The organism is Gordonia sp. ALPHA1B1 (assembly GCF_005502615.1).
Classification (GTDB): Bacteria; Actinomycetota; Actinomycetes; order Mycobacteriales; family Mycobacteriaceae; genus Gordonia; species Gordonia hongkongensis.
This window is the reverse complement of sequence record NZ_SCOC01000012.1, coordinates 1-57,671: the sequence shown is the minus strand read 5'-3', so window position 1 is coordinate 57,671 and position 57,671 is coordinate 1. Positions and strand designations below refer to the sequence as shown.

Annotated in this window: 45 protein-coding genes and 3 pseudogenes; 21 read left to right on the top strand and 27 right to left on the bottom strand. The window is 69.6% G+C overall.

Features of this window, described 5'->3' with window-relative positions:
• Positions 1–220 precede the first annotated feature (220 nt).
• The 4 genes and pseudogenes from FFS52_RS10410 to FFS52_RS24100 all read left to right on the top strand — a co-directional run.
• Complete coding sequence (locus FFS52_RS10410) at positions 221–1,186, top strand: GlxA family transcriptional regulator (protein WP_137809633.1); 966 nt, start codon at positions 221–223, stop codon at positions 1,184–1,186.
• Positions 1,187–1,222: 36 nt separating this feature from the next.
• On the top strand, positions 1,223–1,945 hold the full coding sequence (locus FFS52_RS10405; protein ID WP_137809632.1) for a DJ-1/PfpI family protein: 723 nt from the start codon (positions 1,223–1,225) through the stop codon (positions 1,943–1,945).
• A gap of 75 nt (positions 1,946–2,020) precedes the next feature.
• Positions 2,021–2,221, top strand: a complete 201-nt coding sequence (locus FFS52_RS10400) for a DUF2613 domain-containing protein (protein WP_004023745.1) — start codon at positions 2,021–2,023, stop codon at positions 2,219–2,221.
• Between the two features lie 52 nt (positions 2,222–2,273).
• Positions 2,274–4,388, top strand: a pseudogene (locus FFS52_RS24100) (DUF3367 domain-containing protein); the annotation flags it as partial.
• Positions 4,389–6,451: 2,063 nt separating this feature from the next.
• Here the strand turns inward: FFS52_RS24100 and FFS52_RS10390 are convergent.
• On the bottom strand, positions 6,452–7,792 hold the full coding sequence (locus FFS52_RS10390; RefSeq protein ID WP_212743751.1) for an acyltransferase: 1,341 nt from the start codon (positions 7,790–7,792) through the stop codon (positions 6,452–6,454).
• A 44-nt stretch (positions 7,793–7,836) separates the two neighbouring features.
• On the opposite strand from FFS52_RS10390, the gene FFS52_RS10385 reads away from it, so the two are divergent.
• Entirely contained in the window at positions 7,837–9,018 is a 1,182-nt protein-coding gene (locus tag FFS52_RS10385) for a DUF3068 domain-containing protein (protein WP_137809630.1), read from the top strand.
• A gap of 12 nt (positions 9,019–9,030) precedes the next feature.
• On the opposite strand, the gene FFS52_RS10380 is transcribed toward FFS52_RS10385, so the two are convergent.
• Entirely contained in the window at positions 9,031–9,501 is a 471-nt protein-coding gene (locus FFS52_RS10380) for an SRPBCC family protein (RefSeq protein WP_078113249.1), read from the bottom strand.
• Between the two features lie 75 nt (positions 9,502–9,576).
• The gene (locus tag FFS52_RS10375; RefSeq protein ID WP_137809629.1) at positions 9,577–10,761 is read right to left on the bottom strand and encodes a polysaccharide biosynthesis protein; all 1,185 of its coding nucleotides are present in this window, start codon (positions 10,759–10,761) and stop codon (positions 9,577–9,579) included.
• 174 nt (positions 10,762–10,935) lie between these two features.
• Here FFS52_RS10375 and FFS52_RS10370 point away from each other — a divergent pair, with 174 nt between their 5' ends.
• Together FFS52_RS10370 and FFS52_RS10365 are read left to right on the top strand one after the other, a co-directional pair.
• Complete coding sequence (locus tag FFS52_RS10370; RefSeq protein WP_137809628.1) at positions 10,936–11,874, top strand: CoA ester lyase; 939 nt, start codon at positions 10,936–10,938, stop codon at positions 11,872–11,874.
• A gap of 13 nt (positions 11,875–11,887) precedes the next feature.
• Entirely contained in the window at positions 11,888–13,735 is a 1,848-nt protein-coding gene (locus tag FFS52_RS10365) for a hypothetical protein (RefSeq protein WP_137809627.1), read from the top strand.
• Here FFS52_RS10365 and FFS52_RS10360 read toward each other — a convergent pair.
• Positions 13,692–14,852 carry a glycosyltransferase family 4 protein gene (locus tag FFS52_RS10360; RefSeq protein ID WP_137809626.1) on the bottom strand — a complete coding sequence of 387 codons (1,161 nt, stop codon included), beginning with the start codon at positions 14,850–14,852 and terminating at the stop codon, positions 13,692–13,694. The genes FFS52_RS10365 and FFS52_RS10360 overlap by 44 nt on opposite strands.
• Positions 14,853–14,955: 103 nt before the next feature.
• On the opposite strand from FFS52_RS10360, the gene FFS52_RS10355 reads away from it, so the two are divergent.
• Entirely contained in the window at positions 14,956–15,723 is a 768-nt protein-coding gene (locus tag FFS52_RS10355) for a class I SAM-dependent methyltransferase (RefSeq protein WP_137809625.1), read from the top strand.
• 106 nt (positions 15,724–15,829) lie between these two features.
• Here the strand turns inward: FFS52_RS10355 and FFS52_RS10350 are convergent, their stop codons facing one another.
• The 8 genes from FFS52_RS10350 to FFS52_RS10315 all read right to left on the bottom strand — a co-directional run bounded on the left by FFS52_RS10350 (position 15,830) and on the right by FFS52_RS10315 (position 26,128).
• Positions 15,830–16,651, bottom strand: coding sequence for a hypothetical protein (locus FFS52_RS10350; RefSeq protein ID WP_065630340.1), 822 nt, complete (start codon positions 16,649–16,651; stop codon positions 15,830–15,832).
• A gap of 55 nt (positions 16,652–16,706) precedes the next feature.
• Entirely contained in the window at positions 16,707–19,253 is a 2,547-nt protein-coding gene (locus FFS52_RS10345; RefSeq protein ID WP_137809692.1) for an ABC transporter permease, read from the bottom strand.
• Between the two features lie 21 nt (positions 19,254–19,274).
• Positions 19,275–20,090, bottom strand: a complete 816-nt coding sequence (locus tag FFS52_RS10340; RefSeq protein ID WP_137809624.1) for an ABC transporter ATP-binding protein — start codon at positions 20,088–20,090, stop codon at positions 19,275–19,277.
• A 93-nt stretch (positions 20,091–20,183) separates the two neighbouring features.
• Positions 20,184–21,191 carry an esterase-like activity of phytase family protein gene (locus FFS52_RS10335; RefSeq protein WP_137809623.1) on the bottom strand — a complete coding sequence of 336 codons (1,008 nt, stop codon included), beginning with the start codon at positions 21,189–21,191 and terminating at the stop codon, positions 20,184–20,186.
• A gap of 75 nt (positions 21,192–21,266) precedes the next feature.
• The gene (locus tag FFS52_RS10330; protein ID WP_137809622.1) at positions 21,267–23,093 is read right to left on the bottom strand and encodes a phosphoenolpyruvate carboxykinase (GTP); all 1,827 of its coding nucleotides are present in this window, start codon (positions 23,091–23,093) and stop codon (positions 21,267–21,269) included.
• Positions 23,094–23,304: 211 nt separating this feature from the next.
• Positions 23,305–23,700 carry a DUF6802 family protein gene (locus FFS52_RS10325; RefSeq protein ID WP_137809621.1) on the bottom strand — a complete coding sequence of 132 codons (396 nt, stop codon included), beginning with the start codon at positions 23,698–23,700 and terminating at the stop codon, positions 23,305–23,307.
• A 5-nt stretch (positions 23,701–23,705) separates the two neighbouring features.
• Positions 23,706–25,253, bottom strand: coding sequence for a hypothetical protein (locus tag FFS52_RS10320; RefSeq protein WP_137809620.1), 1,548 nt, complete (start codon positions 25,251–25,253; stop codon positions 23,706–23,708).
• A complete protein-coding gene (locus FFS52_RS10315) occupies positions 25,250–26,128 on the bottom strand; it encodes a hypothetical protein (protein ID WP_137809619.1) in 879 nt (292 codons plus the stop codon). The genes FFS52_RS10320 and FFS52_RS10315 overlap by 4 nt, the downstream gene beginning before the upstream one ends.
• Positions 26,129–26,351: 223 nt before the next feature.
• On the opposite strand from FFS52_RS10315, the gene trmB reads away from it, so the two are divergent.
• The 4 genes and pseudogenes from trmB to FFS52_RS10295 all read left to right on the top strand — a co-directional run bounded on the left by trmB (position 26,352) and on the right by FFS52_RS10295 (position 32,791).
• Complete coding sequence (gene trmB / locus FFS52_RS10310) at positions 26,352–27,143, top strand: tRNA (guanosine(46)-N7)-methyltransferase TrmB (RefSeq protein WP_058252240.1); 792 nt, start codon at positions 26,352–26,354, stop codon at positions 27,141–27,143.
• Positions 27,136–27,807: an NYN domain-containing protein gene (locus FFS52_RS10305; protein ID WP_137809618.1), complete on the top strand. Its 672-nt coding sequence runs from the start codon at positions 27,136–27,138 to the stop codon at positions 27,805–27,807. Before trmB ends, FFS52_RS10305 begins: the two co-directional genes overlap by 8 nt.
• 220 nt (positions 27,808–28,027) lie before the next feature.
• Positions 28,028–31,288: an MMPL family transporter gene (locus tag FFS52_RS10300; RefSeq protein WP_137809617.1), complete on the top strand. Its 3,261-nt coding sequence runs from the start codon at positions 28,028–28,030 to the stop codon at positions 31,286–31,288.
• A 149-nt stretch (positions 31,289–31,437) separates the two neighbouring features.
• Positions 31,438–32,791, top strand: a pseudogene (locus FFS52_RS10295) (aromatic acid/H+ symport family MFS transporter).
• Between the two features lie 43 nt (positions 32,792–32,834).
• Here FFS52_RS10295 and FFS52_RS10290 read toward each other — a convergent pair.
• Genes FFS52_RS10290 through FFS52_RS10280 form a run of 3 tightly spaced genes read right to left on the bottom strand, consistent with a single transcriptional unit; the run spans position 32,835 to position 36,068 of the window.
• Positions 32,835–33,512: a response regulator transcription factor gene (locus FFS52_RS10290; RefSeq protein WP_058252243.1), complete on the bottom strand. Its 678-nt coding sequence runs from the start codon at positions 33,510–33,512 to the stop codon at positions 32,835–32,837.
• A 22-nt stretch (positions 33,513–33,534) separates the two neighbouring features.
• A complete protein-coding gene (locus tag FFS52_RS10285; protein WP_065630330.1) occupies positions 33,535–34,746 on the bottom strand; it encodes an ATP-binding protein in 1,212 nt (403 codons plus the stop codon).
• Positions 34,743–36,068, bottom strand: a complete 1,326-nt coding sequence (locus tag FFS52_RS10280) for an AI-2E family transporter (protein WP_137809616.1) — start codon at positions 36,066–36,068, stop codon at positions 34,743–34,745. Before FFS52_RS10280 ends, FFS52_RS10285 begins: the two co-directional genes overlap by 4 nt.
• 115 nt (positions 36,069–36,183) lie before the next feature.
• On the opposite strand from FFS52_RS10280, the gene FFS52_RS10275 reads away from it, so the two are divergent.
• Together FFS52_RS10275 and FFS52_RS10270 are read left to right on the top strand one after the other, a co-directional pair.
• Positions 36,184–37,449, top strand: coding sequence for a YbhN family protein (locus tag FFS52_RS10275; RefSeq protein ID WP_137809615.1), 1,266 nt, complete (start codon positions 36,184–36,186; stop codon positions 37,447–37,449).
• Positions 37,450–37,455: 6 nt separating this feature from the next.
• Positions 37,456–37,923: a DUF3054 domain-containing protein gene (locus FFS52_RS10270; protein ID WP_058252246.1), complete on the top strand. Its 468-nt coding sequence runs from the start codon at positions 37,456–37,458 to the stop codon at positions 37,921–37,923.
• Positions 37,924–37,950: 27 nt separating this feature from the next.
• Here the strand turns inward: FFS52_RS10270 and FFS52_RS10265 are convergent, their stop codons facing one another.
• The gene (locus FFS52_RS10265) at positions 37,951–39,588 is read right to left on the bottom strand and encodes an NTF2-like N-terminal transpeptidase domain-containing protein (protein WP_137809614.1); all 1,638 of its coding nucleotides are present in this window, start codon (positions 39,586–39,588) and stop codon (positions 37,951–37,953) included.
• A 204-nt stretch (positions 39,589–39,792) separates the two neighbouring features.
• On the opposite strand from FFS52_RS10265, the gene FFS52_RS10260 reads away from it, so the two are divergent.
• Complete coding sequence (locus FFS52_RS10260; RefSeq protein ID WP_058252248.1) at positions 39,793–40,557, top strand: pirin-like bicupin family protein; 765 nt, start codon at positions 39,793–39,795, stop codon at positions 40,555–40,557.
• A 124-nt stretch (positions 40,558–40,681) separates the two neighbouring features.
• On the opposite strand, the gene FFS52_RS10255 is transcribed toward FFS52_RS10260, so the two are convergent.
• The 3 genes from FFS52_RS10255 to FFS52_RS10245 form a co-directional block, all read right to left on the bottom strand.
• The gene (locus tag FFS52_RS10255) at positions 40,682–41,599 is read right to left on the bottom strand and encodes an NAD(P)-dependent oxidoreductase (protein WP_137809613.1); all 918 of its coding nucleotides are present in this window, start codon (positions 41,597–41,599) and stop codon (positions 40,682–40,684) included.
• A 75-nt stretch (positions 41,600–41,674) separates the two neighbouring features.
• Positions 41,675–42,394: a sterol desaturase family protein gene (locus FFS52_RS10250; protein WP_137809612.1), complete on the bottom strand. Its 720-nt coding sequence runs from the start codon at positions 42,392–42,394 to the stop codon at positions 41,675–41,677.
• Positions 42,394–43,137 carry a FadR/GntR family transcriptional regulator gene (locus FFS52_RS10245; protein WP_137809611.1) on the bottom strand — a complete coding sequence of 248 codons (744 nt, stop codon included), beginning with the start codon at positions 43,135–43,137 and terminating at the stop codon, positions 42,394–42,396. Before FFS52_RS10245 ends, FFS52_RS10250 begins: the two co-directional genes overlap by 1 nt.
• A gap of 98 nt (positions 43,138–43,235) precedes the next feature.
• Between FFS52_RS10245 and FFS52_RS10240 the strand changes: the two genes are divergently transcribed.
• Positions 43,236–43,682, top strand: coding sequence for a pyridoxamine 5'-phosphate oxidase family protein (locus tag FFS52_RS10240; protein WP_137809610.1), 447 nt, complete (start codon positions 43,236–43,238; stop codon positions 43,680–43,682).
• 41 nt (positions 43,683–43,723) lie between these two features.
• On the opposite strand, the gene FFS52_RS10235 is transcribed toward FFS52_RS10240, so the two are convergent.
• Positions 43,724–45,178, bottom strand: coding sequence for an NAD(P)/FAD-dependent oxidoreductase (locus FFS52_RS10235; RefSeq protein ID WP_137809609.1), 1,455 nt, complete (start codon positions 45,176–45,178; stop codon positions 43,724–43,726).
• Between the two features lie 110 nt (positions 45,179–45,288).
• Between FFS52_RS10235 and FFS52_RS10230 the strand changes: the two genes are divergently transcribed.
• Together FFS52_RS10230 and FFS52_RS10225 are read left to right on the top strand one after the other, a co-directional pair.
• Positions 45,289–47,352: a M13 family metallopeptidase gene (locus FFS52_RS10230; protein ID WP_137809608.1), complete on the top strand. Its 2,064-nt coding sequence runs from the start codon at positions 45,289–45,291 to the stop codon at positions 47,350–47,352.
• Positions 47,349–47,918, top strand: a complete 570-nt coding sequence (locus FFS52_RS10225) for a potassium channel family protein (RefSeq protein WP_137809607.1) — start codon at positions 47,349–47,351, stop codon at positions 47,916–47,918. The genes FFS52_RS10230 and FFS52_RS10225 overlap by 4 nt, the downstream gene beginning before the upstream one ends.
• Positions 47,919–47,980: 62 nt before the next feature.
• Here the strand turns inward: FFS52_RS10225 and FFS52_RS10220 are convergent, their stop codons facing one another.
• Positions 47,981–49,108 carry an NDMA-dependent alcohol dehydrogenase gene (locus FFS52_RS10220; protein ID WP_101820746.1) on the bottom strand — a complete coding sequence of 376 codons (1,128 nt, stop codon included), beginning with the start codon at positions 49,106–49,108 and terminating at the stop codon, positions 47,981–47,983.
• Positions 49,109–49,513: 405 nt separating this feature from the next.
• Here FFS52_RS10220 and FFS52_RS10215 point away from each other — a divergent pair, with 405 nt between their 5' ends.
• Entirely contained in the window at positions 49,514–50,470 is a 957-nt protein-coding gene (locus FFS52_RS10215) for a R2-like ligand-binding oxidase (RefSeq protein ID WP_101820745.1), read from the top strand.
• 285 nt (positions 50,471–50,755) lie between these two features.
• Here the strand turns inward: FFS52_RS10215 and FFS52_RS10210 are convergent, their stop codons facing one another.
• Genes FFS52_RS10210 through FFS52_RS10190 form a run of 5 tightly spaced genes read right to left on the bottom strand, consistent with a single transcriptional unit; the run spans position 50,756 to position 55,707 of the window.
• On the bottom strand, positions 50,756–51,370 hold the full coding sequence (locus tag FFS52_RS10210) for an ATP-binding cassette domain-containing protein (protein WP_137809606.1): 615 nt from the start codon (positions 51,368–51,370) through the stop codon (positions 50,756–50,758).
• Complete coding sequence (locus FFS52_RS10205) at positions 51,367–52,131, bottom strand: ATP-binding cassette domain-containing protein (RefSeq protein ID WP_137809605.1); 765 nt, start codon at positions 52,129–52,131, stop codon at positions 51,367–51,369. The genes FFS52_RS10210 and FFS52_RS10205 overlap by 4 nt, the downstream gene beginning before the upstream one ends.
• Positions 52,128–52,997: an ABC transporter permease gene (locus FFS52_RS10200; RefSeq protein WP_137809604.1), complete on the bottom strand. Its 870-nt coding sequence runs from the start codon at positions 52,995–52,997 to the stop codon at positions 52,128–52,130. The genes FFS52_RS10205 and FFS52_RS10200 overlap by 4 nt, the downstream gene beginning before the upstream one ends.
• The gene (locus FFS52_RS10195; RefSeq protein ID WP_137809603.1) at positions 52,994–54,094 is read right to left on the bottom strand and encodes an ABC transporter permease; all 1,101 of its coding nucleotides are present in this window, start codon (positions 54,092–54,094) and stop codon (positions 52,994–52,996) included. The genes FFS52_RS10200 and FFS52_RS10195 overlap by 4 nt, the downstream gene beginning before the upstream one ends.
• Entirely contained in the window at positions 54,076–55,707 is a 1,632-nt protein-coding gene (locus FFS52_RS10190; RefSeq protein ID WP_137809602.1) for an ABC transporter substrate-binding protein, read from the bottom strand. Before FFS52_RS10190 ends, FFS52_RS10195 begins: the two co-directional genes overlap by 19 nt.
• A 156-nt stretch (positions 55,708–55,863) precedes the next feature.
• Between FFS52_RS10190 and FFS52_RS10185 the strand changes: the two genes are divergently transcribed.
• Entirely contained in the window at positions 55,864–56,145 is a 282-nt protein-coding gene (locus FFS52_RS10185; protein ID WP_137809691.1) for a helix-turn-helix domain-containing protein, read from the top strand.
• 32 nt (positions 56,146–56,177) lie between these two features.
• Positions 56,178–57,035: an alpha/beta fold hydrolase gene (locus tag FFS52_RS10180; RefSeq protein ID WP_137809601.1), complete on the top strand. Its 858-nt coding sequence runs from the start codon at positions 56,178–56,180 to the stop codon at positions 57,033–57,035.
• Positions 57,036–57,454: 419 nt separating this feature from the next.
• Here FFS52_RS10180 and FFS52_RS10170 read toward each other — a convergent pair.
• A pseudogene (locus tag FFS52_RS10170) lies at positions 57,455–57,671 on the bottom strand (hypothetical protein); the annotation flags it as partial.

Sequence of the window (57,671 nt, the reverse complement as noted above, 5' to 3'; positions counted from 1 at the left end):
GGGGTGGGGCGCCTCGACCTCGACGCGCTCCTTCGTCGCTTGCTCGGCCCGGCGGCTCCGCTCGGGGCCGGCTCAACCAGCGGGGGGCGAGCCGGCTCGAGCAGCGGGGACGGGTGCCCGCTCAACCGGCGGTGGGGACCAGCTCAATCAACAGTGACGTGTCCTGATCTGTGGGATGCGTGGCCTGGACGCCACGGTGCGGGTCGGAAACGATGTCTTCATGACTCGATCGGTGGTGATCCTCGGATACCCCGGGGTGCAGGCCCTGGACGTGACCGGTCCGGCCGACGTGTTCACCACCGCGTCGTATGCCCTTGCCGACCAGGGCGCGCAGGTCCGCTATGACCTGCGGCTGGTGTCGAAGTCCGGTCTGCCGGTGGGCACCGGCGTCGGGCTGGAGTTCGTCGCGCAGCCGCTGCCCGACCCGGCCGAGCCGCTCGACATCCTGATCCTGCCCGGCGGCACCGGCGTCCACGACGCCTCCCGCGACCCCGACCTCGTCGACTGGATCCGACGGGCGGCGCAACGGGCACGACGCGTCGTCAGCGTGTGCAACGGCGCGTTCCTCGCCGCCGAGGCCGGCCTCCTCGACGGCAAACGCGCGACGACGCACTGGGCCGTGACCGGGTTGCTCGCCGAGCGATACCCGTCGATCCAGGTCGACGCCGAGGCCCTGTTCGTGCGCGGCAGCGACCGGGTGTGGAGTTCCGCGGGCGTCACCGCCGGTATCGACCTCTCGCTGGCCCTCATCGAGGAGGACCACGGCACCGAGCTCGCACAGCTCGTCGCGCGGTGGCTCGTCCTCTACATGCGGCGCCCAGGTGGTCAGAGCCAGTTCGCCCCGCCGGTGTGGATGCCTCGGGCCCGGCGCACGGCGATCCGCGAGATCCAGGAACGCATCGAGGCCGAGCCGGGCCGGGTGCACCGCGTCGACGATCTCGCCCGCGACGCGTCGATGAGCCCGCGTCATTTCTCCCGCATCTTCACCGACGAGACCGGTGAGGCGCCGGGCGCCTATGTCGAACGGGTCCGGACCGACGCCGCCCGCCGGGCACTCACCCAGGGCGACGACACGATGCCGGTGATCGCCACCCGGTGCGGGTTCGGGTCGGCCGAGACGATGCGGCGCACCTTCGTCCGCCGGCTCGGCGTGCCGCCCGATCAGTACCGCCGCACCTTCCGCTAGACGCACACCCGAGAACCCACGACCCGAAAGGCATCCATGACCCAGATAGCGATCGTGCTCTACCCGCAGTTCACCGCGCTGGACTTCATCGGCCCCTACGAGGTGCTGCGAGCCCTGCCCGACACCGAGGTGAGGTTCGTCTGGCACGAACCCGGGCCGGTCGTCGCCGACTCGGGCGTGCTCGTCGTCGGAGCCACGCATTCGTTCGACGAGACCCCACCACCGGACGTTGTCCTGGTGCCAGGTGGTCCCGGTTTCCTGGCCGCCTCGCAGGACGAGAAGGTCCTCGACTGGCTGCGTGCCGTACGGCCGGGCGCCCAGTGGACGACGTCGGTCTGCACCGGCTCGATCATCCTGGCCGCGGCCGGTCTGCTCGACGGGAAGCCCGCCACGACGCACTGGTCGTCGATGGCCGGGCTGACGCTGCACGGGGCGAAGGCGGTGTCGGACCAGCGGATCGTGCGTGCCGCGCCCGACGACGACCTGGTCACCGCGGCCGGCGTATCCGCGGGCATCGACCTCGCGCTCTGGCTGGCCGAACAGATCGCCGGGCGTGCACGCGCCGAGGCGATCCAGTTGATCATCGAGTACGACCCGCAGCCCCACCTGGACTCCGGGCATCGTTCCAAGGCCTCTGCCAAGACGATCGCGACGTCTACGATGCTGCTCAGCCGCGACGTCGACAAACCCGAGATGGTGAAGTCGAGCGTGCGTCTGTTGTGGGATCGCGCCCTCACGAAAGTGCGTTCCGGACGTTGAGCTCGACACCGTGCACCCGCAGGTGTCAGCGGGTGTCACCCGGAAACGGACTCGAGCGATGGTAGTTTCATCGACATGACCAACAACCGCCTTGTCGCCGGAGCCGTCGCCGGGGTCGCCGGCATCCTGGTGGGACTCGGCGCGGTGTTCCTCGGCGGGTTCCTGGCCTCCGAGAACAGCCCGTCCACCGATCTGAACAACATCAGCCCGAACAACGGATTCGTCCAGGGTTCGGTGGACTACGGTTCGCGCGGCGGAGCCGGCGAGACCAACTGACCCATCCACGACGCCGCCGGTCCCGGCGTCTCCTGATCGACAGCAGCCGCAACTGAGTACTCCGCCTCCGCCACCGGATCAGTCCGTACTCAGCCGACGCGGTATCGCCGTCGTCGGCGCGATCTCGCTGCTGATCTGCCTGCTGCAGTCACCGGGCCGCATCGCCGCCGACACCAAACTCGACCTCACCGCGAATCCGCTCGGGTTCCTCGCGCGCGCCGCGCATCTGTGGACGCCGAACGCACCGATGGGGCAGGTGCAGAACCAGGCCTACGGGTACTTCTTCCCCCACGGGGCGTTCTTCGCCCTGGGTGACCTTCTCGCCGTTCCGCCGTGGATCGTGCAACGCCTCTGGTGGGCGGTGCTGCTCACCGTCGGCTTCGTCGGCATCGTCCGCCTCGCCGAGATGCTGCGGCTGGGCTCGCCCGCCTCGCGGATCATCGCCGCCGCCGTCTTCGTGCTCAGCCCGCGGGTCCTGACCACCCTCGGCTCGATCTCATCGGAGACCCTGCCGATGATGCTCGCCCCGTGGGTGCTGATCCCGGTGGTGCGGGCACTCGACACGCGGGCCGAGAACGCTGCCCCGCTGTGGCGGGAGGCCGCGCGTGCGTCGGCCGCGGTCGCGCTGATGGGCGCGGTCAATGCCGTCGCCACGCTGGCAGCGCTCGGCGTCGCCGCTCTGTGGTGGCTGCTGCACAGTCCGCGCGACCGACGCTGGTGGCGGTTCGGCGCCTGGACCGCCGCCGGCCTGACCCTGGCGTGCGCGTGGTGGCTCGTCCCGCTGCTGATTCTGTCGCGCGTGAGTCCGCCGTTCCTGGACTACATCGAGTCGTCCCGGGTCACCACGCAGTGGACCTCGCTCACCGAGGTGCTGCGCGGGGCGAGTTCGTGGACGCCGTTCGTGTCCCCGGAACGGGTCGCCGGGGCAGTGCTCGTCACCCAGCCCGCCGCGGTGCTGGCGACCGGGACCATCGCAGCCGCGGGACTCGCCGGATTGTGCATGCGGCACATGCCGTTCCGCGGCCGTCTCGTCGCGATTCTCGGCGTCGGCCTCGTCCTGATGTGCGTCGGCTACGCGGGTGAACTCGGGTCACCGGTCGCCGAGCAGGTACGCGTCTTCCTCGACGGCTCCGGCGCCCCGCTGCGCAACATCCACAAGTTCGAGCCGCTGCTCCGCATCCCGCTGGTCCTCGGTGTCGCACATCTCCTGGCGCGGGTTCCGCTGCCGGGGAGTGCGGGTCGCCGGGAGACGCTCTCCGCCTTCGCCCAGCCCCAGCGGTCGCGACCGGTCGCGGCGACGATCGTCCTGCTCGTCGCCGTCATCGGCGCCGGGTCGTTGATGTGGACCGGTCAGCTCGCGCCGGACGGTACGTACCAGGCGATTCCACGCCACTGGGAGCAGACCGCCGACTGGCTGGCCGAGCACAGCGAACGCGACGACGGCGCCCCGCCCGCCCGCGCGCTGGTCGTCCCCGGCGCCCCGTTCGCCGACCAGCTCTGGGGGCTCACCCGCGACGAACCGCTGCAACCCCTGTCCGACACCCCGTGGGCGGTCCGCGACGCGATCCCGCTCACCCCGCCGGGCGCGATCCGCGCCCTCGACTCCGTACAGCGGGAGATCGCCGCGGGCCGTGGATCGCCCGGTCTCGCCACCACCCTCGCCGGGCAGGGCATCGGTTTCGTCGTCCTCCGAGCCGATCTCGACCCCGACACCTCGCGGTCGGCCCGCCCGCTGCTCGCGCAACAGGCGCTCGACGAGTCGCCCGGGCTCCGTCGCGTCGCCGAGTTCGGTCCGCCGATCGGGCCACCGAGCGTCCGAGGAGTGGTGCGCGACAACGGGCTATGGCCGCCGATGCCCGCGGTGCAGATCTACGCCGTCGGCGAACCGGGCACGCCGACGACCGGCACCGGTCCGCGACTCGTCGACACCACCGGGCTCCCCCACATTGCCGGCGGGCCCGAGGCGATCGCCGAACTGGCCGACGTCCGCGCACGCCAGGGGCTTCCCCCTCTCGGACCCGTCGTGCTCGACTCCGACGCCCGCCGCGCCGGGATCGTCGACGGCCCGCTGATCGTGACCGACACACCCGCTGACCGGGAGACCGACTTCGGCCGCGTCGACGACCACAGTTCGGCGATCAGGTCGCCGTCGGACCCGCGTCGGACCCAGAACGCCGTCGCCGACTACCCCGTCGACGGTCAGCCGTTGGTTCACGGAGAGTGGTTGCTGGACAACCAGAGCGGCGAGGTCGAGGTGTCGACGTCGGGATCGGCGGCGGACGCGGTCCAGCCCGGACAGACCTCGCCGGCCAACTCGGCGGCCGCGGCCTTCGACCGCAATCCGCAGAGCGCCTGGGTGAGCGGCGGGTTGGAGAGCGCGGTCGGCCGATGGATGCGCATCGGTTTCACGACGCCGCGCACCGATCTCGCGGTGACCCTGACGACCGCGAAAGCACTCGGACCCGACGTCACCAGCGCGCTGATTACCACCGAGGCGGGCAGCACGGTCGTCTCCGGTCTCGCCCCCGGCGAACCGGTCACCGTGACCGCCCCCAGCGGTCCCACCGGTTGGCTCCAGATCCGCGCGCTCCGCACCGACGACGGCACGGCCGGAAACCAGTTCGCGCTCGGCGAGGTCACGGTCTCCGATCTGCGAACCGCGACGCCGTTGCGGATCCGCCATCGCGTGGTGTTGCCCGAACTCGAGGCCGGCACCGACGTGGCCCAGTGGCTGCTGTATCAGGAGCTGTCCGGGCGGGCGTCGTGCGTCCCCGACCCCGAGCGGCAGATGACCAGGTGCGCACCGGGTCTCGCACTGTCGCCGGAGACGTCGGCGGTGTTCGGGCGAGCGCTCTCGGTGCCGTCGGATGTCACCGTCTCCCCCACCGCGATCCTGCGACCCCGACCCGGTGATGCTCTGGATCGGCTTCTCGCCGAGGACGACCGGGTCACGGCGCGCGGGCCCCGCCCGGTGACCGATCCTCGCGGCGGGCCCGCGGCTGCCGTCGACGGCGACCCCGGAACCTCCTGGACCGCACCGGAGATCCCGGACGAACGGTCATCCCCGGCGCGCGACGGTCGAGCCGATGACGATGCAGCAGCCGACGAGAACAGTCCCACCCTGGTCTTGGACCTCCCGCGCGAACAGCGGGTCGAGTCGCTGACGATCGCCGCCCCGCGAGGGTATCCCGCGGCGCCCACCGAGGTCGCCGTCGACCTCGGGACCGGTGAACAGATCCGCGAGGTGGACGAGAACGGCGTCGTACGACTCGATCCCGCGGTCACCGACCGCGTCGAGATCACCATTCGCGCCCAGTCCGACCTGATCGACGTCAACAGCCTCGGATTCGCCAGTCCCGCACCACCGGGGATCGCCGAGGTGCAGGTGTTCCCGTCGCCGGCGACCGGTACGGACGCCGACCGGATCGTCGAGATCGGTTGCGACGCCGGGATCGGCCTGACCGTCGCGGGTCAGGTCGTCCGGATGTCCGTGCGCGCCACCGCGTCCGAGCTGCGCAGCGGACAGCCGGTGGCCGGGCGCCCGTGCGGCGGCGGCCGGCTCGTACTGCCCGCCGGCCAGCAGGAGGTGTCGGTCAATCCCGGCGACGCCTTCACCGTCGACGCCCTGTCGCTGGTGGACGGTGATCCGGTCTCGGCGCCCGCGTCGACGTCCCCCGCGGTGACCGAGTGGTCGCCGGCGCGGCGAGCGGTGACGGTCGACGCCGGTGCGCAACGACTGCTCGTCGTGCCCGAGAGCACCAACCCGGGGTGGCAGGCGCACCTCGACGGCGCGCAGCTACGGCCGGTCGTCGTCGACGGGTGGCAACAGGGGTGGGTCGTTCCCGCCGGTGCAGGCGGAACCGTCGAACTCACCTTCCGATTCGACTCGCTGTACCGGTGGGCGCTGGTGATCGGGCTCGCGCTGATGGCGCTGCTGCTCGTCGCCGCGTGGTGGCCGTCGGCGCGTCGCACCCGGGCCGGTGAACCCGTCGTGGTTCCGTCCGGGCGCGGCAGCATGCTCGCCGCGGGGGGTGCGGTGTTCGCCGCGGCGTGGCTGGTGTCCGGCTGGTGGGGACTCGTGGCCGCCGTCGTGGTCGGCACCCTCGCCGTGGCGATACCGCAGAAAGCCGGCGTCACAATCACATTCGTGGCGATGATGACCGCGACCATCGGGCTGGCGGCCGGCCCCTGGCACGCCTCGGGCGGGTACCACGGGTCGCAATGGTGGGTTCAGCTACCGGCGCTGGTGGCGGTGTCGATGACGGCGTGGCTGGTGTTCTGGTCGGCCGTCGACGACGGGCCTGATGACGACGGGCCTGACGACGACAAGGCGTCGGCCGCGTCGTGGCGCGAACGGTGGCGACGACGATTCTCACGGTTGCGCAACCAGTTCCGGGCCGGCTCTTCGATGAAGGCATAGCTGGCCGCAGCGACGCCGATCGACAGCCCGAGGGTGATCACGAGCACCAGGAGGGTGTCGCCGCTGAACGGCACGATGCCGAACAGCGGGAAGACCACTGCCAGTATCGCGACATGCCAGATGAAGATCCCGTACGACCACCTCCCGAGCGCGAGCATCACGCGTGAGGTGAGGATGCGGAACGGCCCGTCGTTGCAGACGAGTGGGGCGAGCAACGCATATCCGCAGAGCGCGCCGAGAACCATCTTGGTGGCGAACTCGATCTCGGTGACCGCGCCTAGACCGGTCGGACCGGCGATCCTGGTGCATGCCAGCGCGTAGGCGACGACGAGGACGCCCAGCATGAGCGGGCGGTTCGCGCTGAGGCGGATCGTTCCCGCCATCCAGCGGCCCGTCCCCGACGTCCCGGATGCAGAACCCGATTCCGGTTCACGTTCGAGGACTCCGGCGATCTCGGCCAGGACCAGACCCGCGACGAACCACGGGAGGTGGCCGAACACCCAATTCTTGGTCTCCACACCGTCGGCCACGGGCAGCGAGGTGCCGACCCAGGCCCAGCCGAGGCTCAGCGCACCGAGGAGGACGAGCGCCGGCACCCGCGCACGCAGACGGCTCCCGCGCAGCCGCAGGAGAGCGAAGCCGATGAGCGGCAGCAGTGCGTAGAAGGCGATCTCGACCGAGAGGCTCCACATCTGGGTCAGACCGGCGGTCAGTGTCAGCGGCACGAAGACCTGCGTGAGCGTGAGGTTCGCCAGCCAGACCTGCGCATCCGCTCCCTGCGCCTCGGGGAGCAGCAGGATCACCAGCGTCACCACGACCACGTAGGCCGGCCAGATCCGGACGACGCGGTGGCGGAAGTACCGCGGCACCGACGGGTGCCCGGTCCCGCGATGCGCGGCGTCGACCCACGGTCGCCAGAGCAGAAAGCCGGAGAGCGCGAAGAACAAGGCGACCGCGAGGTCGAGACGACCGAGGACCGGTCCCAGCACGGGGATCTCGACCGCGCGGGTCTGGAAGGCCACGTGCGTGACCAGGACCCCGATCGCGGCGATGGCCCGCATGCCCTCGAGCTGCGGATAGAACCGCCGGGCGGTAGCCGTTGCGGGCTCGGCGGTGGCGGGGCTGGTGGGGCCGGGGTCGGTGCTGGTCATGCTGCTGACAGGGTAGCCGGGAGGCGTTGCGTACCCTCGCCACCATGTCCTCGCCGTCCTCGTCGCACCCGGAGCCCCATCGCTGGTCGACGGCGGACCTCGCGGGACCGACGCTCATCTTCGTCGGCGCATTCTTGCTCGCGGTGACGATCGCGCTGCCCACCCTGCTCGTCGGCGGGTTCCGCACGATCCCGCTGAGCACCGATTTCACCACCGTCGCCACGGCCGACGACGCGACGATCTTCGACCGATGCTCGCTGGAGACCCGGACGGCCCGTACCGTCGGCGCCGACCTCGTCCGGCAGCAGCGCGTCGTGGCGGTGCAGCCGTCCGACGAACACCGGGTGACGCTGCAGGCCGGTACGTCGATCCAGGCCGAGAAGCTGCGCATCGACGATCGCGAGGTCGACCCCGGTGATCCGCGCCCCGGTGTCGATGCCGATGACCCGGCACAACCGTGCAACGAGGCGACCGTGAATGCCATCAAGGATCGGGTCACGCTGGACCGGGAGAACGCGCTGCCCCGACTCGCCGCCCGCGGGGCGTCGGAGATCCAGTACGACAGCGGTCAGGCCGCGGTGCTCGTCCCGGACCGTCGCGGCGTCACCTATCTGCTGCCCTTCGACACGGCGACCGCCGACCGCGAGTTCTTCGACCCGATCACCCGCACCACCGTGCCGATGGTCCACGACGGTGACACCGAGGTGCAGGGTCGCGACGTCGCACGGTTCCGCGCCGAGGTCCCTGACACCGACCTCGCCCGCGAAGCGCTGGGTCGACCGGTCGGCACGAAAGTCTCGATCACGCGTCCGGCGTCGTGGTTCGGGTTCGGCGACTCGAGCCGGCCGTTGACCGCGAGCCTCCATCACCGGAGTTCGTGGGATCTCGCCGTCGACACCCGGACCGGCACCATTGTCGACGCCACGATCACCGTCGACGAGGCGTACCGCTTTCCCGACGGCATCCCCGGCGTCCCGACCGGCTTCGAATTGCCGCATCTGCGCGCGACTTTCGGCTACGACGACGACACGCAGGCCCGGATGACGGACCTGGCCGACGATCTCGCGTCCCCGATCCTGATCTGGGGCCGGCTCGTACCGATCGGCACCGCGGTCCTGGGCCTGGTGGCACTGGTGGCCGGATTGATACTGATCAACCCGGCCTGGCTACCCGCCCGGTTCCGGCGCCGGAGTGGCGCGGAAACCGTTGGCGGGCAACCGGAGTGACGGAGACCGGCGTCAGGAGGTCGACTCGGCGGCGAGCCTGCCGAGGGTGTCGTTCAGCTGGTGCTCGGTGACGAGCGGGAACTTGACCTTCTCGAGCAGCTTCTTGTCGGTGACCTTCGACCAGTCGTAGGTGTGGCGCACCAGCGTCTCGTTCGGACCCTGGGACTCCAACTCCCACAGCCATTCCCACCCGGGCGGCTCGGTGCCGGCGGGGGCGGTCTGCCATGCCAGCAGCTTGTCCTTGGCGTAACCGGTGACATGGTTGTCGGTCTTGTAGTCGCCGCCCATGTGGTCGCCCGACATGTTCATGGTGAACACGTCACCGACCTGCTGGATGCGATCGGCGTGGTCCACGCCGCGGATGAAACCCGAACCGTCGAGCGCCTGATGCCGTTCGGGATTGGAGAGGACGTCGAACACCGCGTCGACGGGCGCCTCGATCGTGCGTTGGACAGTGACCTGTGTGCTCTCGTTGTCGCTCATGACACAACACTGCCGAAACTTCGGGCACTCGGCAACGTCCGGAGTCCCGCTGCCCCCAGGTGCGAGCGAGGCGACTCAGCGCGCGACCGCCCACGTCCCCAGCGCGGCGATCGTGGCGGCCACGGCCGCGGTGCCCGCGACCCCGACCACCGAGCCGGTGAGGGTGACGATGACCAGCACCTCGGCGCCCACGACCAACCAGGGGCCCAGTGCCACCCGCGTCCGGTCGCGCGCGATCGCCGACAGCAGGACGACCTGCAGGACGGCGAGTGCGGCGCCGATGTAGGCGAAGAGCCACAGGATCGGCACCAAGGCGTCGTAGCCGTCCCCGAAGACGAACGGGACGACCGGGCCCGCCGCGCCCGCCAGCACGGTCAGGACGACCCCGATCCCGGCGACCACCGTCACCGCCTGACGCAACGAGGCCGACGACCGTGCTGGGTCGGCGAGACGCGGATAGAAGACGACGCCGATCGCCTGCGGGAGCCAGAAGGCCACCTTCGTCGCGATCGCGCCGAGGGCGTACACCCCGACCTCCTCGGCGTCGAGGACCCGGGGCGAGAGCAGCAGGTCGATCGACGACGCGACGATCAACACCAACTGGACCTGCGACGCGCGCACCACGCTGAGCACCCCGGCGGCTCCCGACGGCGCGCGCCCCGGCCGTCCGGACCGTGACATCGACCAGACCACGAGCCAGACGACGCCCGCCGACGCGGCGGCACCCAGCGTCCCGGCCAGCAGCCCACCGGCCGGTCCGGCGCCGGCGGCGAATGCCCAGATGATCGGCATCGATCGTGCGACTCCGACGACGGCCAGCACCCAGGACAACGCCCGGAACTCGCCGCGTCCCTGCAGAATCCCCTGACCTGCGGCGATGAGCGCCAGCAGCGGCGCCGAGGCGAGTGCCGCGGCCGTCGTCGCGACGTCGGTGCGCAGCAGCAGCGCGACCAGCGGGGTGGCGACGACGGTGAGTACGACGACCCAGCACGTCGTCACCACACCCAGCGCGCGGAGCCGTCCCTCGTCACCGCCGAGCACAACCTCCCGGGCGATGACGTTCTGCAGCGCCATCGCCGGCACACCCAGCACGAGCATCGCCGACAGCAGCACCGCGAACTCGCCGTATTCGCTGACGTCGAGGAAGTGCGCACTCGCGACGAGGTGCACCACGTACATGCAGACGTTGGCCACCATCGACCCGATCGCCACCGAGCCGACGGCGCCGACCGTGCCCGTCGTCCGGCGCGTCTGCTGCATGGACCAAGTGTGCCGATTGCGCCGACGCGGTCTCGCGCGGGGCGGGCGCGAGGTGCCGCGCGGGACGCGCGTGCCGGGTTTTGCACGGGCAGTCCGGCATAGGCAACGATGGGAAGGCTGTTGCCGAGCGCGGGTCCCCCCGATCGCGCGTGTCCACCGGACCGAGAGACCCTGATGTACGACGACAACCCCACCTACGACGCCGAGTCGACCGACATCGGTTCGCGCATCGACCCGGTGCTGGCCCGGAGCTGGCTGCTGGTCAACGGCTCCCACTACGCCAAGTTCGAGCCGGCCGCCCGCTCGCGCGCCGACATCGTCGTGTTGGACATCGAGGACGCGGTGGCTCCGAAGGACAAGGTCTCCGCGCGCGACAACGTCGTCCGTTGGCTCGGGCCGAAGGAGGGCGCGGCCGGCCCCGGCGCCGGAGACTGGGTTCGCGTGAACGGATTCGGCACACCGTGGTGGGCCGATGATCTCGAGGCGCTGTCGCAGACCGGCGTCGGCGGGGTGATGCTGGCGATGGTCGAGTCCGTCGACCACGTCACCGAGACCGCCAAGCGACTGCCCGGTCTGCCGATCGTCGCGCTCGTGGAGACCGCACGCGGGCTGGAACGCATCAGTGAGATCGCGGCCACCAAGGGCACGTTCCGTCTCGCGTTCGGTATCGGGGATTTCCGCCGCGACACCGGGTTCGGCGAGAACCCGCAGACCCTGGCCTATGCCCGTTCGCGTTTCACGATCGCCGCGAAGGCCGCCCACCTGCCGAGCGCCATCGACGGCCCGACGGTCGGTTCCAGCGCGCTCAAGCTCAGCGAGGCGACCGCGGTCAGTGCCGAGTTCGGCATGACCGGCAAGATCTGCCTCACCCCGGGCCAGTGCGCGCAGGTCAACGAGGGACTGTCCCCCTCGCAGGACGAGATCACCTGGGCGCGCGAGTTCTTCGCCGAGTTCGAGCGCGACGGCGGCGAGATCCGCAACGGCTCCGACCTGCCGCGGATCGCGCGGGCGACCAAGATCCTGGACCTGGCCCGGTCGTACGGCATCACTGAGTCCGACTACGACGACGACCCGGTGCACGCCCCCGCCCCCTCGGACACCCACCACTTCTGATCGGCTCGCCGCGGTGACTCCCCGACGACTGCTGCCGGTTCTGTACGGCACCGGTGTCGCTGCGGCCGCGGTGATCCTGGGACCGCTGCTGCCCGGCCTGATCGGGGCCGGCGACCGGTACCTGCTGTACCGCGATGCGGTGTCCACGCCGCGCACCCATGTCACGGACACCACGCTCGGGATCGGTGACCTGCCGCCCCGCGCCGTGCCGCAGGACTGGTTCCTCGCGATGGTGAGCACCGTCGTCGACGGCGGGATCGTCGTGCTGGCGGTCCTCGCCGCGGCCCTGGTGTGCGCGGGCGTCGGGTACGGACGTCTGGCAGCTCGCCTGGTCCCGGGCGCCGGGCGCACCGGTGCCGCGGCGGCCACGCTTGTCTCGGTGTGGAATCCGTTTGTCGCCGAACGTCTTCTCCAGGGTCACTGGAGCCTGCTGGCGGGTTATGCCGCATTGGGGTGGATTCTCGTCGCGGTTCTGGACCTGCGGGAGCACGCCCGGCTGATTGAGCCGGCACCGAGCGAGGCGAGAAGCCGAGTCACTCCGCTGGTTGAGCCGGCACCGAGCGAAGCGAGGAGCCGAGTCGAAGCCACCCGGCGACCGGACCCCCGAGCAAGCACCGTCCAACTTCTTCAACTGGGCGGACTGTTCGCGGTCGCAGGCTTGACCCCCACTGGTTCTGTCCTCGCCGCAATCACTCTGGCGACGGCGCTCGTGGCCCGTCCGATCGGTCTGCGACCCACGATGGCCGTCGTTGCGCTCTGGCTCCTCAGCACACTGCCGTGGTTGCTGACGGCTTCCATCTCCGACGCCCCGACCACGTCCGCGGCCGCCGGGGTGGAGGCATTCGGCCTGCGGTCCGAGCCGTGGCTCGGCCCCGTGGGTACGGCCCTGTCGCTGGGCGGGATCTGGAACGCCGATGCGGTGCCGGCGAGCCGGACCATCGGGTGGGCCGCGGTGGCCACCCTCGGCCTGCTCCTCGTCGTCGCGGTCGGCGCCGGTCACCTGTGGCGTCGTCGTACGGAGTCGGACCCGCTGGTGCGCACCATCGCCATGCTCGCGGCGGTGACCGCGATCGCGTTGATGCTGAGCACTTTCGGACCGGTCCGCACCGGCCTGGGGTTCGTCGTCGAGCACGTCGGTGGCGGCGGGCTCCTCCGCGACACCCAGAAGTTCGCCGCACTTCTCGTCCCGGCGGTCGCGGTGTGTGTGGCCGCGGCCGTGGCAGCGGCGAGGCGTCGGGTCCCGTCGGGTTTCGCGTTCGCCGCGGTCGCACTGCTCGCGGTCGCGCCGCTACCCGACCTGGCGTGGGGGGTCGGCGGTGCGGTGCGCGCGATCGACTATCCCGACGAGTGGCGGCAGGTCGCCGAGATCGTGCCGCCGGACCGGGGTTCGGTCGCCCTGTGGCCTCCCGGCACGGTGCGCGAGTATCCGTTCGCACGCGATCCATCGCTCGATCCAGCGGCGCGGATGCTGCGGGCGCCGGTCGTCGAATCCGGTGAACTCCGGGTGGACGGCGAGGTGATCGACCCGGCCGGGGAGCATGCCGCAGCGGTGACGCGGGTGCTGGAGTCCGGCGGCTCTCCGGTAGCGCTCGCCGAGCTCGGCGTCGGGTGGGTGCTGGTCGAGAACGCTTCTCCACCTGACCAACTCGCGGACGCGGGACGCCTCGTGTTCGACGGGTCGGATCTGAGGCTGTATCAGGTGGGCGACGTCGTGGATCGGTCCGCCGACGCCACCGACCGTGCGATCGCCCTCGGCGCGCACCTCGTATGGGCCGCGCTGCTCATCACCGGCCTCGTCGGTCTCGGCGTCGGTGTGATCAGCGGCGCGAGTCGGACAGCACGGCGTCGAACGTCGCCATGAACCCGTCGCAGGTCGCCGACCACGAGTAGCGGCTGGCCGTGGTCTGCGCGTTCCGGCCGAGTCGATGCGCCTCGTCCGGATTGTCGATGAGTTTCCTCGTTGCGCTGGCCAGTTCGTCGACACCGTCGACGAGGAGCCCGGTGCGCCCGTCGTCGATGGAGTCGGCGAGTCCGGCGGCACTGCGGTAACCGATTGTCGGGACACCGTGCTGGGCGGCTTCGACGACCGCGAGGCCCCATCCCTCCTTACGCGACGGCATGAGGTGGACCCGGGCCCGGGCGAGCAGTTCGTGCTTGCGGCGTTCGTCGACGTGGCCGTGGAAGGTGACCGCGTCGGTCACCGCGAGGTCGGCTGCGGCGCGGTGCAATTCGTCCGACCACCAGCCACCGCCGATGACATCGAGACGGGCGTCGACACCGTCGCGACGCAGCCGGGCGAGTACGGTCAACGCGTCCTCGACCTGCTTGTGGGGCACCAGCCGCGACAGTACGCAGAGTCGTACCGGCACACCGGGAGTCGACGCCCCGGTGCGCGCGGGCGCCTCGATACCTTGAGGTACCGGATCGATCCCGTTGCGCACGACCGCGATCCGCCCGGCATCGACCCCCAGCGCGACGAGTTCGGACTTCGACGGCGTCGAGACCGTGACGTATCGGTTGCGCCGATGGACGCGCGGCGAGACCCGCGACTCGAGGAACCACCCGATGTGGCCGAGCAGACGGCCGGCGACCGGCCACTGCTCGCGATGACAGTGATGGACGAGGACGACCGTCGGAGCCGGTGAGACGAGCGACGAGAAGAACGGGACACCGTTCTGGGTGTCCACGACGACGTCGGGGCGGCACCCCGACAGCGGGCCGAACCCGAGCCGGCCCGCGACGATGGTTGCGAGCATGAGCGGATACACGCTGATCCGTCCGCCGGCGCGGAAGAACCGCATGCCGTCCCGGTGCTCGTGGCGCAGCGACCCCGGGTACGCGGACGTGAGGAAGGTGACGTTCGCGCCGCGTCGAGCCAGTTCGGCGCCCACCCGTTCCAGGTAGGTCTCGCTGCCGCCGCCCTGAGGGTGGCGGGTGTCCCGCCAGCACAGGAGCAGGATGTTCGACGGTGTGCGCATGTTGTCCGTCAGCCTACCGACCAGGCCGTGAGCACCGGAATCCGCCGCACGTCCGCCCGGCGAGGAACCTGTCGCCGAGACACCCCACTAGAGTGACCCGACGATGACGACTTCACTTCCCGGCGGCGCGCGGATGGCCCGGCTCGCCACCCTGCGACGCGCCGCGGGACTGCTGAACGACTTCCGCTACGAACAATCCGATCCCGCGCGCTTCTACGGCGCGGTCGCCGGCGACACCGCGGACATGGTCGAGGCGTTCGTCCCCGACATGGGCGGATCGGTGGTCCTCGACGTGGGCGGCGGTCCCGGATACTTCGCCGACGCCTTCCGGGCCCGCGGCGCGCACTACGTCTCCGTCGAACCCGATCCCGCCGAGATGCACGCCGGTGGGCTCGAGCATCGCGGATCGGTCCGCGGCTCCGGCCAGGCCCTGCCTTTCGCCGACGGATGCGTCGACGTCTGCCTGTCGTCGAACGTCGTCGAGCACACCCCGACGCCGTGGGAGATGGCCGACGAGATGCTTCGGGTGACGCGTCCCGGCGGCATCGTCATCATCAGCTACACACTCTGGTGGGGACCGTTCGGCGGTCACGAGATGGGCCTGACGCACTATCTCGGCGGCCATCGGGCGGCCCGGCTGTACACCCGACGCCACGGTCACCCGCCCAAGAACCTCTACGGCACATCGCTGTTCGCGGTCTCCGCCGCCGACGGGCTGCGCTGGGCCCGATCGGCGACCGGTGCCGGGCGCGCCGACCTCGTCGCGGCATTCCCCCGCTACATCCCGCGCTGGATGTGGTGGGTCATGCGCGTACCCGTGCTCCGGGACGTCCTCGGCACCAACTTGGTGCTCGTCCTGCGTCGACGCTGACGTGCTCGGAGTCCGGTTGCGTCTGGCTGAGCCCACTGCTGGTTGAGCCGGGACTGAGCGAAGCGAAGCCCCGAGTCGAAGCCACCTCCGCACCCAGGGGCCTGAACTACTCGGCGGCGAGGTCCGCGGTGCAGTTGAGGGTGCCGCCCTGACTGGTCGCGGCGGCCAGCTGTTCACCGTCGGCGAGGATGGCGCACGACACCGGTCCGCGGATCACGATGGCCGACATGCTCGCGCGGGTTCCCTCGAGCTGCACCCGCTGGGACCACGGCGAGCCGATCGCCGGGATCACCGTCGGCGATCCCTGGCCGCGGGTGAACGTCAGCGCGACGACGTCCCCGTTGCCGGTCAGCTGGTAGGTGATGGTCCCGGAGCGCTGAGTCGTCGTCGTGGTCGACGTCGTCTCCTCGGTGGTCGGGGTGCTCGACGACGTCGTCTCGCTCGTCGTCGCCGGATCACTCGATTCGGTGGTCGACGATGACGCCGCGCTGGTGGAGTCGCCGTCGCCGGAGCGGGTGACCAGCACGACGACGAGACCGAGGACCACAAGTGCGATCAGGGCGACCAGGGCCAGCCCGATGGTCCGGCCCTTCGACCCGGAACCGCGGGGCGGTTCACCACCGGCCGGCGCGTCGTAGGGCGAGGCACCGTAGGGCGACCCGCCGGTGTACTGGGGGTCGCCATACTGGGGTTCGGTGTAGGGACCCGGATATGGCTGTCCCGGCTGATGCGGTTCGGTGTACGGACCCGGATAGGGCTGACCGGCCTGGTGCGGTTCCGTGTAGGGACCCGGATACGGCTGCCCGGGCTGCTGTTCGGTGTAGGCCTGCGACGGCGGTGCCGACGGGTCGAAGTCCGGATCGAACTGACGGGTCTCCGGCGGGTCGTTCCGCGGATCGTTGGGATCGCCCTCTGGTGGTCGGGTCATGCGGACGATTCTGTCATCCCGGACCGGTCCCGGACCCGACCACCACGAACCTGCGTCAGATGTCGGCGATCGCTTCGAGCGGTCCGGTGCGCGCCGCGCGGACGGCCGGCCACAACGCGGCCAACACACCGACCACCGCCGACGCGATCAGCGTGATCGCGATGAGCGACCACGGGATCACCGGCGCGCCCAGGCCCCACTCGGCGAGCGTGCGGACCAACGCGACGCCGATGACGGTCCCGAGGAGCACACCCAGCACTGCGCCGAAGATCGAGATCAGCACCGATTCGAGGTAGATCGAGCGTCGCACCTGGGCTCGGATCATGCCGATCGCGCGCAACATCCCGATCTCGCGTTTGCGTTCGACCACCGACAGCGCAAGCGTGTTGATGATGCCGAGCACCGCGATCAGCAGTGCCAGCCCGAGCATCGCGTACAGCGTGCCGAGCATCTGATCGATCTGCGACGAGATCTGGCCCTTGAACTGATCCCGGTCCTGGATCTGCACCGTCAGGTAGTCCGACGTCGCATTCTCCAGATCGGTACGCAGGGTCTCGAGGTCGGTGCCCGGCGCGGCGTTCACGAAGAGCGTGACATTGACCCGTGCGAAGGGCGGGACCAGCTTCTCGTAGACGTCCGGACCCACGACCCACGGTTGCAGCGCCTCATTGTCCGCGTAGACGCCGGCGATCGGGACCTGGACCTGCTCGCCCGTCGCGGAGGTGAACGTGACCACGTCGCCACGCTGCCAGCCGTTCGCCTTGCCGGTCCGCTCGCTGATCAGCATCCCGTCGGCGGGCAGATCCGACGACGCGCCGTCCTGCATGTCCATCACGGTCACGCTGTTCAGCGGGCCGCCGAGCGCCGAGAACCCGGTCTCCGATCTGCCGTCGACCTTGGCCTGGACGATGCCGAACGACACCACCTCGGCGACGCCGGGCACCCCGTCGATCGCGCCGGTCACCGCGGGCGGCAGCGGCGACTGGTTGGTGCCCGCCACGATGTAGTCGGCCGTGATGCCGGCGTCCACGGCATCGTCGACCGTGCCCTTGAACGACTGACCCAGGGTGCCGATGATCGCGACCAGCATCAGCCCGAGGGTGAGCGCGAACGCCGTCGCGGCCGAGCGCCGCGGGTTGCGGACCGCGTTGGTCCGGGCGAGGCGCCCGATCATGCCGAAGGGCGCACCGATGACCCGGCCGAGCACGCTGACGAACGGACGCGCGATCGCCGGGCCGATGAGGACGGCCGACAGGACCGCGCCCGCGGCGCCGGCACCCACCGTGATCGCGGGGCCCGCACCTTCACCCATCGCGCCGACCACGATCGCGGCGATCGAGGCGACACCGATGACCGCGCCGATGATCGTGCGGTTGCGCAACGAGGCCGACCCCTCGGCGGCCGATGCGCGCATGGCCTCCACGGGCGGCACCCGGGCGGCTCGCGCCGCCGGCACCCAGGCACTGACCATCGTCACCACGACGCCGACCAGGATGCCGGCGAGGATGGCATCCGGACCGATCGCCAGCTCACCGTCCGGCAGGCCCGATGTCGCACTGGTGATGGCCTTCAAGGCGGCCGCCAGCCCGATGCCGATGGCGAGACCGAGCGCGCCGCCGAGGACACCGACGACGAAGGCCTCGAACAGCACCGAGCGCGAGACCTGGCGCTGGCTCGCGCCGACCGCCCGGAGCAGCGCGAACTCCCGATTCCGTTGCGCGACGATCATCGAGAAGGTGTTGTAGATGATGAACGTGCCGACGACCAGACCGATCGCGGCGAACGCCAGCAGGATGTACTGGAAGATCTGCAGGAACTCGTTGACCTGCGCCTTCTGGTCCTCGCGGACCTGGTCGCCGGTGCGGACGTCGTAGAGATCGGCGTCGGCGCCGAGTGCGGAGATGATCCGTTCCTGCAACTGTTCCGGGGTGACCCCGGCGACGGCCGACATGTCGACGACGCCGACGTGCTCACCGTCGGTGAACAGGCGGGCCGACGTCGCGGCGTCGAACTGGGCGTTCACGTAACCGCCCGTCGAGCTGGGCGCGTCGACGAGGCCGACGACGGTGACCTCGAGCGGCTCCGAGTTGCCCTGCCCGACGACGATCTTGGTCTTCGACCCGACCTTCAGCCCCGCGGCCTCGGCCGCCGAGGTGTTCAAGACGATCTCGCCGGCGTTCTCGGGCCCGCGTCCACCCGGCAGGATCCGCGACTCGTCCGGGTCGAGCGCCTCCGCCGGCGGGATGTAGGTGCTGCCCACGCTCGGGGCGCCGCCGGTCTGGATGGCCTTGCCGTCGGAGTCGGCGACCGTGACCAGGCCGTTGTTGTTGACGACGAGTTTGTCGATGCCGAACTGGGCACGCTGGTCGCGGAGCTGGTCCACGATCGTGTTCGGCACACCCGGCGACTGCCGGTCGGCCGGGGTCACCTCGACCGCGACACCCTGCGCCGCACTGTCGAAGATGTCGTTGAAGGCCTTCGAGATGGACCCGGTGAACACGATCGACCCGGCCACGAACGAGGTGCCGAGGACGATCGAGAAGAGGGTGAGGAACAGCCGGAGCTTGTGTGCGCGCAGGTTCCGTAGCGAGACCCGGCGCATCACCGTCGAGGACGCCACGGCTCAGAGCGCTTCGGCGGTGTCGGGCGCAGGCACGTTGTCGAGGTTCTTCATGACCTCGAAGACGTCGTCGGCCGACGGCCGGGAGAGCTCCTGCACGATCTGGCCGTCGGCCAGGAACACCACTCGATCGGCGTACGACGCCGCGCGCGGATCGTGGGTCACGATGACGACGGTCTGCTTGAACTCGTCGGTCGCCGCCCGCAGGATCGACAGCACCTCGCCCGAGGAGCGGGAGTCCAGGTTGCCCGTCGGCTCGTCGCCGAAGATGATCGACGGCTTGCCGATCAGCGCGCGGGCACAGGCCACGCGCTGCTGCTGACCACCGGACAGTTCACTCGGCAGATGTCCGAGCCGGTCGGTGATACCGAGCCGGGCCACGACGGCGTCGAACCACTCGGTGTCGACGGTGCGGCCGGCGATGTCGACCGGCAGTGTGATGTTCTCCTTGGCCGTCAGCGTCGGCACGAGGTTGAACGCCTGGAACACGAAGCCGATGCGGTCGCGACGCAGCATCGTCATCGCCTTGTCCGACAACGCGGTGAGATCGGTGTCGCCGATGAACACCTTGCCGTCGCTCGCGACGTCGAGACCGGCGAGGCAGTGCATCAGGGTGGACTTACCCGACCCCGACGGCCCCATGATGGCGGTGAACTCGCCCTCCCGGAACGAGATGGAGACGTTCTTCAGGGCCTCGACGGCGGTGTCGCCGACGCCGTACCGCTTGGAAAGGTTGTCTGCCCCGGCAGCAACCGCGTGCTTCGGCGTCCCGGAATCATCGCCACCGTCGTCTCGAGCGGCCACATCAGTCGTCGTCATGCCCTCAACGGTGCCAAATCCTGCGCCGGTTGGCCATCAGGTAACACCCTGACCCCACCCTGACGGCAGTGACGTTGGGCACTGCCGTGGCGTCTACTTCGGGATCTGGACCTCGAAGGAGTGGAGGCGGTTGGGCGATCCGACGTTGTCCGACACCACGAGAAGGGTGCGGGTACGGGTCTTCGCGAACGGGTTGTCGGGGTGCCAGTTACCCCAGGCGAGTCCCGACATGTTGCCGGTGAGCAGGTGCGGCGTCGCGGTGGTCGAGAAGATGCGGCGCTTGGTCATCGCCTTCTCGCGTCCGCTGAGCTTCTTCTTGTTCGTCACCGAGGTGGCGCCCCGGGTCGTCGTCCAGAAGATGTTCGACAGCTTGCCCGGGCCACGTTCGAGCACGAGGAAGTCCGTCGAGTTGATGGCCAGCACATCGGCGGCCACCTTGTTGGCGTCGGTGCGATAGACGAACTCGCGATTGGTCTTGCCGAAGGTCAGCAGACGGGCCGATCGTGCGGCGTCCTGCCGGAGTCCGCCGGCGGTCAGGACGCTGACCTGACCCTGGGGTCCGACGGCCACGCCGGTCAGTCCGCGCTGACCTGCCAGACCCGACTTCGACGACGGGCGCCACACCGACGGGAGCGGAAGGTCGCGGAGGACCTGTCCGATGGGCCCGATCTGCCGGACGAACTGGTTGTTGCCGCCGCTGACGACCGTGTAACCGCCCGCGGACTGGCGGATGCCCTCGAACTGGGCCTGTCCGGGCAGCAACGGGAGGAACCACGGGCCGAGGACCGTGCCGCCGCCGTTGATCCGCGGCTGTCCGATGAAGGACGCGGTCACGGAGGTGTACCCGATCGACGCCGTGAAGAAGCGTGCCGGGAGCACGTCCTCGGCGATCATCACGTAGTTGCCGTTACCGGTCCGATCGATGCCGGAGATCCGGTTGACGGTGGGAAGCCCGTTCCCGATCGTCGTCGAATCCGTGAAGAACGCCGTGACCCCGGCCCCGGAAGACGGTGTCGCCGAAGCCGGTTGGACCGCGACCGACGACGCCAGTCCCAGCACGCAGGCAGCGGCGACCGAGGCGCCCCACAGACGTAGTTTCATGAGGGGCACGATACCTCAACCGTCACTTCAGACCCATCCGTACGTTCAGCCCCGGAACCGCGCAGCAAGGCCGCGTCAGGCCAGGCGCTGCTTCAGACCGTCGAGCTCGTCGCGCAACGAGCTCGGCAGCTTCTCGCCGACGAAGTCGAACAGCTCCTCGATGGACGGGATCTCCTCGCGCCACTCGTCGGGATTGAAGGCGAGCGCCTCCGCGACGTCCTCCGCAGGCACGTCCAGACCACTGACGTCGATCGACTCCGGCTTCGCGACGATGCCGATGGGGGTCTCGACACCCTCGGCCTCACCCTCGATGCGCTCGATGATCCACTTCAGCACGCGGCTGTTCTCGCCGAATCCGGGCCACAGGAAGCGCTTGTCGTCGCCCCGACGGAACCAGTTGACGTAGAACACCTTCGGCAGCTTCGACTCGTCGGCGTTCTTGCCGATGTTCACCCAGTGCTGCAGGTAGTCCCCGACGTGGTAGCCCATGAACGGCAGCATCGCCATCGGGTCGCGGCGCACGGTGCCGACCTTGCCCTCGGCCGCGGCGGTCTGCTCGGAGCCCACGGTGGCACCCATGAAGACACCGGTCTGCCAGTCGCGGGCCTCGGTCACCAGCGGCACCGTGGTCTTGCGGCGGCCGCCGAACAGGATCGCCGAGATCGGCACGCCCTTCGGGTCATCCCACTCGTCGGCCAGCGACGGGCACTGCGAGATCGGGGTGCAGTAGCGCGAATTCGGGTGCGCAGCCTTGTGATCGGACTCCGGCGTCCAGTCGTTGCCGAGCCAGTCGGTGAGGTGCGCCGGCGCCGGGCCGTCGATGTCCTCCCACCAGATGTCGCCATCGTCGGTGCGAGCGACGTTGGTGTAGAGGGTGTTTCCGGCCTCGATGGTCTTCATCGCGTTCGGGTTCGAGTCGTAGCTGGTGCCAGGAGCGACACCGAAGAAACCGAATTCGGGGTTGATCGCGTACAGCCGGCCGTCCTCGCCGAAGCGCATCCAGGCGATGTCGTCGCCCACGGTCTCGGCCTTCCAGCCGGGGATCGTCGGCTGGAGCATCGCGAGGTTGGTCTTGCCACAGGCACTCGGGAACGCCGCGGCGATGTAGTACACCTTGTTCGCCGGGCTGGTCAGCTTGAGGATCAGCATGTGCTCGGCCATCCACCCCTCGTCGCGGGCGATGACCGAGGCGATGCGCAGGGCATAGCACTTCTTGCCGAGCAGCGCGTTGCCGCCGTAACCCGATCCGAACGACCAGATCTCGCGGGTCTCGGGGAAGTGGGTGATGTACTTCTCGGTGTTGCAGGGCCACGGCACGTCGGCCTGGCCGTCCTCAAGGGGCGCACCGACGGAGTGCAGCGCCTTCACGAAGAAGCCGTCCTCGCCCAGGATCTCCAGGACGCGGGGGCCGACGCGGGTCATGATCTTCATCGACAGCACGACGTACTCGGAGTCGGTGATCTCGACACCGAGCTTGGGATCGTCGGAGTCCAGCGGGCCCATGCAGAACGGGATGACGAACATCGTGCGGCCGCGCATGCTGCCGCGGTAGAGCTCGGTCATCGTCGAACGCATCTCGGCGGGATCGACCCAGTTGTTGGTCGGGCCGGCGTCCTCTTCCTTCTCCGAGCAGATGTAGGTCCGCGACTCCACGCGGGCCACGTCGGCGGGGTCGGAGTTGGCGAGGAAGGAGTTCGGCTTCTTCTCCTCGTTCAGCTTCACCAGGGTGCCGGCCTGCACGAGGTCGGCGGTCAGGCGCTCCCACTCCTCGTCACTGCCGTCGGACCACACCACCCGGTCGGGCTGGGTCAGCTCGGCGACCTCGGCCACCCAGGCCAGCAGTCCCGCGTGCTTCGTCGGAGCGCTACTCGGGTCCAGTCCGGGAATGGTGGCTGCGGTCATCGTTGGGGCCTCCTCCGAGGTGGTGGCCGCTTGAATGGCCACCTGTCAGGTCGTCTCGCGGTCAAGGATACGTCCACCGAGCGGGCGCTAGGTCACGGGGTTCGCCAGGTGCGGTCTATCCCACGCCCGACGGACAGGTGACAAAAGTCCCTGGTGATCGCACGCGCTCGGTCTCGGCGCGGAACGGGCCGGGTCGGGCGCCGGTCACGTGTCAGCCGATTCGTCCCGATCCGCCGGAGATCCACTGGCCGGTATCCGGGTCGAGAACCGCGGAACGGAACTCGCCGTCCGCACCGATCTCGGTGATCTTGTCGACCTGCCCGTCCCGATCGCTGTCCGTGTACACCGTAAACCCGTCGGGCCCGTTGCGGGTGAGCGAATCGTTGATGCCGTCGTTGTCGGTGTCCACCTCGGCGGGTCCGAGATCCCAGATCCGGCCGTCGTCGTGCATCCACAAGTGATCGTCGAGATCGTCGGACGCCGGTGTCTCGTGCAGTTCGGCCACCGAGTCGACCGAGTGCGGGTCGGCGCCCTCGGCCGCGCCGAACAGCGAGGCCTCCTCCGGGCGGGCCGGGTCCGGAAGGTCGTCGGGGAACATCGGGTCCATCGAGATCACTGCTTCCCGTCGTCGTGGCCGGCCCGGGCGACCCCGGCCGTTCCGTCGTCATGCCCTCGGTCGTCCCGACGTCCCGCCGGATCGTCGGATTCCTCACCCGGGTCGTCGGTGCGGGAGGCGACCGCCCAGAGCGATTCCGACCGCGCCACCAACTCACGGCGGATCTCCGCCGCGCGCTCGCGACGGGTTCGAGCGTCGCGGACGCCGACCCCGCTGCGCAGTCGGCGGATCTCCTCGTCGAGGCGCGCGACGTCGGCCGCCACCTCTCGGTTACGGCGTTCGTGCGCCCGGGCGATCTGGCCGGCGATCCGGGTCTCGGCCGCGGTGACGCGCAGGGCGAGCTGGTGATCGAGTGTCGCCCGCGCCTCGGCGAGGAGCTCGGCGGTGCGTGCCTCGCGATCGGAACGCTCCGCAGCACTGCGCCGGACACGGATCACCCACGCCGCGACCGCGACTCCGAGGATCAGGGCGAGCGGCATGCTGACCCACTGCAACGTCTGGACCGACTCCATCGGTGCGACGACGAGACGTCCCACACCCAGACCGGTCGAGGCCCCGAGGACGACCACCAACGCGTCTTCGGCGCCTGCGCGCCGCGCCCGGCCGCTCGACCGCTCGGTGTGGAGGGGTACCGCGGGCCAGTCCTCGTCCGCCGACGGCTCCGCGTCCAGGCCCACCAGGGCGGTCGACCGGACCGCGTCGACGCGCTCGTCGGCGCGACGACGGACGCCGTCGGCGAGGGCGGCCCAGCCGGTACGGACCCAGGCGCCGTACGCAGAATTCGCGGCGGGAGCGTGGCCGGCGGCGGACGCCGCCAGATCGCGCACCCCGGCGTGCAGTTCCGCCGACGTCTGCGATCGGACGCGCGCGAGTCCGGCGCGCACGGCCGCCAACCGGTCCGGGCGTCCGCGGTCACGTGCGGCGACCAGTTCGCGACGCACGGCCAGGAGATCATCGACGGCAACCTGTGCGGACGCCGCCTCGTCGGCGCCGCTCGCCGGCGCGCCGAGGAGGTGCTCGACCGCCCCGAGGCCCGCCGCGAGCCTTGCCCGCTCGGCGCGGAGTACGCCCGGCGCGTCAGTCGTCTCACGCAGCCACTCCACGAGGGCGTCGATCCCCGACTCGTCCACCGCACCCTCGAGGGCCGCGACCGACGACACCCCGAACAGCGGCAGCGTCGCGAACGGGTCGAGGACGGCCCGGTGGGCGCGCACGGTCCGCGGCCACTCCCAGAACGCGTCGATCTTCGTGCACACGATCGCCACGGTCCCGACCTGCGCGCGCATCTGCTCGACGAGGAGACGTTCCTCCTCACCGACCGACGACGACGGGTCGACGACCACGACCGCCGCACCGGCCGACGCACCCGAGCGCCCGCCGCGGGCGACGATGTCGAGGTCCGGGGCGAGCGCCCGGCAGGCCTCGACCAGCGTGCGGACGCCCACTCCGTCGGTCCCGACGACCAGCACGTCGGTGCCCGCGTCGACCCCGATGGCGTCGAAGCCGGTCAGCTCCCGCGCGGCGGCGAGTGCCGTGTCGGTCATGTGCCCGCTCCTGCCCCGGCCAGAAGTCGCTCGGCACCGGCGCGGTCGACGCCCGCCGCGGCCGCCTCCTCCAACCGGGCGCGCAACTCGACCTCACGCCAATGCCGAATCCGGTCGACTCGCTCCCCGATCGGTCCCGCGAGATCAGGAACGCCGCTGGCGTCGCGGAGCGCCCGGCTCAGGGCCTCGGCGTTCGCGGCCACGGCGGAACGGGACTCGATGAGCGCGAGCGCGGTGTCGATGCCGTAGGCGTCGAGCCGGCGCAGCAAACCCTGCCGCATCAGCCGTTCGTCGGAACCCGGACGTCCCACGAGGAACCGGCCGGCCATCGACGGCATGCCGACGCCTGCGGCCGCCATCGTCGCCAGCGCGGCGAATTCGGCGTCGTCGAGGTCGGCGCAGGCCAGCAACTGCGAGACGGGGTACACCGGCGTGTCCAGACGCCCGGCACACGACGCCGCGACCTCGACCGCAGCATCCCAGTCGCCGTGCGTGTCGGCCTTCCCGAGCACCACGAGCACACGGTCGGCCGGGAGGGACGCGAAGAGTTCGCGGTCGGCGCGCCGCGGCGGTCCCGCCAGGACCAGAACCCACAGATCGGTGTCAGCGGCCCCCTGCTCGTCCTCACCGGGCCCGATCACGGTGAGCGACAGTCGTTCTCGCAGCGCACGAGCCATCGTGTCCCGACCGGTCCCGGGCCGGCCGACGACCTGGACGTGCAACGGACGGAGGAAACGCCGGCCCGCGCCGGCCAGGACGGGCACGAGCGGCGACACCGGGTCGACGAGGTCGACGAGTCGTCCCTGCTCGGCGGCCGTCCACAACTCGCTCCCGGCGGGCACGCCACGCCGGCCACCGTTCACCGGTGCCCCCACCGCAGCCTCCTCGCCATCCGACCCCTGCGCCTCCCACGACCCGCGTCCACCGCACCGCCACCCCGGGCATCGGCGCACGTGAACCGCGACAGGGCCGAGAATAATCGGGATCGGGGCGAACGGCGGAGACAGCTCCACATCCCCTCGCGGGGCCGGACGGGTCCGCGTCCGCACCGCTGCCGTCCGGGCCGCCATTCCCCCGCGACTTCGCCGCGACGGGACGATGCGCAACGATGGACGCGTGAACAACAGCCCCGACAGGTCCCGGTTGTACCCCCGCGTGACGAGCTTCCGCTTCCGCCGCGGCACGCTGACGACCGGTCAGCAGCGCAACTGGGAGACCCTGTGGCCGGTGCTGGGCCGCGACCTCGAGATCGGGCCGGAGCGGGTCCCCGAGCCGCAACTCGACCTCACCGAACTGTTCGGGCGCGAGGCCCCGAAGGTCCTCGAGATCGGCAGCGGTACCGGCATCTCGACCGCCGCGATGGCCGAGGCCGAACCGGATGTCGACGTCGTGGCCGTCGAGGTCTACAAGCCGGGCCTGGCCCAGCTCCTCGGCCTCGTCGACCGCAACGGCCTGACCAACGTCCGCCTGATCCGCGGCGACGCGGCCATCGTCCTCACCGAGCTCATCCCGTCGTCGAGCCTCACCGGTGTGCGGCTGTTCTTCCCCGACCCGTGGCCCAAATCGCGTCACCACAAGCGACGCTTCGTCCAGACCGGCACACTGGAACTGATCGCGGACCGGCTAGTCCCGGGCGGGGTGCTGCACATCGCGACCGATCACGCCGGTTATGCGGAGTGGATCGCGGAGGCGCTCGCCACCCAGGACGCCGACCGCCCCCACGTCGTGCAGTTGACGCGGGAGTCGCCGATCTCGCTGCAGCGGCCGACGACGAAGTTCGAGGGACGCGCGGAGCGCGAGGGCCGCTACGTCAGCGAGTTCGTCTACACGCGGCCCATCCCGCCGGCCACCTCGACCGGCGACACCCCGACGGGAGCCCGCCATGAGTGACCACAGCCCGACCGGCTTCGCCGACACCATCTCCGGCCAGACGGGGACGCGCCGCATGCTGCTGTTGTGGGACGCACCCAACATGGACATGGGCCTCGGCGCCCTGCTCGGCGGACGCCCCACCGCCGCGCACCGTCCCCGGTTCGACGCCCTGGGCCGGTGGCTGCTGCAGCGGACCGCAGATGTGTCCGCTCTCACCGACGGAGGCGGCGCGGTCGAGCCCGAGGCCACCGTGTTCACCAACATCGCCCCTGGTAGCGCCGACGTCGTCCGGCCGTGGGTGGACGCTCTCCGTAATGTCGGTTTCGCCGTGTTCGCCAAGCCGAAGCTGTCAGACGACAGCGATGTCGACTCCGACATGCTCGACCACATCGAACTTCGCAGGCACACTGTTGGACTAGCCGGCGTGATCGTGGCGTCCGCCGACGGTCAGGCATTCCGCGAACCGCTGCTCGAGGTGGTCGGCGACGGGGTGCCCGTCACCGTCATCGGGTTCCGCGAGCACGCCAGCTGGGCACTGAGCACCGAAGAACTGGAGTTCATCGATCTCGAGGACATCCCCGGCGTGTTCCGCGAGCCGCTGCCACGCATCGGCCTGGACTCCCTGCCGGACGAGGGCGCCTGGCTCACACCCTTCCGCCCGCTCAGCGCCCTGTTGCGCTGACCTGCGGCGTCGTGGCCCTGCCGGGGTCGTCGGGCGACGGTCCGCGACCCGGCATCCGACGCCGATGCGGGTGTGCCCGCACGTGACCCCGAGGCCCACGCCTCAGGGATCACTCAGGCAACACTGTCAGGATCTTTCGGGAAACTGACAGAATCGCCACCGGCGCCCCGAGACGACGGCGCCGAAGAGGCCCGACCAGTCGTACACGAAAGGACATCGCGTGTTCCGGTTCATCGGCACATTCGTCTACCGAATGCGCTTCCTCGTCATCGCGGTGCTCATCGCGATGATGGCCGGACTCGGGCTGTACGGTCTCGATCTCGGCAAGCACCTCAGTCAGAGCGGCTGGTTCGATCCGACGTCGGAGTCCGACACCGGTGCGCGCTACGCCGACCAGGCGCTGGGGCGCGACCACACGTCCGACATCATCCTGCTGGTCACCCCGCCGGAGGGCACCCGCGTCGACGACAAGGCGTTCGGCGCGAAGGTCGAGACGTTCGTCGAGGACCTCATCGCGACGCACCCCGACATCGTCGGACGCGCCGATCCCGGTCTGTACGACCCGTTCCTCGTCCAGCCCGCGCAGAGCACGCTGCAGGAGCGGCTGTTCACCGAGGACGGCAGACACGCCTTCATCAGCATCGGCGTCGCCGGCAACGACGACACGACGGTCCTCAACAACTACAAGACCATCGAACCGTTCTTCGAGGACATACCCGAGCGCTTCGACCTGCCCGGAACGACCTTCGAGCTCGCCGGTCTGCAACCGGTCGCCGGATCGATGGCCGAGGGCATGGACAAGGACATCCACCGCGCCGAGGTCCTCGCGCTGCCGCTGGTGGCGATCATGCTGTTCTTCGTCTTCGGCGGCGTCGTCGCCGCGTGTCTGCCCGTCCTCATCGGTGGTCTGACCATCGCCGGCTCGCTGGGCATCATGAAGATCCTGGCGCTCACCACCGAGCTGAACATCTTCGCGCAGTCGGTGGTCACGCTGATTGGTCTCGGCATCGCGATCGACTACGGCCTGTTCATCGTGTCGCGTTTCCGCGAAGAACTCGGTGAAGGCTATTCGACCAAGGCCGCGGTCCGAAGAACCGTGATGACCGCCGGTCAGACGGTGGTCTTCTCCGCGACGATCATCGTCGCCGCCCTGGCGTGTCTCCTGATCATGCCGCAGGGATTCCTCAAATCCGTCGCCTACGGCGCGATCGCATCGGTGTCCCTCGCCGCGATCCTGTCGATCACCGTCCTCCCGGCGATCCTGGGCATCCTCGGACCCCGCGTGAACATGCTGTCGATCAGCACGGTCATGAAGTACACCGCGGTCCCGCTGGCCCGCCGCTTCTCCGGCGAGGACCGCGCAGCGGCCATCGAGAACCGGTTCAGCGGTCGCATGAAGACCAGCCAGGAAGTCGAGAACGGCTTCTGGGGCCGACTCGCGACGTGGGTGATGAAGCACCCGGTCAAGACCGCGGTCCCGACTGTGCTCCTGTTACTCGCGCTGATCATCCCGTTCGGCAGCATCCAGTTCGGCGGGATCAGCGAAAAGTTCCTGCCGCCGGACAACCCCAACCGGGTCGCGCAGGAGAAGTTCGACGAATACTTCCCGAGCGAGCGAACCGAGGCCATCAAGCTCGTCATCATCTACGACGAGTCGAGCCAGGCCGACCAGAACAAGCTCGACGCCATCGCGCAACGCGCCGACGCGGTCCCCGGCTTCACCAACAAATTCAGCGACGCCGACAAGTCCGACTTCGGGTCGTTCGACGCCGAGCGGTACCCGAACGTGGGCGTCTACCAGGTGTCGGCTGGTCTGGTGGACCGGAACACCGCCGCCCAGGCGATCGAGCAGTTGCGCGCGATCGACACCGAGGGCCTCACGATGTACGTCTCGGGTACCCCGGCCCTCACCCAGGACTCGATCGACGCGCTGATGCAACGGCTCCCGCTGATGGCCGTCATGCTCGTCCTCATCACCGGCCTGCTGATGTTCCTGCAGTTCGGTTCGATCGTCCTGCCGATCAAGGCCGCGCTCATGACGGCCCTGGGTCTCGGTGCCACGCTCGGCATCCTGACGTGGATCTTCGTCGACGGTCACGGCGCCGAGCTGGCCAACTTCACCCCCGGCCCGCTGTTCGCAGCGGTGCTCGTGCTGATCATCGCCATCGTGTTCGGCCTCTCGACCGACTACGAGGTGTTCCTGCTCTCCCGCATGGTCGAGGCCAGACAGAAGGGCGCGAGCACCACCGAGGCGATCCGCAGCGGCACCGCGCACACCGGCGGCATCATCACCGCGGCCGCCGCGATCCTGGTCGTGGTCACCGGCGCGTTCAGCCTGTCCGAGATCGTGATGATGAAGTACATCGCGTTCGGCATGATCGCCGCGCTGATCCTGGACGCCACGGTGATCCGCATGCTGCTCGTCCCGTCGGTGATGAAGCTGCTCGGGGACGACTGCTGGTGGGCACCGCGGTGGATGCGCGTGGTCCAGCGCAAGATCGGCCTCGGCGAGACCGTCCTCGACGACGAACCCGACGAACAGCGCGACGCCGGTGCCGGCGCCCGTCCGATGAGTGCGGGCACCGTGGTGGCCGAGGCGCCGACCTCGGTGATGGCCGCGGCACGCAGGCAACCGGTCGCCGCCGGCGCGGTCCCCGCCCGGGGTCGTGTCCCGGGCGCCGTCGGTCGCCCCGCCGCACCGGCGCGGCCCGCCCCGGACCGACCGCTCACCAACGGCCGCCCGGCGGGTCAGGCCCCCGACCAGCGCACCGGTTCCGGGCCCACCCCGACTCCGCCGTCCCCCTCGGGTCCGCCGCCAACCACCACCGGCCGCCCGGGTACTGCGCCGACCCCGCCGCGCACTCCGCCGGCGCGCGTCGGACCGACGCCCGCTCCCGGTGCCCGGACCCCCGAGCCGGCCGGACGCCGCCCCGCGACGCCCTACCGCCGCTCCACCGTGTCGAAGGGCGATCGTCCCGACACCGGCGGCTGGAGCCTCGGCGAGGGTGGCATCCGACTCGGCGACCCCGCACCTCGCTCGGAGAACGGGGACCGTCCGACGGTCACTCCCCCGTCCGCGCCGCCACGGGTGCCGGAGACCGGGCGGCCGAATCCCGGAACCGCCCGGCCGACGCCGGAGCCGACCGGCCAGCGCTCACCGCTCGGACGCCGGCCCGCGCTCGACGAGACCGGTCGTCGCCCCCTGGCCGCCTCGGTCAGCCCGGAGACCTCGACCCCGTCGTCTCGGAGTCGGCGCAGCAACGGTCCGTCGCCGATGGAGCGCGGACTCAGCGCCGATGCGACCCCGGCCGCCGCGCGACCCGACGCCGGTCCGGCCTCGGGTGAGCAGGATCGCCCGGCCGACGAGCCGAACCGTCGCCGGCGGCCGCGTACCGACCGGCACGCCCGGTCCGACGAGACCGGTGACGACGGCCAGATCAGCGTCCAGGAACTGCTGAATCGGAGCCGCTCACAGAAGTGACCGCTCGGCGGCCACGGGTCTCGTAAGCGGATTGATCGCGAGTCACGATCAATCCGGGATGGGTCGGCACTGGGCTTTGCGCTGATGTGACCTACCGCACATCCCGCGCATGATGTCTGCCAGCACATCAACGCTGGAGGGACAGCCGCATGACTTCATCCACCACCTGGACGTCGCCGGAGCATCGCAGAAGCGTTCTCTGGGTCGTCTCCCTTGCCACCATCGCAATCGTCTTCGACGGGTACGACCTCGTCGTCTACGGCACGGTCCTGCCCACCCTGCTCGACGACCCGGCCCAACTCGGTCAGCTCACCCCGGCCACCGCCGGGGCGCTGGGTTCCTACGCGCTCATCGGCGTCATGATCGGCGCGCTGCTGGCCGGGCGGTCGGTGACCGGGTCGGTCGCCGACGGATGATGCTGTTCAACATCATCTGGTTCTCGGTCGGCATGGGTGCGACAGCCCTCGCCACCAATCTGACCTCGTTCGGCATCCTGCGATTCCTGACCGGCATCGGAATCGGCGGCCTGGTCGCCACCGCCGGCGCGATGGTCGCCGAGTTCGCGCCGCCCGCGAAGAAGACCTGTTCAACGCCATCGTCTACAGCGGTGTTCCGGCCGGCGGCGTGCTCGCCGCGATCCTGGCGATGGTGCTCGCCGACCACGCCGGCTGGCGCGGACTGTTCTGGGTCGGCGCACTGCCCCTCGTCACGTTGCTGCCCCTCGCGCTGCTGCGGATGCCCGAGTCGCCGCAATGGCTCGCCACCCGGGGTCGTCTCGCCGACGCGGAGGCGGTCTCGGCGCGCACCGGAATCCACGTCGGCCCCGCTCGGCCGGTCGCGGCCACCGCACCCGCCGCAGCCGAGAAGGTCGGTTTCGCGGTCCTTGCCTCGCGTCGCTTCGCCGGTCCGACCCTGCTGCTGGGCGTGATGAGCTTCGTCGGCCTGCTGCTGACCTACGGTCTCAACACATGGCTGCCGCAGATCATGAAGGAAAGCGGCTTCAACGCGAAGGGTTCGCTGTCGTTCCTGCTGGTCCTCAACGGTGGCGCCATCGTGGGCGGACTCATCGCGGCGCGATTCGCCGACCGCCGGGGACCGCAGCAGGTCGTCGCGACGTCGTTCTGCCTGGCGACGTTCGCACTCATCGGACTGACCCTGTCCCTCCCGCTGCCGGTGCTGCTGGCCGCGGTCGCCGTCGCCGGTACCGGCACCATCGGCACCCAGGTCCTGATCTACGGTTTCGTGTCGAACTTCTACCCGACCGAGGCACGCGCCGCCGGCGTGGCCTGGTGCGCCGGCTTCGGTCGACTCGGCGGCATCTTCGGTCCGGTGATCGGCGGCCTGCTGATCGGCGCCGGGATCTCCTCGGCCACCGCGTTCCATCTCCTCGCCGGGATCGCGCTCATCGGTGCCGCGGCCACGATGCTGGTCAAGTCACCCAAGCCGGCAGACGCGCCCGCGAGCGGTTCGCTGACGACCTCGGGGCTCGCCGTCAGCGAGTGACCCGGCGGGACCCGCCACCGTCGAACACGGCCTGGTCGAGGACTCAGTCCTCGTCCAGGCCGTGTTCGATCACGTAGCGGGTCAGTTCCACGCGGTTGCCGAGCTGGAGTTTGCGGAGAGTGGCCTGGACGTGGTTCTCGACGGTCCGGTGACTCAGGTCGAGGCGCCGCGCGATCTGCTTGGCGCTCAGTCCTTTTGCGACCAAACGCAGCACCTCGGTCTCACGCTCGGTGAGCGCGGGCGCGGCGGGTGCGGCGTCGGGCTGCTGGGACATGCGCCGGTACTCGCCCAGCACCAGCCCCGCGAGACCCGGGGTGAAGACCGCCTGGCCGTCGGCCGTCGCCCGGACCGCGTCCACCAGTTCTTCGCGTGACGACGACTTCACCAGATAGCCGCTGGCCCCGGCCTTCACGGCCTCGAGGACGTCGTCGCGCTCACCCGATGCGGACAGCACGAGGATGCGGGTCTTCGGCGAGACCTCCAGGACCGCCGTCGTCGCCTCCGTACCGGTGCCGTCGGTCAGCTGCATGTCCATCAGGACCACATCGGGGGTGACGGCGGCCGCACGTCGACCGGCACTGCCCACGCCGTCCGCGGTGGCGACGACGTCGAATCCCTCGTCGGCGAGATCGCGGGCCACCGCCTCTCGCCAGATCGGGTGGTCGTCGACGACCATGATCCGCAGCGGCGCCCGCCCCTCGTCACTCCGGCCTGCACTCATACTTGATGCTCCCCTTCGCCGTTCAGCTCTCGTCCCGCGGGACGGTGAACTCCCATTCCGTACCCGCACCCGGTTCGGTGTCGAGGCGCGCGGCGCCGCCGAGGGATTCGATCCGTCCGACGATCGACTTCGACACCCCGACGCGTCCCTGCGCAACCGCCTCGGCGAGCCGGCCGTCCGGGATGCCGATCCCGTCGTCTCGCACACTCACCACGACGTCCCGCCCCAGATCCTCCACCAGGATGTACGCACGCGCACCGGGACCGGCGTGGTTCACGACGTTGTCGAGCGCGTTGACCACCGCCGCGCGGATCTCCGCGCCCTTCTGCGCTGACACCATGACCGGGTCCGCGGGAGCACTCACCGACACCCGCGCGTCGGCGAAGACGCGCAGGGCGGCGGCGAGATCAACGCTGCATTGCGCATCGGGGTCGGCGGCGACGGGTTCGTCCGTGTCGGAGATCAGCCGACGCAGCGTACGCTCCTGCTCCGCCGCGAGGGTGGCGAGTTCACCTGTCGGACCGCCGATCTCGCGTCCGCGACGCGCGATCAGCGCGAGCACCTGGAGTACCCCGTCGTGCACCTCACGGGAGAGCCGTTCGCGTTCCTCGGCAGCCGCGGCGATCCGCGCCGCCCGGGACAGCTGGTCCTGGACCCGACGCGCGTTCGCAGCCGCGAGCCCGACCGCCATGCCGGTCGCCACGATGACGATGATGGTCGCATTCCGACCGAAGTCGAGGTTCAGTTCGCCCTTCACGAAGGTGCTGGTGCCGCCGATGATCAGCCCCGACACGATCCCCCCGACCGGGCCGGTGAGGATCGCGACCGAGATGACCGCGTTGGTGGCCCACAGCGTCGTCGGCCAGGTCTGGTTGTTCCACGCCCACTCCGCGCCGGCGACATACGACGTCGACAACATCAGCGCGCAGACGACGAGCACCTCGGCACCGACCCACACCCGGTTGCGCGCGAACCCGACGAAGTAGCCGATCCCGCTGACCAGCGTCCACGCGGAGAGCAGGCCGAAGAGCACCCAGGCGACGCCGCCGCGGTCGAGGTCGGGATTGACGGCGATGTGGAAGCCGAGTGCGTACAGATAGGACAGCAGCCGGAAGATCTGGGCGCCCCGCCACAGCGGACCGACCGGGTCGTCGTCGATGACGCGTGCCAGACGATCCGGATCGGTGTCCCGGTCCGGCGGGCCGACCTCGAGCCCCGACCACCGGCGCGTCACGTTCCCGCGCCCCGACCGTCCCCGTCCCGGTCACTGCCCTCGCGGTCGGTCTCGACCTCGTCCCGGCGACCATCCGCCGGGCGTTCCGATCCTGGGTTCCCGGCCTTTGAGGGGGTGCCGGGGGCCTCGCGTGCGAGCGTCTCGGCCGCGGCGTCGGGATCGTCGGTGTCCCACGCCGGTGAATCCGGCTCGGCGACGACCCCCGGGCGCCCGTCCACGGGCTCGGTCGAGTCCCCCTTCAGGCGTCGGATCGCGGTGTTGAAGAACGCGATCAGGGGCACCGCGAGCAGACCACCGATGATGCCGGCCGACACCAGGCCGGCCGCGATCCCGAGCACCACCGCAACCGGATGCAGGCGCACCGAACGCCCGAGCAGGAACGGTTGCAGCACATGGCTTTCGAGCTGCATGACACCGACGACGATGGCGAGGGCGACGACCGCGGCGATCCAGCCCTGGGTCACCAGGGCGACGAGCACCGCCAGCGTGCCGGTGACCAGGGCACCGACGATCGGGATGAAGGCGCCCAGGAAGACCAGCGAGGCCAGCGGAAGCGCCAGGGGCACTTGCAGGATGGCGAGTCCGATCCCGATACCGCAGGCGTCGACGAAGGCCACCGCGACGGTCGCCCGGACGTACCCGACGAGTGTGCCGAAACCGGCGATACCCGCCTCCCACACCCGATTCCGATTGGTTTCTGGGATGAGCTTGACCGAGAACTGCCAGATCTGACCACCGCCGTAAAGGAAGAAGATCAACAGGAACAACGTCAGCAGGGCGCCGGTGATGATCTCGCTGGCCGTGGTGGCGGTGGCCAGCGCACCGCTGGTGACACGGTCCTGGTTGTGCTGGATGAAGTCGAGCGTGTCGGTGCCGAAGTTGCGCACCTGGTCGCGATCGAGCCCGAGGGGCCCGTTGATGAGCCATTCCCTGGTCTTCTCGACGGTCACGGTGACCTGCTCGGCGAGTTCGGGAACACCGTCGATGAACTCACGGACCACGAAGGTCATGACGGCGGCGAGCAACCCGATCGCGACGACGAGGTTGACGATCACCGCCAGCGAACGCGGCAGACCGCGCCGGTCGAGTGCGTCGACCCCGGGAACCAGCATCGCCGAGATCAAGATGGCGAGGGCGACCGGCACGAGGACTTCCTCGAACTCCCGGAACAGCCTGGTCGCGACGTAAGCGGCCGCGACCAGGAGCAGTAGCCGCCACGCCCACTCCGCCGCCGCGCGTACCTGCGGATGGACCTTCGCCCGGTCGATGGACGCGAGGTCCCGGACGTCGCGCGGCCGGTCGGCTCGTTCGGCTTCGGTCACGAGAGTCACACTAGTGCTGCGCCTCGGTGACAGGAGTCCGTACACACCCCCGATTGCGCAGGTCGCCGACGGGGGTCGTCACCGACATCGGCCCCCCTACCCTAGGGTGGCACGTATGTCGTCGGAGGATGTTGGCTCGCCGGGGGGCGCGGCAGCCCCGGTGACCCGTCCTCGGTTCTGGTGGGTCCGATGGGTCCTGCTCACCGTCGTCCTGGTCATCCTCGCCGTCGAAGTCGTTCTCATCTGGCCCGAATTGCGGGGCGCCTGGCTGCGTATCGGCGAGATCGAGTGGCACTGGGTCGCGGCGTGTCTCGTCGCCGCGATGCTGTCGATGGACAGTTTCGCCCAGGTCCAGCGCGCACTGTTGCGCTCGGCGGGCCTGCGGGTCACGCAGTGGAAGTCCCTGTCGGTCATCCTCGCGGCCAACTCGCTGAGCCAGACGATGCCGGGCGGCCAGGTCCTCGCCCCCGCGTTCACCTATCGGGAAACCCGCAAGTGGGGTGCGACACCGGTCATCGCGTCGTGGCAGGTCGTCATGTCGGGCCTGCTCGCCGGCATCGGTCTCGCGGTGCTCGGGTTCGGCGGTGCCCTCCTGGCCGGAGCGAAGACCAGCCCGTTCTCGGTCGTCTTCTCCGTTGCCGGGTTCCTCGCGGTCGCGGTGGTCCTGCAGTACCTGGCCAGTCATCCGGAATCGTTGAAGAGCACCGGGATTCGAGTCCTGGGTTGGGTGAACCAACTCCGGAACAAGCCGGAGGACCACGGCACCGAGAAGTTGTTCGAGACCCTCGAACAGCTCCGGGCGGTGCAGCTCACCAAGCGCGACACCTCGGTCGCATTCGGCTGGAGCCTGTTCAACTGGGTCGCCGACGTCGGGTGCCTGATGTTCGCCTGCTGGGCGGTCGACGCCCACCCGAGCATCTCCGGACTGATGGTCGCCTACGCGGCGGGCAAGGCCGTCGGCTCGGCGATCCCCCTGCTGCCGGGCGGCATCGGCGTCGTCGACGCGGTGCTCGTCCCCGCACTGACCAGCGCCGGCATGCCCGCCGCCGACGCCATCACCGCGGTCCTCATCTACCGGCTGATCAGCTATGTGATCGTGTCGGGCATCGGCTGGGTGGTCATCGGTCTCATGTTCCGTAACCGCATCAAGCGCGACGACACGTTCATCGACGAGGTCGAGCGGGACGCCGACGCCCTCGAACGCTCGGCCGACGACCCGTCGCCCACGACGCCCGACGGTACGGCGCTCCCCATCCCGCCGCCGGATGGTGTCGAACCGCCGGGCCCGGGGGCCCCGCCCACGGACGGACCCGACAACCCGCAACGAGGGGACTCCGCACGAACGTCCGACACCGATCCGCCGTCGGACCCGGTACGGTAATCCACCATGCTGAGCTCGAAGACGGACCGGGGCTCCGACGCGACGGCGGAGACGGGGTCCTCGCCGGCGCGCGGAACGGCGACGGGTCCCGTCGCCGCCCTGTTCGACGCCGTGGCGATCACGGTCTTCGTCCTCATCGGCCGGGCCAGTCACGAAGAGGGCTATGCGCTGACCTCGGTGCTGCACACGCTGTGGCCGTTCCTCGCCGGCTGTGCGGCCGGCTGGTCGATCACCTACGTCTACGCGCATGTGCGGTCGAGCGACTTCTTCGGTCACGACTTCCGGCCGGACCGGGTCGTCCCGGTCGGTCTCGTCATCTGGTTCTGCACGGTGACCGTCGCGATGATCCTGCGCTTCATCCTCAGCCAGGGCGTGGCGGTCAGCTTCGTCATCGTCGCGGCCGTGGTGCTCGCGCTCTTCCTGCTCGGCTGGCGAGCCGTCTTCGCCTACCTCGGTCGTCGCGCCGCCGCCTGACGACGAGAGTCGCGAGCGTTCGCAGACCTACTTGATCGTGAAGTACTTCTGCGCGACCTGGAGTGCGGCGGTCCCCGACTTGGGTCCCTCGGTGTAGATGACGACGACCTGACCGCCCTGGAGCCCCACGAACCAGCCGGGCCCCTCGGGGCCGTTGGTGCCGACGAGGGCACGCAGTCCCGGCGCGCGGGTGAGGTCACTGGCGTCGCCGGTGGCGGCAGTGGCGGTCATCGCCTGCAGCACCGGCCGGACGACGGCCGGATCGAGCCCGCCGAGCTCGCCGCCCGCGATCTTCGTCGGCACGTTTTTCAGCACGAACGGCGGCACCGACGAGGACTGCCCGGAGGCGCTACGCGCCATGGCGACACCGAAGGCGGCCATGTTGGTCATCGACATCATGCTCGAGCCGGGACGGTAGTCGATGGTCGCGATCCCGGGACGGTCAGCGGTCGGAACGCTCGCACCGGGCACCGTGAACTGGACGCCGAGCCCGAGCCGGTCGAGCAGTTCGTCGCCACGCTGCTGGTCCGACCCGACGGCTCGCCCGATCGCATCGAAGACGGGATTGAGGGTGGTGCCGACCGGATAGGGCTGGTCGAGGTCGACGGCGCTGTCGATCGCGTACGAGTTCTGCGCCATCCCGGTGATCGCACCGGTCTGCGCGTCGAGGGTCATGATCGTCGCGGGTTGACCGACCTCGACGGCCGCGTCGCCCAGGGACAGCTGGACGCCCTGGTCCATGGTGGTCGGGACGTCGGGTCCGGGAGGACCCTGCTCGCCGGCCAACTTGCGGGGCGCGGCACCCGGACCGAGCATCTCGACCTGCCACCCGGCGGTGGCGTCGCGGATGGCCTGCCAGTAGTTGGTCAGCCCGTCCTCGAGGGGGGAGGACAGGCGCCGGTCCGCCATCACCAGCTGGTCGGACCGGTTGACCACGACACCGGGGACCCGACGCGGGTCGCCGGCCAGCACCTCCATGTCGGAGTCGCGCAGACCCACCGCGGTGATGGCCCTGCCCGGCGCCGCGTCGAGCTTCTCGCGGATCACCTGGCCGGTGATCAGGGGTGCGATCGGCGCGATCACCCTGGCGAGGGCCCGGACCGAGGCGTTCAGGTCGGAGGTGCGGGCTGGGTCGAGCACGATCTCGTTGACCGGCTGGGCATACATGAAGATCCGGCCGGTCCGGCTGCGCACGGTCGGCGCCGGCTTCGCGTCGGTGCGGATCTCGCGCAGCGTGCCACCGGCGGCGAGGCCGGCGTGCAGGATGGCGGGGTCCCAGGTGACCTTCCACCCCGACGACAGCTTCCGCGCGGTACCACCGCTGGTCGATTCGAACACGCGGCCCTTGTCCCAGTTCCACGTGGTCGTGACGGAAAAGGTCGCGGTCCCGTCGCTGTATTCGACCGGATTCTCGACGTCGACGTCGACGCGTTGGGCATCCATCTGTCTCAGAGTGGTGGTGAGACTGTCACCGGCTTGTCCCGGTGCGGTGGTGAACGTGGCGGCCCCGCCGGCGTCCTGGCGGCTGAGGGCGTCGGCGAATGCGTCGATGGCGGCAGCGGCGCCCGTGTCGGTCGAACCGGCGAACCCACAGGAACTCACCATGACCGCGCACGTGACCGCGGCACAAGCGGCTGTCGTCGCGCGCTTGACCCAGATCTTCATGACGACAATTTTCACTCGTGTAACACTCGAAATCGACGCCGCCAGCTTCCATTCGGGGATCAAGCCGGTCACGAACTCATCTCGCCCACGGGACTTTTGACACTCCGCGGCGTGCGCGATCGCCGTCCGAGGACCGACGTCGACAGATCCCGGACCCGGCCGTCCCCGACCGCCCTCACCTTGCCGCACTGCGACAATGGGCGCATGGTTTTCACCGTCTTCCGTGGCGACGATCGTCCGGTCACCGCCACCGACTGGCTGACCTCACGGCACTGCTTCTCCTTCGGCGACCACTACGACCCGTCGAACACGCACTTCGGCGCGCTGCTCGCCGTCAACGACGAGGTCGTCGCACCCGGCGCGGGCTTCGATCTCCACACCCATCAGGAGAGCGAGATCGTGACGTGGGTGGTCGCGGGGACGCTGGTCCACCGCGACTCGGCCGGGCACTCCGGTGTCCTGTACCCCGGCCTGGTACAGCGGATGAGCGCGGGCACCGGCGTCGAACACTCCGAGCGCAACGACTCATGGCCCGACCTGCCCGACGCCGGCACCGAGCCCGTCCGCTACGTCCAGATGTGGCTGATGCCCGACCGCCACGGCCTCGCGCCGTCGTACGCGCAGGCCGATGTCCGCGACCGACTCGCCGCGGGCGGACTCGTACCGATCGCGTCGGGCGTCGCCGATGTCGACGCCGCGGTCTCCGTCGCCAACTCGGGCGCCACCCTGTTCGCGGCGCGACTCCGCCCCGGCGAGACCGTCGAGGTACCCGCTTCCCGGTTCACCCACCTGTTCGTCGTGCACGGACAGATCGAGGTCGACGGGGTCGGCGTCCGGGAGATCGGCGTTCTGGGCCCGGGTGACGCCCTCCGAGGCGTCGACTCCGCGTCGTTCCCGATCCGCGCCGGCGACGACTCCGACGCCGAGGTGCTGGTGTGGTCGATGGCCGCCGGGCTGGGTGGTGCGTGAACCGGACACCAGCCCCTCCCGTGGTCCGGCCGGCGACGTATGGATTTCAACTCGACCGCCAGACTTCGATCGAAGTCTGGCGGTCGAGTTCGAGGTCTGGCAGTGAGGGCGGAACGTCACGAACTCAGGCCGCGACGAGATCCCGCGCCATCTGCGCGTACCCCTCCCACACCGAGGCGTACCGCGGTCGCCAATCTGCCGCCGACCGAAACCGTCTGTTGGACACCCGAAGCGAACGTGTCAGCGACGTGGTGCGTTCGCCGAGCAGGAGGGCGGCCCGGCCGGGACCGGTCACGTACGGATGTTTGCCGACCGCACCCGCCAGGGCAGCCGTGTGGTGCTTCTTGGTGACCGGTAGGTCGTCGACGATGTTGTAGGTGCCGGAACCGATTTCGAGTGCGGACACCACGGCGTCGGCGGCATCGGCGAGGTGGATCGACGAGACGTAGGCACCGGGTCGGCCGGCCCGGAAACCGATCCGGCGTCGGGCGAGCGCCATGAGCTGCTCGCTGTGGGCGGCGCCGACGCCGTAGAACAACCCGAACCGGAGCACCACGCCGACCCCACCCGAATCGGTGAACCGGCGGGCCGAGGCCTCGGCGGCGTGGTTGCCCACCGCGATCGGATAGTGGTCGACCGGCGACTCCTCGTCGATCCACCGGTCACCGGCGTCGGTGTACACCATGGCAACCGATTCCTGCACCACCCGCGGCACGCCGGCGGCAAGTGCGGCGTCGACCACCGCGGCCGAGCCCTCCCGCCGGATGCGATGACAGTCCGCCCAGGCCGACTTCCGGACGAACGAGGCGGTCCCCGGAAGGGAGGACGCGAGATTGACGACCGCGCCGCAGCCGTCGAAGTACTGGGCGAGTCCGTGTCGATCGAACAGCGACACCCGAATCGGGGCGGCGCCGTGGGCACGGAGCGCGGAAGCGGCGGCATCCGAGCGCGCCAGCGCACGCACGTCGTGTCCCGCGGCGACCAATGCGGGCACCGCGTATCCCCCGATGGCCCCCGTACCGCCGGTGACGAATACCCGCATGCGGGCGAGTATCCCGGATCGCGGTGCGGTTTGTCCCGGTTACCGGGACAAACCGCACCGACATGTGGTTCGCCGTCAGTCCCCCGACTGCGTCAGCGCATGTAGGTCTTTTGCGGTGGGGGACTTCTCGACCGTCTCGGGGTCGGGATAGGTGTGCAACAACCGGTCCGCGGTGCCTGCCGTGGTGACCGCGAACCAGTAGTGTTCGTTGCGGTAGTGGTGGAAGCGATGATTCCGCCACAGCCGGCGATAGTAGGCGTGGCGCGGCCGGTAGTCGGAGTGGATCAGATAGTGCGTCCATTCATAGACCAGTCCGATCGCCGCGAGCGTCACCATGAACGTGAGACCCCGTTCTGCACTGGCGAATACGACGAGCCCCACCGCGACAGCCGCGAGGACGACCGTGACCAGCACCTGCCACGGAATGAACACCAGCGGGATGTTCCGGGGGTTCGCGTGATGTTCCCGATGCTTCCGCGCGACCAGGGGATCGATGGTGATGGGACCCCACCGCTTCGGCCGCCAGTGCAACACGAAGACGTGGATCAGCCATTCCGCCAGCGGGAAGGTCGCGATCATCACGACGGGGACCAGTAGGTCGGCAATACCCCAGCCGCTCAACCACAACCGCGCCGCGAGCGAGGTCAGGAAGAATGCGGCGATCATCCAGGGCGATGGGTGTCGCAGGAACTCGGCGAATGCGCCGCGCAAGGTCGTCGATTTGCGGGACCGCATGCGTCGTTCTTCGGCGGCGACCTGCCTGCGGGCGGTGGCGTCGATGTCGTCGGCAGACATCAGCTCTCCTCTCCGGGAACGGATTCGGCGTCTTCGAGCGCCCGGCAGAGGTCGAGTAGGGACGCCGTCGCGGGAGCGAGCAGTTCACGAGCGGCGGTCGCCGCGCGTTCGGGATCGTGTGTACCGACCGCATCGACGACCGCTCGATAGCCCTCGATGTTCCCCACCTCCGGCTCCAGCATCGATGCGAGCGCGGGAACCGCAGGCTCGTACGCGGCGCGGAGCGAGTTGTACATGAGACGGAAGGCGATGGAGTCGGCCGCGTCGACGACCGTGCTCCAGAATTCGAGTGCGACGACCTGTTGGGCGACCGGGTCCGGTTCGACGGCGAGGTCGGCGAGCACCGACGACAGCCTCTCGATGTGGTCGCTTGTCGCCCGCTTCGCGGCGAGACCCGCGACGTCCGGCCCCACCGCGGCGCGCGCCTCGACGATCGAGCGCGCGACACTCGGCACAAGCGCACCGCCCCGGATGAGCAAGCGCGGCAACAGATCGAGACCGCCCGTGCGTGCGATGTCCTGGACCCGTGCGCCATCGCCCTGACGGATGGAGACCAGGCCTGCGGCCGCCACCCGCTTCAACGCTTCCCGCACGGTGGGCCGCGACACACCGAGGATGCGCGCCAACTCGCGTTCGCTGGGCAGAGCCTCACCCGCCGGCAGATCACCGGACAGGACACCTTCGACGATCTGGTCGAAGACGATCTCGGGGGCGCTCTGCTGGGACACGGGCTCGAAGGGCATGCGTCGACCGTAAGCCGCCGCAGGCCAGGTGGTCAAGTGGTAAGACCAATCTTCTGGCAGTCATGGAATGATCGGCCGCCGCGCGGGTTGTACCGACCATGAGCGACACCACTGCGATCTCCTCGGACACCCTCGGCACCGACGACCTCGAGTTCCTGGCCCGCCCCCTCCTCGGCTTCTTCTCGACGGCCACCGGCCCGACTCCCCCGCAGCCCCGCCCCGTCTGGTTCGAGGCGACGCCAGAGGGTGAGGTCCAGCTCTTCACCGGTCCCGATTCGCTCAAGATCCGCCGACTCGCCTCCGACCCGCGGGCCTCGATCGTGGTCGCCACACCGGCCGACGAGCGCGAACGCTGGATCGCCATAGCCGGTCCGGCGCGGGTCGAGACCGACGGCGACGCCGCACGCGACCTCGCGACCCGACTCGCCGAGCGCTACTGGGACCTCGACGACCCCACCCGCGCCCAGGATCTCGCCGAGATCCTCGCCGATGACTGGGTGCGGATCGTCATCCGGCCGGACAGGATCCGGCGACTGAGCTTCTGACCCGCGGATCGGGCCCCGGCCTCAGCCCACCGGGCCGCGGTTCATCGCAGCTGATCGAGCAGCCGCAGCCACACCTCACTGATCGTCGGATACGACGGGACCGCGTGCCACAGCCGCGACAGCGGGACCTCACCGACGATCGCCACGGTCGCCGAATGCACGAGTTCCGCTGTCTGCGGCCCCACGAACGTCGCCCCCACGAGGACGTCGCGGCTCGCGTCGACGACGAGACGGGCGTGGCCCGAGTACTCCGGATCGGTCAGATACGACCCCGCGACCGAGATGTCCCCGTCGGCGATCCGCACGTCGACCCCGGCGTCCTTCGCCTGTCTCTCGGTCAGGCCGACCGCTGCGATCTCCGGCCGGGTGAACACCACCTGCGGAACCGCGCCATGGTCCGAGGCCGCGGCGAACCGTGGGCCGTCGAGGCCGCGGCCCTCCGCGCGCGCGGCGATCACGTCGCCGGCCACCCGCGCCTGGTACTTGCCCATGTGCGTCAACGCATTACGGCCGTTCACATCTCCCACCGCGTAGAGCCACGGATGGTCCGCCACCGTCAGGTGGTCGTCGACGCGGAGCGGGCCGCCCGCCTCGAGACCCACCGACTCGAGACCCAGATCCCGCGTCGCGGGCGAGCGTCCCGCGGCCACCAGGATCTCGTCGACGACGATCCTGCCGGCCCCGTCCCCGGCCAGGTGGACGGTCGCGGGCCCGCCGTGGATGCGTCCGTAGCCCGTGTCGGCGACGTCGGGCCGATCGACGGACTCGATCGTCGTGCCGAACCGGATGTCGACGCCGCGACGGGTGAACGACTCCGCGATCAGCTGCGGGACGAACGACTCCATCTTGGGCAGTAGCCGGTCGCCCCGGATGGCCATCACGACCTCACGCACCCCGAGATCGAGCAACCAGGTCACCGCCTCGCAGGCCACCACGCCGCCGCCGAGGACCAGGACGCGATCCGCTACGTCGACGAGATTCGTCGCGTCGCGGGACGTCCAGGGGAGCGCGTCCGCCAGACCCGGCGTCGGCGGGATCGACGCCGTGCTCCCGGTTGCGACGACCACTGCCTCGCGCGCCGTCAACACCGTGTCACCGACGGTCACCTGGCGCTCCCCCGTGATCCGCCCGTGTCCGCGGATCACGTCGATACCCGCACCTTCCGCCCACCGCACCTGACCGGAGTCGTCGTGCGTGGCACCGGGTCCCTCCCGGCGCCCGGTCACGGTGTCGCGCCACCCGAGGACGCCGGCGGCATCGGGCAGTTCCCCGCTCACACGTTCACGCGCGCCCGCCAGGGCACGAGCCTCCTCGAGCGCCGACCCCGGACCCAGCAGCGCCTTGCTCGGCATACACGCCCAGTACGAGCACTCACCGCCCATGAGTTCGTGCTCGATGACGACAGCGGTTCGATCACTGCCCCGGATCGCGTAGTCGGCGACGTTCTCGCCCACCGGACCGCCACCGATCACGACGACGTCGAAGGTTGACTCCATGGGTTCAGCGTAGGCGGATTCGTACCCGCGATCGCCGAGTCTGCGGAGACGACGCCGGCGGGTTTCGCCTACGGCGGAGGCGGCTGACGAATCGCCGATCCGGTGACAGGATGGAGCGCGTGACTGCATCGAATACTGACCTCAACTCCGGACTCGACCTCGAGTGGGTCGACGATTCCGTCCGCATCCAGGACGATCTGTTCGCCCATGTGAACGGTAAGTGGCTCGAGTCGCATGTCATCCCCGAGGACCGTTCGGTCGACGGCGCCTTCCACGTCCTCCGCGACAACTCCGAAGAGCACGTGCGCGACATCATCACCGAGTGCGCCGCCTCGAGCCCGGAGAGCGGCTCCGACGCGCAGAAGATCGGCGATCTGTACGCCTCGTTCATGGACACCGACCACATCGAGGCCCTCGGGATCGGCCCGATCACCGGCGAACTCGAGAAGATCGCCGCCATCGACTCCATCGAGGCACTCGCCCGGCGGATCGGCCGGCTCCAGCGGCACGGCACGGGTGGTCTGTTCGGCTACTACGTGGACACCGACGCGAAGCAGTCCGACCGTTACCTCGTGCACCTGACACAGTCCGGCCTCGGACTTCCCGACGAGTCCTATTACCGGGAGGACAAGCACGCCGAGACCAGGACGGCGTATGTCGCGCACGTCGAGCGCATGTTCGCGCTGGCCGGGTTCGACGACGCGGCCGCTCGGGCAGCAGTGATCCTCGACCTCGAGACAGCCATCGCCGGCCGGCACTGGGATGTGGTTCGACGCCGCGATGCCGAGCTGACCTACAACCTCATGTCGCTGAACGAATTGGCGTCCACCGCAGATGGATTCCCCTTCTCCGAGTGGTTCGGTGGGCTGGGCACCAGCGGCGATGCCACGTTTGCCGAGGTCGTCGTCGCGCAGCCGTCGTTCGTGTCGGGCGTCGGCGAACTCGTCACCAGCCGCCCGCTGGACGAGTGGAAGACCTGGCTGACGTGGCGCCTGTTGCGGTCGGCGGCGCCGTACCTGTCGTCGCCGTTCGTCGACGAGAACTTCGACTTCTACGGCCGCACCCTCACCGGCGCGGAGACGAACCGGGACCGGTGGAAGCGCGGCGTCGGCTTCGTCGAGGGCGCGATGGGCTTTGCGGTCGGCAAACTCTATGTGGCCAAGCACTTCCCGCCCGAGGCCAAGGCTCGGATGGACGAACTGATCGCCAACCTGGTGGAGGCCTACCGCCGCAACATCTCCGACCTGCCGTGGATGACCCCGGAGACCCGGGAGAAGGCCCTCGTCAAACTCGGCAAGTTCAACCCGAAGATCGGCTACCCGGCCAAGTGGCGGGACTACAGCTCGCTCAGCGTGGACCGTGGTGACCTCATCGGGAACGTGGCGCGCGCCTCGTCGTTCGAGCAGGATCGCGAGTTCGCCAAGATCGGTTCGCCGGTCGACCGCGACGAATGGTTCATGACGCCGCAGACGGTCAACGCGTACTACAACCCCGGCATGAACGAGATCGTGTTCCCCGCCGCGATCCTCCAGCCGCCCTTCTTCGACCCCGACGCCGACGACGCGGTCAACTACGGGGGCATCGGTGCGGTCATCGGTCACGAGATCGGACACGGGTTCGACGATCAGGGCGCCAAGTACGACGGCGACGGCAACCTCGTCGACTGGTGGACCGACACCGACCGATCCGAGTTCTCCTCGCGGACACGTAAACTCATCGATCAGTACAGCGAGTTCACCCCTACCGGACTCGACCCCGAACACAAGGTCAACGGCGACTTCACCATCGGTGAGAACATCGGCGACCTCGGCGGGTTGTCCATCGCACTCGTCGCGTACAGAATCGCCACCGAGGGCGCCGGGAGCGAAGCGAGCGGGCCCGATGACACCGGCACCGAGCCGCCGGTCATCGCCGGCGCCGGGAGCGGAGCGAGCGGGCCGATAATCGACGACCTGACCGGAACGCAGCGCGTGTTCTACAGCTGGGCGCAGATCTGGCGGACCAAGACCCGCGACGCCGAGGCGATCCGACGCCTGTCCATCGACCCGCACTCGCCGCCGGAGTTCCGGTGCAACGGCGTCATCCGCAACATGGACGCATTCCACGATGCCTTCGACGTCGAACCCGGAGACGCTCTGTATCTGGACCCGGCCGAGCGCGTGCGGATCTGGTGAGCGAGGTGCCCGGCGGCGCCGGTCCGCGCGAGGAGAAGCCGCCGGGTACCGCTGCGTCACTCGGTCTGGTCAGGGGGCGCGACCTCACCGTCGCCCTGCTGCGACCGATCGGCGCGGCCATCGTCCTTCTGGCGGGGTACTTTCTGCTACCCATCAACAAGGACAGTGACATCAACTCGCTCGGCCTGGTGGTCGGCGCCCTGCTGTTGATGTCGTTCTGTGTCTGGGAGGTTCGCCGGTTCAGCCGCTCGGACCGGCCGGTCGCGACCGCCATGGAGATGCTCGTGGCATTGGCGAGCTTCTACATCGTCGCCTTTGCCACGACCTATTTCCTGTTCTCCGAGTACGACACCGGGAGTTTCAACGAGTCCCTGACCCGGATCGACGCCCTGTACTTCTGTCTCACGGTGTTCACCACGACGGGATTCGGGGACATCGCACCGGATTCGCAGGGGGCCCGGGTTGCGGTGTCGATCCAGATGGCGAGCACGCTGGTGCTGCTCGGGTTGGGACTGCGGTTCCTCAACCTGCTGATCAACGCGCGACGTCAGGCCACCGGACGGTGACCTGACGTCGCGCGTGAACCGAGGACGGGCCTCGAAGGCCGCTCGGCCTGGTGATCGATAACTCAGTAGTCGTCGTCGCCGTAGACGATCATGCCGCGGATGTTGTTGCCCGCCAGCATGTCGTCGTATGCCTCGTTGATCTGATCGAGACGGTAGGTCTTGGTCACCAGATCGTCGAGATTGAGCTTGCCGGCGCGGTATTCGTTGAGCAGCGCCGGAACCTGGGTGCGGGGGCTCGCTCCGCCGAAGATCGCACCCTGCACGCGCTTCTGCATGAGGGTGAGGTCGAAGAGGTTCATCTGGGCGTCCATCGACTGGAAGTTGCCCATACCGACCACGACGACCTGCCCGGCCTTACCTGTGAGGGCGAGGGCGGGAGCGATCATCGAACCGTCGATCTCGCCCACGGTGAGGATCGTGGTGTTGGCCATCTTGCCCCACGTGATGTCGCCGATCGCCTCGAGCGCGGCCTCCATCGACGGGAACGTGTGTGTCGCACCCAGCTTTTCGGCCATCTGCAACTTGAACGGCACCGGATCGACGGCGATGACGTTGCGAGCGCCGGCGGCGGCCGCACCCTGGATCGAGTTGATGCCGACACCACCGATGCCGACGACCACCACGGTGTCACCGGCGTGGGTGCCACCGATCTCGACGGCCGAACCCCAACCGGTCGCGACACCGCAACCGAGCAGCGCGGCCGCCTGCAGCGGGATGTCGTCTTCGATCTTGACCAGCGACGCCTGATTGACGGTGATGTAGGGCGCGAATGTCCCGAGCATGCACATCTGCACGAGGGGTACCCCGTCGTGCGTGTACGCGCGGTTGGTGTCGTCGGCGATGGACAGACCGGTCAGCAGGCGAGCACCCTCGTCGCAGATGTTCTGCTGACCGCGCGAGCACGGCTCGCATGTTCCGCAGGCCGGGATGAACGCGGTGACGACGTGGTCGCCCTCCTTGAGGCGGGTGACACCGGGACCCACCTTGGTCACGACTCCGGCGCCCTCGTGACCGCCGAGTACCGGCATCGGCGCCGGGCTGTCGCCGGTCCGCAGGTGGTGATCCGAGTGGCACAAACCCGAGCTGACGAGTTTGACCTGGACTTCGCCCGCCACCGGATCGCCGAGCTCGAACTCCTCGATCTTCCACTCTTCGCCCGGATTGCGCAGAACTGCACCTTTGGTCTTCATTCGTGCTCCTCGCTCGTGCTGCCCCGGCACCGGGGCGTCAGATATCGCCGTCTGCTTATGCGACGTAGGTCACATGGTGGTCCACCGCCGACACTCTCGCAGGCGTTTCACGCGATCCATGGCACAGGATTGCGGTGACGTTCCAGGCCGGGTTCGAGCGGTCGTCGACCCAAGCTCCGGACAGTCTCGGTCACGACCGCACACCCGACGAGCCAGGCCGCACGGTCGACGGCGTCGGCCGCACAGCCGACGCCACCGGGTTCGACGATGACGACATCGCCCACCGATCGGCGTCAGGCCGGAAACAACTCCGCGACAACAGAGTTGGTCGATCTCATATCTCCGGATCGAGGAAGGGGTTAGCGTCGGGGTACTCCACTTCCGAAGTGTCTGGCTGGTGATCTCATGACTCTCATCGAACACAAAGCGGAGGGCCGGGCCGACTTCTCGTCATTGCGACAGGGCGGTCTCAACTGGGACTCGTTTCCGTTGCGGCTCTTCGTGAAAGGCAATGCTCGGTTCTGGGATCCGATCGCCATCGACTTCTCGCAGGACGCACAGGACTGGGCCGAGCTCACCGACGAGCAGCGCCGGAGCGCCACCTACCTGGTGAGTCAGTTCATCGCCGGCGAGGAGGCGGTCACCCAGGACATCCAGCCGTTCATGAAGGCGATGGCGACCGAAGGCCGGTTCGGCGACGAGATGTACCTGTCGCAGTTCTGTTTCGAAGAGGCCAAGCACACCCAGGTGTTCCGGCGGTGGATGGACGCGGTCGGCCTCACCGGCGACCTCCAGAGCTTCGTCAGCGCGAATCCCTACTATCGCCAGTTGTTCTACGAAGAACTGCCCGCGTCCCTGCACGTCCTCGACCACGACCCGTCGCCCCGGAACCAGATCCGCGCCAGCGTCACCTACAACCACGTGATCGAGGGCAGCCTGGCGCTGACCGGCTACCACGCGTGGCAGAAGGTGTGCACCAGGCACGGGATCTTCCCGGGGATGCAGAAGCTGATCCGGTTCATCGGCGACGACGAGCGGCGGCACATGGCGTGGGGAACCTTCACGTGTCGCCGGCACGTCGCGGCCGACGACTCGCTGTGGGACGCCGTCGGCGAACGCATGAACGAACTGTTGCCGCTCGCGCTGGGCATGATCGAGTGGGTCAACCAGCAGTTCGAGGTCCAACCCTTCGGCCTCGACAACGACGAGTTCCTCGCCTATGCGGCCGACCGCGCCCAGCGTCGGCTCTCGGCCATCGAGTCCGCCCGGGGACGTCCGGTCGCCGAGATCGACCTCGACTACTCCCCCGAGGTGCTCGAAGACCAATTCGGCGAGGACGACGCCGTCCGCCTGCAGATGTGACGGGGCATCACCCCTCCGCTGGTTGACACCACCTCACCGAGTGGCCTCGACGGACGCGGCGTCCTCGCTACGCTCGGTCGACGCTGCTCGACCAGCAGAATCCCCGTCCACCGAGCGAAGCGACGCTCCTCTGCTGGTTGAGCCGGCACCGAGCGAAGCGACGCCCCTCCGCTGGTTGAGCCGGCACCGAGCGCAGCCGCCGGGCCGAGCAAGCGACGAAGGAGCGCGTCGATGTCGAGGCGCCGAGTCGAAGCCACTCGGCGACCCGAACAGCGGCCGCAACCGTCAGCGCCGGTCGAGGTCGATGACGTCCCGGCTGCGCGATTCCACCAGCCGTCGGTCGTGGCTCACCAGCAGCAGGCCCGCCCCGTCGGCGACGAGGTCGTCGAGCAGCGACGTCACGGCCCGAGACGCGACCGGATCCAGCATCGCGGTCGGTTCGTCGCACAGCACGACCCGCGGCTGCTGCACCACGAGCCTGCCGAGGCACGCGCGCTGGAGTTGACCGTCGCTCACTTGTGACGGATAGCGGTCCAGCAAGGCCGGATCGAGCCCGACGCGATCCGCGGCTCGTTCGACGTCACAGTCTCGTCTCGCGATCGCCGCGGGTTCGGCGACGATCCGGCGCAGCGTCCACCGTGGGTTGGCGACGAGGCGCGGATGCTGGGCGAGGAGGGCGATGTCGCCGGGGCGACGCCCGCCCGGCCACGCGACTCTTCCGGCAGCCGGCGCGGCGAACCCCGCGAGGACGCGCAGCAGCGTCGTCTTGCCGCTCCCCGACCGCCCGACCACTCCGGTGACCGTTCCGGCGCCGACACCGACGTCGAGGCCCTCGAACACGACCGTATCGCCGAAGTGAGCGCTCAACCCCGTACCGACGAGCAGGTCACCGACGGTCACGGCACTCTTTCGAAGAACCCGGCGACATAGGCGTCGTCGGAGGCAACGATCTCATCGAACCGACGATGATCGACGATCCGTCCCGCGCGCATGACCGCCACCGAATCGCACCCGCGCCGCATCGTCTCGACGTCGTGGGTGATCACGAGCACCGCCGCGCCGGCACTCGCGGCTTCGGCGAGGAGCTCCCAGATGTCGGCTGCGAGTTCGGCGTCGAGCGCCGAGGTCGGCTCGTCGGCGACGATCGTGTCCGGATCACCGGCCAGGGCTGCGGCGATCGCGGCGCGCTGCGCCATCCCGCCGGACAGCTCGTGCGGATACAACCGGAGTGCGGCGGGGTCGAGGTGCACGCGTCGGCACAGCTCGACGGCATCCCGGGACCCGTCGAGAATGCCGATCACCTCGTCCAGCTGCGCGCCGACACTGCGCACAGGCGTGAACGAGGTCGACGCCGACTGGGGAATGGAGCCGATGCGGCGCCCGCGAAGTCCTCGCCACCGGCGGTCCGCGCCGGCGAGTTCACGATCGGTGAACACCTCGCCGCCGATCCGCAGTCGACCCGTCGGCACGGACCCCGGCGGGAGCAGACCGGACAGGACCGACGCGACCATCGACTTGCCGCAGCCGGACTCACCCACCAGTGCGGTCATCGACCCGGCCGGCAAGGGCAGCGTCACGTCGTCGAGCACTCGGACTGCTGCCCGGTTCCACCGATTCCGGGCCACGATCTCCACCGTCACCCCGTCGAGTCCGGCGCTCACCGCCACACCTCGCCGGCGGGCGGCGTCGTGGCACGACGCAGCGACGACGCCGCGGCCGCACATGCGAGCGCGGTGACCATCAGGGCGACGCCGGGCACGACCAGCGTCCACCACGCGCCGGTGAGGATGTCACCGCGCGCCTGCCCGAGCAGCGTGCCGAGACTCGCGGCATCCGGGGAGAGCCCGACACCCAGGAACGACAGCGTCGTCTCGTGCCAGACCGCGTGCGGCAGCAACACGGTCATCGCCACCAGCACCTGCCCGCTCACTGCGGGCAGCAGATGGCGGACGGCGACGAAGGTGCGGGACGCACCGGCCAAGCGGGCGGATTCGACCCACCCCGACGACGTCGCCTCGAGTAGTTCGGCGCGCACCACCCGCGCGACGGACGGCCAGTGGGTCAGCGCGATCGACGCGATGATCGCGACCGGCTCACCGCGCCACATCGCGGCGATGACCACTCCGACGACGAGGTGCGGCAAGGCGTTGACCCCGTCGACGACGCGCATCACCACCGCGTCGAACCACCCGCCCATCGTCACCGCACCGATTCCGACGAGGACGCCGAGGGCCGTCGCCAGGACCGCGCACGCCGCGGCGATCAGCAGCGAGATCCGCAGTCCGGCAGCAGTTCTGACACCGATGTCGTACCCCGAGTGGTCGGTCCCGAGTGCCGCCCCGGAACCCGGAGGCAGCAGCGAACGCGCGAAGTCGGCGGTCTGTTCGCCTGCGAGAACGGGCCACCCGACCGCCATGACGACCATGACCGTCAGCACGACCCACGGTGTGACGAGGGCGGCGCGGTGACCGATCGCGGCCCGACGGCTCACGACCCCGACGCCCGTCGTGTCACCGATGGTCGTCATGCGGTCAGTCCGATCCGCGGATCGATCCACACGGCCGCCGCATCGGACAGGGCCGACCCGAGCAGCACGAGTACGGCCGATCCGACCGCGAGCGCGGCCAGCAACGAGAAGTCCAGTGCCACAGCCGAATCCACGAGCGCCGCGGCGAGGCCGGGCCAGCCGAAGACGGTCTCGACGATGGCGGCGCCGGCGATGATCTCGGGCAGGCGGGTGCCGAGGAGCGCGAGGGTGGGCAGTACCGACACCGGCACCACGTGCCCGCGCAGGAGCGCCCACCCGTCGACACCGCGGGTCCGGGCGGCCCGGACCGCATCGGAGGCGGTGGCGTCGACGACGGCCGCGCGCATGGTCAGCAGCAACCACGGGATCATCGACACGGTCAGGGCCAGGTACGGCAACACGGCGTGGGTGAGCAGACCGTCGAGGGAGTAGTCGTCGCCGGGGCGTCGAGCACCGGAGGTCGGAAACCACCCCAGCGTCACCGCGAAGATGCTGACCAGCACCAGTGACACCACGAAGGGCGGGGTCGCGGCCAGCATGGCCGCCACCGCCGTACACGCCCGGTCGACCAGCCCGCCCCGCCGCATACCGATGACGGCCCCTCCGACGACGGCGAGCAACGCAGCGGAGATCAATGCAGCCGTCGACATGCCGAGGGTGAACGGAAGACGTTGCGAGATCACTTCGTCGACCGCGCGGCCCTGGGTCGAGGACCAACCCAGATCACCGTGGAGCAGCGCACCCCACCAGTTCCACCAGGCGCTCAGCCAGTACTGGTCCACGTCATAGGCGGCCGCGGTCGCCGCCCGCTGGGCGGGGGTGGCCGACTGGTAGTTGTCACCGAGATGAGCGGTGAGCGGATCGAACGGCGACGCGGCGGCGACGGCGAAGATCCCGAGGGACACCAGGATCGTCGTCGGGATCATCAGGAGGACGCGCCGGAGCAGGAGTCGTCCGGCTCGCCGAGTGCGCGAGTCCGGCCGCCTCGTGCGCCGGCGCCGCGGGTGCCGCCTGTCGGTCCGATCGTCGGCGTCGGTGCCGGCCGGCCGGATCGACCGCACCGACGAGGCGAGGGAGGTCATGAGATCGGTTGCCACGACGGCACGTTCCACCACGGGCCCCAGGTGACGCCGTGCGAATGCGGTTCGAGGATCGGGTCGTCGTGCCGCCAACCCTCGCCCCGAGAGGCGTAGGTGTGGTGCAGGAACGCCAGGAAGACGTACGACGGCGCAGCCGCGTAGATCTGCTGGATGCGCTGATACCGCTGGTCATTCGCCGGCCCGGGCGCGCTCGCACGTGCCTCGTCGAGAAGGGCGTCGAGCCCGGGGGCGGTGAGGTCGCCCGGGTTGGAGTACGGCGACGAGTTCGCGACGCGCGTGTGCAGGGTGTCGTAGACCTGCGAGTCGATGCTGTACGGCGTCGCGCCGCCACCCAGAAGCACCGCTGCCGAGGTCAATTCGGAATCGATCTCGTCCCAGCTGGTGCCGCGGGTGAGGACCTCCACACCGATCCGTTTCATCGACGCCGCGAACGCCACCGCCAGATCACGGCGAAGAGTGTCCTCGGCGTTGTAGAGGAGGGCGAACGACGCCCGGTCGGCCCCGCGGGCCCGGATACCGTCGGGAGCCGTCCGCCACCCGGCGGCGTCGAGTGTCGCCCGTGCACGATCGGCGTCGAAGCCGAACTGCGCCTGCTCGTCGTAGACGTCAGCCCCGTATACCGAGGCGATCGGCGTGCTGGCGGGTTCACCGTCGCCGGTCAGCACGTCGTCGACGACGGCCTGCCGGTCGACGCCGAGGTTCATCGCGAGGCGAGCGGCCGGGTCGGCGGTGAACGGGTTCGTGCTCGGCAGTGAGATGCCGCGCCAGTCAGCGGATTTCACCGACACCACGTCGATGCCGTCACGTCCGTCCAGGCTCTCGGCGAGCCTAGGTGGCAGGTTCGCGCCGTCGATCTCACCGGCCGCGATCCGTTGCGCGCGGGTGTTGTCGTCGGGAACGTGGGTGTAGACGATGCGTTGTACCGCCGGCTGGTTTCCCCAATAGTTCTCGCGCGCAACGAGAACGGCCTGGTCCGGCTCGAGCGAATCGAGCCGGTACGCCCCGGTGCCCACGGGCTCGGTGTTCAGGGCCCACTCCGCCGCCGGCGCATCCTCCACCCGCTCGGCGGGCACGACACCCACGAGCAGGTACGGCGACGGGTCCGCGTCGGTGTTCATCCGAACGGTCACCGCCCCGGGCCCGTCGGCCTCGACCGAGACGATCGGCGCGAAGTCGGTCGAGATCTGCGACGCGACCCGTGGATCGACGACGGCCCGGTAGGTCGCGACGACGTCGGCGGCGTCGAAGGCGGTGCCGTCGGAGAACGTAACGCCACTCTTGAGCGGCACCCGCCACGTCCGCGGCGCGACACGCTCGGGGCGGGACGCAGCGAGCGCCGGGACGAGGTCCGGAACGCGGTCGTCGCCGTCGGCGGCCGGGATGAGGAGGCCGTCGTAGATGGGCGAGACGCCGAGCTGTGCATAACCGAGCATCGGGTTGAAGTCACCGGGGTCCTGTCCCTCGCCGAGGACGATCAGGTCGGTCGCCGTTGCCTGATCCGACACCGAGCAACCCGCGAGGGCGACCATCGCGAGAAGAACGGCGGCTCCGACCGTGACGACTCCGCGAACAGCCGACGACGCTCCCTCAACACGTGTGTGCACAGACATATGTTCTCTCAGACATACATTTGCCGCCACCGGGGCCGTGAGGAACGATGAGCTGGTGTCCATCGACGAAGTGACGAGGAGGGGCCGGTGACCGACTTCCACCCACACTCATTTCACGCGGACTCGTTCGACGCGGACTCCTGGGCCGCACGTTTCATGCTCCTGAGCGACCCCAACCGCCTCCGACTCGTCGCGGAGATGCATGCGCGGCCGGGTTCCACGGTCGCCGAACTGGCCACCCGTATCGGCATCACCGAGAACGCCGCCTCCCAGTCGATCCGCAAGCTGCGCGACCAGGGGTGGGTCCGTTCGGAGAAGGTCGGCCGGATGGTCCACTACGAGGTCGTCGGCGACGCGATCGTGCACCGCATCCTGCACGACATCATCGGGGTCGGTCACATCGCCCCAGGCCATGGGCCCGATCACGCACGCCCGTGACAACAGATTAGAACACGTTCTAATCTGTTGGCGTGGATGTCTCCTTCGATGCGACCAAACGGGAACTGACGACCGACCAGGGCACCCTGCGCTACCACGAGGCGGGTGACGCCGATGCGCCGCCGCTGATCCTGCTGCACGGCTCCGGCCCCGGGGTCACCGGCTGGCGCAACTACCGCGGCAACCTCGGCCACTTCGCGCAGACCCATCACTGCTACGTGATCGAGTTCCCCGGCTTCGGCGTCAGCGACGCTGTCGAAGGGCACCCGGTCCTCACCGCCGGTGGCTCGGTCATCCGGTTCATGGATGCGCTCGGCATCGACAAGGCACCGATGATCGGCAACTCGATGGGCGGCGTCGTCGGCGTCAACCTGGCGATCAAGAAGCCCGACCGCGTCGAGAAGCTCGTCACCATCGGCGGCGTGGGCCCGAATGTGTTCAGCCCCAGCCCCAGCGAGGGCCTGCGACTCCTGCAGGAGTTCACCGACGCCCCGGACAAGGACAAGCTCGTCCGCTGGCTGAACTCGATGGTCTTCGACCGTTCCCTGGTCACCGAGGAACTCATCGAGGAACGCTGGGAAGCCGCCATCAACCCCGACGCCCGCAAGACCGCCCAGATGATGTACGGCTCTGCGGCTTTCGAGATGCAGCAGCAGTTCATGGCTGCCTCCGACACCCCGCCGTACTGGGCGTCGATGCACAAGGTCGCCTGCCCGACGCTCCTCACCTGGGGCCGCGACGACCGCGTCAGCCCGCCCGACATGGCGATGGCCCCCATGCGCCTCATCCCCGACGCCGAACTCCACATCTTCCCGAAGTGCGGCCATTGGGTGATGATCGAGGCCAAGGAGGCCTTCGAGGCGACGGTCACCTCGTTCCTGACCCGCTGACCGCCCGGTCCCGCTGCACCTTTTCCTTCCACCCCATACGTTTCCTTCCGGCTGGTAGAACTCGATGAGCCGGAAGGAAGCGGTTCCGCGGGAACGGCTTTGCCCCACGCCGTCGAACCATCCCACCGGGTCACACGGTGCTGACCTACCGGGGTACCGAGGTCCAGTGCCCGGAAACCGGCCGTCACCGGGTTCCCAACCCCGAGTCGACCGTGACCGTCGACCTGCGCGACCGACTCATTCCCGTTGCGCCGCAATAGACCTCACCTTGGGCTACATTGCGATCCGCGTCGCGGCGGCCGAAGTCGCCGCGGCCGTCGGTGTCGAGTTGCTCGATGCCGTCATCCGCGTGCGTGCGATGCGTAGGGGGTGGGGGTGACAAACGGGGAGGGTCGAGGTGGGCCGGGTGCGGCCCGGGTCTACCGGGCGGGTGATCGTGCCGCGTGTTCGATTCCGGTGGCGGCGCGTAGCTGTTCGGGGTCGTAGCCGTTGGCGGTGTTCATGTCGCAGCGGACCGTGCCGTAGCCCTCGGGGAGGCCGTTTCCGTAGCCCTGGCCGTCGGTGTACTGGTGGGCGATCATCTGTGCGGCCAGGTCGCGGGTGTCGGCGGTGAACCTCGGCCGTGAGCCGTAGGAG

Coding starts and splice junctions, on each gene's coding strand:
- FFS52_RS10255 (WP_137809613.1), bottom strand. CDS start 41,599: ATGCGGGTATTCGTCACCGGCGGTACGGGGGCCATCGGGGGATACGCG.
- FFS52_RS10375 (WP_137809629.1), bottom strand. CDS start 10,761: ATGCAGCAGACGCGCCGGACGACGGGCACGGTCGGCGCCGTCGGCTCG.
- FFS52_RS10240 (WP_137809610.1), top strand. CDS start 43,236: ATGAGCGACACCACTGCGATCTCCTCGGACACCCTCGGCACCGACGAC.
- FFS52_RS10370 (WP_137809628.1), top strand. CDS start 10,936: ATGTACGACGACAACCCCACCTACGACGCCGAGTCGACCGACATCGGT.
- FFS52_RS10185 (WP_137809691.1), top strand. CDS start 55,864: ATGCTCCTGAGCGACCCCAACCGCCTCCGACTCGTCGCGGAGATGCAT.
- FFS52_RS10330 (WP_137809622.1), bottom strand. CDS start 23,093: ATGACCGCAGCCACCATTCCCGGACTGGACCCGAGTAGCGCTCCGACG.
- FFS52_RS10200 (WP_137809604.1), bottom strand. CDS start 52,997: ATGACGACCATCGGTGACACGACGGGCGTCGGGGTCGTGAGCCGTCGG.
- FFS52_RS10215 (WP_101820745.1), top strand. CDS start 49,514: ATGACTCTCATCGAACACAAAGCGGAGGGCCGGGCCGACTTCTCGTCA.
- FFS52_RS10265 (WP_137809614.1), bottom strand. CDS start 39,588: ATGAAGATCTGGGTCAAGCGCGCGACGACAGCCGCTTGTGCCGCGGTC.
- FFS52_RS10230 (WP_137809608.1), top strand. CDS start 45,289: ATGGAGCGCGTGACTGCATCGAATACTGACCTCAACTCCGGACTCGAC.
- FFS52_RS10220 (WP_101820746.1), bottom strand. CDS start 49,108: ATGAAGACCAAAGGTGCAGTTCTGCGCAATCCGGGCGAAGAGTGGAAG.
- FFS52_RS10380 (WP_078113249.1), bottom strand. CDS start 9,501: ATGAGCGACAACGAGAGCACACAGGTCACTGTCCAACGCACGATCGAG.
- FFS52_RS10385 (WP_137809630.1), top strand. CDS start 7,837: ATGTCCTCGCCGTCCTCGTCGCACCCGGAGCCCCATCGCTGGTCGACG.
- FFS52_RS10345 (WP_137809692.1), bottom strand. CDS start 19,253: ATGCGCCGGGTCTCGCTACGGAACCTGCGCGCACACAAGCTCCGGCTG.
- FFS52_RS10410 (WP_137809633.1), top strand. CDS start 221: ATGACTCGATCGGTGGTGATCCTCGGATACCCCGGGGTGCAGGCCCTG.
- FFS52_RS10325 (WP_137809621.1), bottom strand. CDS start 23,700: ATGGACCCGATGTTCCCCGACGACCTTCCGGACCCGGCCCGCCCGGAG.
- FFS52_RS10355 (WP_137809625.1), top strand. CDS start 14,956: ATGACGACTTCACTTCCCGGCGGCGCGCGGATGGCCCGGCTCGCCACC.
- FFS52_RS10350 (WP_065630340.1), bottom strand. CDS start 16,651: ATGACCCGACCACCAGAGGGCGATCCCAACGATCCGCGGAACGACCCG.
- FFS52_RS10190 (WP_137809602.1), bottom strand. CDS start 55,707: ATGTCTGTGCACACACGTGTTGAGGGAGCGTCGTCGGCTGTTCGCGGA.
- FFS52_RS10275 (WP_137809615.1), top strand. CDS start 36,184: ATGTCGTCGGAGGATGTTGGCTCGCCGGGGGGCGCGGCAGCCCCGGTG.
- FFS52_RS10270 (WP_058252246.1), top strand. CDS start 37,456: ATGCTGAGCTCGAAGACGGACCGGGGCTCCGACGCGACGGCGGAGACG.
- FFS52_RS10390 (WP_212743751.1), bottom strand. CDS start 7,792: ATGACCAGCACCGACCCCGGCCCCACCAGCCCCGCCACCGCCGAGCCC.
- FFS52_RS10235 (WP_137809609.1), bottom strand. CDS start 45,178: ATGGAGTCAACCTTCGACGTCGTCGTGATCGGTGGCGGTCCGGTGGGC.
- FFS52_RS10400 (WP_004023745.1), top strand. CDS start 2,021: ATGACCAACAACCGCCTTGTCGCCGGAGCCGTCGCCGGGGTCGCCGGC.
- FFS52_RS10250 (WP_137809612.1), bottom strand. CDS start 42,394: ATGTCTGCCGACGACATCGACGCCACCGCCCGCAGGCAGGTCGCCGCC.
- FFS52_RS10340 (WP_137809624.1), bottom strand. CDS start 20,090: ATGACGACGACTGATGTGGCCGCTCGAGACGACGGTGGCGATGATTCC.
- FFS52_RS10335 (WP_137809623.1), bottom strand. CDS start 21,191: ATGAAACTACGTCTGTGGGGCGCCTCGGTCGCCGCTGCCTGCGTGCTG.
- FFS52_RS10305 (WP_137809618.1), top strand. CDS start 27,136: ATGAGTGACCACAGCCCGACCGGCTTCGCCGACACCATCTCCGGCCAG.
- FFS52_RS10320 (WP_137809620.1), bottom strand. CDS start 25,253: ATGACCGACACGGCACTCGCCGCCGCGCGGGAGCTGACCGGCTTCGAC.
- FFS52_RS10360 (WP_137809626.1), bottom strand. CDS start 14,852: ATGCGCACACCGTCGAACATCCTGCTCCTGTGCTGGCGGGACACCCGC.
- FFS52_RS10245 (WP_137809611.1), bottom strand. CDS start 43,137: ATGCCCTTCGAGCCCGTGTCCCAGCAGAGCGCCCCCGAGATCGTCTTC.
- trmB (WP_058252240.1), top strand. CDS start 26,352: ATGCGCAACGATGGACGCGTGAACAACAGCCCCGACAGGTCCCGGTTG.
- FFS52_RS10290 (WP_058252243.1), bottom strand. CDS start 33,512: ATGAGTGCAGGCCGGAGTGACGAGGGGCGGGCGCCGCTGCGGATCATG.
- FFS52_RS10260 (WP_058252248.1), top strand. CDS start 39,793: ATGGTTTTCACCGTCTTCCGTGGCGACGATCGTCCGGTCACCGCCACC.
- FFS52_RS10405 (WP_137809632.1), top strand. CDS start 1,223: ATGACCCAGATAGCGATCGTGCTCTACCCGCAGTTCACCGCGCTGGAC.